Origin of the sequence: Streptomyces lichenis (genome assembly GCF_023218175.1) — a bacterium.
Classification (GTDB): Bacteria; Actinomycetota; Actinomycetes; order Streptomycetales; family Streptomycetaceae; genus Streptomyces; species Streptomyces lichenis.
In genome coordinates, this window is the sequence record NZ_JALPTH010000044.1 from 1 (window position 1) to 42,664 (window position 42,664).

41 protein-coding genes and 1 pseudogene are annotated in these 42,664 nt (G+C 73.4%); 14 read left to right on the forward strand and 28 right to left on the reverse strand.

Annotation, left to right across the window (positions count from 1 at the left end; all coding sequences use genetic code 11):
- Positions 1-39: 39 nt before the first annotated feature.
- The 3 genes from M1O15_RS29780 to M1O15_RS29790 form a co-directional block, all read right to left on the reverse strand.
- Positions 40-582 (reverse strand): SMI1/KNR4 family protein, encoded by a 543-nt coding sequence (locus M1O15_RS29780; protein ID WP_282577429.1) that lies wholly within the window; start codon positions 580-582, stop codon positions 40-42.
- A 222-nt stretch (positions 583-804) separates the two neighbouring features.
- The gene (locus M1O15_RS29785) at positions 805-1,059 is read right to left on the reverse strand and encodes a GNAT family N-acetyltransferase (protein ID WP_248637339.1); all 255 of its coding nucleotides are present in this window, start codon (positions 1,057-1,059) and stop codon (positions 805-807) included.
- A gap of 471 nt (positions 1,060-1,530) precedes the next feature.
- Entirely contained in the window at positions 1,531-2,496 is a 966-nt protein-coding gene (locus M1O15_RS29790) for a pirin family protein (protein WP_248637340.1), read from the reverse strand.
- A gap of 145 nt (positions 2,497-2,641) precedes the next feature.
- Here M1O15_RS29790 and M1O15_RS29795 point away from each other — a divergent pair, with 145 nt between their 5' ends.
- The 3 genes from M1O15_RS29795 to M1O15_RS29805 all read left to right on the forward strand — a co-directional run bounded on the left by M1O15_RS29795 (position 2,642) and on the right by M1O15_RS29805 (position 5,427).
- Positions 2,642-4,276 carry an alkaline phosphatase D family protein gene (locus M1O15_RS29795; RefSeq protein ID WP_248637341.1) on the forward strand — a complete coding sequence of 545 codons (1,635 nt, stop codon included), beginning with the start codon at positions 2,642-2,644 and terminating at the stop codon, positions 4,274-4,276.
- A 73-nt stretch (positions 4,277-4,349) separates the two neighbouring features.
- The gene (locus M1O15_RS29800; RefSeq protein WP_248637342.1) at positions 4,350-4,865 is read left to right on the forward strand and encodes a hypothetical protein; all 516 of its coding nucleotides are present in this window, start codon (positions 4,350-4,352) and stop codon (positions 4,863-4,865) included.
- Positions 4,866-4,905: 40 nt separating this feature from the next.
- The gene (locus M1O15_RS29805) at positions 4,906-5,427 is read left to right on the forward strand and encodes a potassium channel family protein (RefSeq protein ID WP_248637343.1); all 522 of its coding nucleotides are present in this window, start codon (positions 4,906-4,908) and stop codon (positions 5,425-5,427) included.
- Here the strand turns inward: M1O15_RS29805 and M1O15_RS29810 are convergent.
- The 4 genes from M1O15_RS29810 to M1O15_RS29825 form a co-directional block, all read right to left on the reverse strand.
- Entirely contained in the window at positions 5,424-6,785 is a 1,362-nt protein-coding gene (locus M1O15_RS29810) for an acyltransferase family protein (protein ID WP_248637344.1), read from the reverse strand. The two genes, M1O15_RS29805 and M1O15_RS29810, sit on opposite strands and share 4 nt — an antisense overlap.
- 114 nt (positions 6,786-6,899) lie before the next feature.
- Positions 6,900-7,685 (reverse strand): DUF2785 domain-containing protein, encoded by a 786-nt coding sequence (locus tag M1O15_RS29815; RefSeq protein ID WP_248637345.1) that lies wholly within the window; start codon positions 7,683-7,685, stop codon positions 6,900-6,902.
- Positions 7,682-8,221 (reverse strand): hypothetical protein, encoded by a 540-nt coding sequence (locus M1O15_RS29820; protein WP_248637346.1) that lies wholly within the window; start codon positions 8,219-8,221, stop codon positions 7,682-7,684. The genes M1O15_RS29815 and M1O15_RS29820 overlap by 4 nt, the downstream gene beginning before the upstream one ends.
- A 91-nt stretch (positions 8,222-8,312) precedes the next feature.
- Complete coding sequence (locus M1O15_RS29825) at positions 8,313-9,752, reverse strand: dihydrolipoyl dehydrogenase family protein (RefSeq protein ID WP_248637347.1); 1,440 nt, start codon at positions 9,750-9,752, stop codon at positions 8,313-8,315.
- Between the two features lie 219 nt (positions 9,753-9,971).
- Between M1O15_RS29825 and trxA the strand changes: the two genes are divergently transcribed.
- The gene (trxA, locus tag M1O15_RS29830; protein ID WP_248637349.1) at positions 9,972-10,364 is read left to right on the forward strand and encodes a thioredoxin; all 393 of its coding nucleotides are present in this window, start codon (positions 9,972-9,974) and stop codon (positions 10,362-10,364) included.
- A 73-nt stretch (positions 10,365-10,437) separates the two neighbouring features.
- Here trxA and M1O15_RS29835 read toward each other — a convergent pair whose 3' ends face one another.
- Entirely contained in the window at positions 10,438-11,625 is a 1,188-nt protein-coding gene (locus M1O15_RS29835) for a thiolase family protein (RefSeq protein ID WP_248637350.1), read from the reverse strand.
- 309 nt (positions 11,626-11,934) lie between these two features.
- A complete protein-coding gene (locus tag M1O15_RS29840) occupies positions 11,935-12,189 on the reverse strand; it encodes a hypothetical protein (RefSeq protein WP_248637351.1) in 255 nt (84 codons plus the stop codon).
- 96 nt (positions 12,190-12,285) lie between these two features.
- Here M1O15_RS29840 and M1O15_RS29845 point away from each other — a divergent pair, with 96 nt between their 5' ends.
- Entirely contained in the window at positions 12,286-12,768 is a 483-nt protein-coding gene (locus M1O15_RS29845; RefSeq protein WP_248637352.1) for a type II toxin-antitoxin system PemK/MazF family toxin, read from the forward strand.
- Here M1O15_RS29845 and M1O15_RS29850 read toward each other — a convergent pair.
- Positions 12,741-13,676: a TIGR02452 family protein gene (locus tag M1O15_RS29850; protein ID WP_248637353.1), complete on the reverse strand. Its 936-nt coding sequence runs from the start codon at positions 13,674-13,676 to the stop codon at positions 12,741-12,743. The genes M1O15_RS29845 and M1O15_RS29850 overlap by 28 nt on opposite strands.
- A gap of 177 nt (positions 13,677-13,853) precedes the next feature.
- Here M1O15_RS29850 and egtA point away from each other — a divergent pair, with 177 nt between their 5' ends.
- Genes egtA through egtD form a run of 4 tightly spaced genes read left to right on the forward strand, consistent with a single transcriptional unit; the run spans position 13,854 to position 18,353 of the window.
- Positions 13,854-15,149 (forward strand): ergothioneine biosynthesis glutamate--cysteine ligase EgtA, encoded by a 1,296-nt coding sequence (gene egtA / locus M1O15_RS29855; RefSeq protein ID WP_248637354.1) that lies wholly within the window; start codon positions 13,854-13,856, stop codon positions 15,147-15,149.
- Positions 15,146-16,633 carry an ergothioneine biosynthesis protein EgtB gene (gene egtB, locus M1O15_RS29860; RefSeq protein ID WP_282577430.1) on the forward strand — a complete coding sequence of 496 codons (1,488 nt, stop codon included), beginning with the start codon at positions 15,146-15,148 and terminating at the stop codon, positions 16,631-16,633. The genes egtA and egtB overlap by 4 nt, the downstream gene beginning before the upstream one ends.
- On the forward strand, positions 16,633-17,391 hold the full coding sequence (gene egtC, locus M1O15_RS29865; protein WP_248637355.1) for an ergothioneine biosynthesis protein EgtC: 759 nt from the start codon (positions 16,633-16,635) through the stop codon (positions 17,389-17,391). The genes egtB and egtC overlap by 1 nt, the downstream gene beginning before the upstream one ends.
- Positions 17,388-18,353 carry an L-histidine N(alpha)-methyltransferase gene (gene egtD, locus M1O15_RS29870; protein ID WP_248637356.1) on the forward strand — a complete coding sequence of 322 codons (966 nt, stop codon included), beginning with the start codon at positions 17,388-17,390 and terminating at the stop codon, positions 18,351-18,353. The genes egtC and egtD overlap by 4 nt, the downstream gene beginning before the upstream one ends.
- 138 nt (positions 18,354-18,491) lie before the next feature.
- Here egtD and M1O15_RS29875 read toward each other — a convergent pair whose 3' ends face one another.
- The 3 genes from M1O15_RS29875 to M1O15_RS29885 are packed head-to-tail and all read right to left on the reverse strand — an operon-like array spanning position 18,492 to position 21,046.
- Positions 18,492-19,409 (reverse strand): DUF6891 domain-containing protein, encoded by a 918-nt coding sequence (locus M1O15_RS29875; RefSeq protein ID WP_248637357.1) that lies wholly within the window; start codon positions 19,407-19,409, stop codon positions 18,492-18,494.
- Positions 19,348-20,259 (reverse strand): lysophospholipid acyltransferase family protein, encoded by a 912-nt coding sequence (locus M1O15_RS29880; protein ID WP_248637358.1) that lies wholly within the window; start codon positions 20,257-20,259, stop codon positions 19,348-19,350. The genes M1O15_RS29875 and M1O15_RS29880 overlap by 62 nt, the downstream gene beginning before the upstream one ends.
- Positions 20,260-20,269: 10 nt before the next feature.
- Positions 20,270-21,046: a GNAT family N-acetyltransferase gene (locus tag M1O15_RS29885; protein ID WP_248637359.1), complete on the reverse strand. Its 777-nt coding sequence runs from the start codon at positions 21,044-21,046 to the stop codon at positions 20,270-20,272.
- A 240-nt stretch (positions 21,047-21,286) separates the two neighbouring features.
- Here M1O15_RS29885 and M1O15_RS29890 point away from each other — a divergent pair, with 240 nt between their 5' ends.
- A complete protein-coding gene (locus M1O15_RS29890; protein ID WP_248637360.1) occupies positions 21,287-21,760 on the forward strand; it encodes a hypothetical protein in 474 nt (157 codons plus the stop codon).
- A gap of 37 nt (positions 21,761-21,797) precedes the next feature.
- Here M1O15_RS29890 and M1O15_RS29895 read toward each other — a convergent pair whose 3' ends face one another.
- Together M1O15_RS29895 and M1O15_RS29900 are read right to left on the reverse strand one after the other, a co-directional pair.
- A complete protein-coding gene (locus M1O15_RS29895; RefSeq protein WP_248637361.1) occupies positions 21,798-23,171 on the reverse strand; it encodes an NAD-dependent succinate-semialdehyde dehydrogenase in 1,374 nt (457 codons plus the stop codon).
- A 180-nt stretch (positions 23,172-23,351) separates the two neighbouring features.
- Positions 23,352-24,611, reverse strand: coding sequence for an extracellular solute-binding protein (locus tag M1O15_RS29900; protein WP_248637362.1), 1,260 nt, complete (start codon positions 24,609-24,611; stop codon positions 23,352-23,354).
- Between the two features lie 381 nt (positions 24,612-24,992).
- On the opposite strand from M1O15_RS29900, the gene M1O15_RS29905 reads away from it, so the two are divergent.
- Positions 24,993-25,217: a dodecin gene (locus M1O15_RS29905; protein ID WP_248637364.1), complete on the forward strand. Its 225-nt coding sequence runs from the start codon at positions 24,993-24,995 to the stop codon at positions 25,215-25,217.
- Between the two features lie 14 nt (positions 25,218-25,231).
- Here M1O15_RS29905 and M1O15_RS29910 read toward each other — a convergent pair whose 3' ends face one another.
- The 5 genes and pseudogenes from M1O15_RS29910 to M1O15_RS29925 all read right to left on the reverse strand — a co-directional run bounded on the left by M1O15_RS29910 (position 25,232) and on the right by M1O15_RS29925 (position 29,043).
- Positions 25,232-25,723, reverse strand: a complete 492-nt coding sequence (locus M1O15_RS29910; protein ID WP_248637365.1) for a phosphatase domain-containing protein — start codon at positions 25,721-25,723, stop codon at positions 25,232-25,234.
- A gap of 114 nt (positions 25,724-25,837) precedes the next feature.
- A complete protein-coding gene (locus tag M1O15_RS29915; RefSeq protein ID WP_248637366.1) occupies positions 25,838-27,109 on the reverse strand; it encodes a low temperature requirement protein A in 1,272 nt (423 codons plus the stop codon).
- A 337-nt stretch (positions 27,110-27,446) separates the two neighbouring features.
- Positions 27,447-27,593 (reverse strand): annotated as a pseudogene (locus tag M1O15_RS31945) (aldehyde dehydrogenase family protein); the annotation flags it as partial.
- Complete coding sequence (locus M1O15_RS29920) at positions 27,563-27,922, reverse strand: aldehyde dehydrogenase family protein (protein ID WP_248637367.1); 360 nt, start codon at positions 27,920-27,922, stop codon at positions 27,563-27,565. The pseudogene M1O15_RS31945 and the gene M1O15_RS29920, both read right to left, overlap by 31 nt.
- Positions 27,923-28,023: 101 nt before the next feature.
- The gene (locus tag M1O15_RS29925) at positions 28,024-29,043 is read right to left on the reverse strand and encodes an alcohol dehydrogenase catalytic domain-containing protein (protein WP_248637368.1); all 1,020 of its coding nucleotides are present in this window, start codon (positions 29,041-29,043) and stop codon (positions 28,024-28,026) included.
- Positions 29,044-29,236: 193 nt separating this feature from the next.
- Between M1O15_RS29925 and M1O15_RS29930 the strand changes: the two genes are divergently transcribed.
- A complete protein-coding gene (locus M1O15_RS29930) occupies positions 29,237-29,863 on the forward strand; it encodes a TetR/AcrR family transcriptional regulator (RefSeq protein ID WP_248637369.1) in 627 nt (208 codons plus the stop codon).
- Positions 29,864-29,917: 54 nt separating this feature from the next.
- Here M1O15_RS29930 and M1O15_RS29935 read toward each other — a convergent pair whose 3' ends face one another.
- The 3 genes from M1O15_RS29935 to M1O15_RS29945 form a co-directional block, all read right to left on the reverse strand.
- Positions 29,918-31,093 (reverse strand): zinc-dependent alcohol dehydrogenase, encoded by a 1,176-nt coding sequence (locus tag M1O15_RS29935; protein WP_248637370.1) that lies wholly within the window; start codon positions 31,091-31,093, stop codon positions 29,918-29,920.
- Entirely contained in the window at positions 31,090-32,028 is a 939-nt protein-coding gene (locus M1O15_RS29940) for an SRPBCC family protein (protein WP_248637371.1), read from the reverse strand. Before M1O15_RS29940 ends, M1O15_RS29935 begins: the two co-directional genes overlap by 4 nt.
- Before the next feature lie 433 nt (positions 32,029-32,461).
- Complete coding sequence (locus M1O15_RS29945; RefSeq protein ID WP_248637372.1) at positions 32,462-33,577, reverse strand: hypothetical protein; 1,116 nt, start codon at positions 33,575-33,577, stop codon at positions 32,462-32,464.
- A gap of 360 nt (positions 33,578-33,937) precedes the next feature.
- On the opposite strand from M1O15_RS29945, the gene M1O15_RS29950 reads away from it, so the two are divergent.
- Entirely contained in the window at positions 33,938-36,379 is a 2,442-nt protein-coding gene (locus M1O15_RS29950; RefSeq protein ID WP_248637373.1) for an ATP-binding cassette domain-containing protein, read from the forward strand.
- A 54-nt stretch (positions 36,380-36,433) separates the two neighbouring features.
- On the opposite strand, the gene melC2 is transcribed toward M1O15_RS29950, so the two are convergent.
- From melC2 to M1O15_RS29975, 5 genes are all read right to left on the reverse strand, one after another.
- A complete protein-coding gene (gene melC2, locus M1O15_RS29955) occupies positions 36,434-37,261 on the reverse strand; it encodes a tyrosinase MelC2 (RefSeq protein WP_248637374.1) in 828 nt (275 codons plus the stop codon).
- 39 nt (positions 37,262-37,300) lie between these two features.
- Positions 37,301-37,696: an apotyrosinase chaperone MelC1 gene (gene melC1 / locus M1O15_RS29960; RefSeq protein WP_248637375.1), complete on the reverse strand. Its 396-nt coding sequence runs from the start codon at positions 37,694-37,696 to the stop codon at positions 37,301-37,303.
- A gap of 378 nt (positions 37,697-38,074) precedes the next feature.
- The gene (locus M1O15_RS29965) at positions 38,075-38,824 is read right to left on the reverse strand and encodes a succinate dehydrogenase/fumarate reductase iron-sulfur subunit (protein WP_248637376.1); all 750 of its coding nucleotides are present in this window, start codon (positions 38,822-38,824) and stop codon (positions 38,075-38,077) included.
- Positions 38,821-40,794, reverse strand: coding sequence for a fumarate reductase/succinate dehydrogenase flavoprotein subunit (locus tag M1O15_RS29970; protein ID WP_248637377.1), 1,974 nt, complete (start codon positions 40,792-40,794; stop codon positions 38,821-38,823). The genes M1O15_RS29965 and M1O15_RS29970 overlap by 4 nt, the downstream gene beginning before the upstream one ends.
- 2 nt (positions 40,795-40,796) lie before the next feature.
- Positions 40,797-41,501 carry a succinate dehydrogenase cytochrome b subunit gene (locus M1O15_RS29975; protein ID WP_248637378.1) on the reverse strand — a complete coding sequence of 235 codons (705 nt, stop codon included), beginning with the start codon at positions 41,499-41,501 and terminating at the stop codon, positions 40,797-40,799.
- Between the two features lie 97 nt (positions 41,502-41,598).
- Between M1O15_RS29975 and M1O15_RS29980 the strand changes: the two genes are divergently transcribed.
- The gene (locus M1O15_RS29980) at positions 41,599-42,573 is read left to right on the forward strand and encodes a LysR family transcriptional regulator (RefSeq protein ID WP_248637379.1); all 975 of its coding nucleotides are present in this window, start codon (positions 41,599-41,601) and stop codon (positions 42,571-42,573) included.
- The last annotated feature ends 91 nt before the right edge of the window (positions 42,574-42,664 follow it).

Consider the following 42,664-nt stretch of genomic DNA (forward strand, 5'->3'; position numbering starts at 1 on the left):
GACGGATTGGCGATCGCCGCCACGCGGTTGGGAACCGTCTCACGACCAGACGAGTCGACCTTCGGTGATCCCACAGACCGGATGGCTTCCATCGGCGATCTTCGCCAGCATCTCCGCTACAGAGTCGAAATACTGGGCCATCGATCCGTACTCGCCGGTGACCGTGGGCGCCCCCATGAACCATCTGCCGATACGTCCGTCCCTCGCGTCGATGAACTGTCCCATCCAGCCGTCCCGGTCCGACTGGAACGGGATCCACTCCTCGCGCCATTCGCCCCCACCGGACAAAGGGTGATTCGCGTAGAGCTTCTCCATCGCCCGGACACCCAGAAAGAAGCTCCCCTCGTCCGGGAACCCATCGAAGCCGCAACATGCCACTTCGTCGTCGACATCTTCCTCAGGTAGATCCAGATTGTTCTGCAACAGCCACGTCCGCAGATCCCCAGGCAGGGAGATGCCCATCCGTTCTTCGGCGGCCGCGAGCATCTGCTCCGTAGCGGGCCCTGGCAGGTCTGCGTGATCGGCTGGCGCGTGCTGCCGAAGAAGACTCATCACGCGGAACCAACTTCCAGCCACACTCATTGCCCACTGCCCTCTCCACAGGGATGTCTCCGTCCGACCACGCCACCGCGGAGGTTGGGAAGTACCGACCGGAGAACCTTGCAGGGATGGTACTTCGAGCCCGCTGTGCCCGGCGGGCCCAGCCGAGGGGCCTCCAGGACTCCAGCGAGGGCCACGGCGTCACCTTGGAGTGGCGAAGCTGAAAACGCTCAGTGACGGCCACGGCGGGCCAACATCGCCTCATCACCTGACCTGGGTGGCCAGGATTTTCCACCCTTGCCCTCCAGGGTGATCAGCCCGACTTTCCAGGCGTCCGAAGTCGTAATCGAGGCTGTACTCCGCCACGCCGACGACACGGCCATCTCGCTCGGCCACGACGATGCTTGGGTCGCCTGTATGGCCATAGCAGAAAGGAATGTCTGGGCCGAGACCCTCTGACGCCAGCAGATCTGCGATCGAGTTGAGGTCTGACTCAGACGAGTTGCGGATGAGTCCCATCTCGGCAGTATCGCGCGGGATGCAAAGGAGGCTCCACCACCTCGCTCACGTCCGGTGCCTGAGGGCGGGAGACCAGACCGTCACACCGACCATCCATCACTCCTGCGCTCTGAAGTCAGCAAGCGGCCGCGCCACGTCTCGTCGCTCCAGCACCTGTGACCCCGCCGCCTCGTTCGCCGCATCACGAAACCCATCTCCGATCTGCGTGTCCACCCGGAGCAGGCATCTCTAAGAGGAGGCACACGTTCTACTGACGGCCCGTCAGGCAAGTCAGCAAAGGGTCAGCATCGTCCTGCCGGACCCTGCCACAGACGACCACACACGAGATTCGATGCCCGCCTCGCGGGGTGGCTTCATACCACGCCGGCCGAACTCACACGGGTCAGCCGACCGCGTCGCCCGCGCCTGCGGCAGCGGCAGCTCGTCGAGCGACACCGACGGCACCGCCACCGAGAACGGCATAGCCCCAGCTCAGCGCACCCGCCCCCGCGGCTTCAGCGCCACCGGCGGCAGTTCCGGTGCCGGCAGGCGGCCGCCGTCGTAGCCATGCACCTCGCCGAAGCGGGTGCCCTTCATCCAGCCCTCGCGGGCCTGTACGATCTCCTCACCGGACCGGCCGACGAAGTTCCACCACATGACGATCTCCTCCTCGAACGGCTCGCCGCCCAGGAGCATCAGCCCGGCGTCGGACTCGGCGCGCAGGGGGAGGTCGGTGCGGCCGCAGCCGAGGTAGAGCATGGAGCCGGGGAGCACGGGGACGCCATCCACATGGGCCTCGCCGGACATGGCGAGGACGGCGTACTCCCAGTCGGGGCGCAGCGGGAGGCGGGTCTCGGTGCCGCGGGCCAGGGCGAGGTCGGCGCCGACGAGGGGGGTGTAGGCGGTGCCCGGGGATTCGGCGCCGTCGAGGTCGCCGAGGATCACGGTGGCGGTGAGGCCGGGGGCGGTGACCGTGGGCAGGTCGGCGTGGTGCTGGAAGTGCGGGTCGACGTGGCGGTGGGCGTCGGGGAGGGCGACCCAGAGCTGGGCGCCGTGCAACAGGCGGGCGTGCGGGCGGGGGCTCTCCTCGGAGTGGGAGATCGCCCGGCCGGAGGTCATCAGGCCCAGTTCGCGGGGGCGGATGGTCTGCAGGCTGCCGGTGCTGTCGCGGTGCAGCACCTCGCCCTCGTGCAGCCAGCTCACCGTCTGCAGGCCCATGTGCGGGTGCGGCGGCACCTGCATGCCCGGCTCGTCGGCGATGTCGTCGGGCCCGTAGTGGTCGACGAAGGCCCAGGCGCCGACCATCCGGCGGCCGAGGTTCGGCAGCAGGCGCCGGACCTCGGTGGACTCGCCCAGGGAGACGCGGCGCGGGCTGAGGAGTTCCCGTACCGGTTCGGCGACGACGAAGCCGCGCCCTCCGCAGACGGAGGGGACAGCCTGGCGGTCAAGGTTGCTCATGGAGGTCAATCTAGGGCCGGGGGGCGGGTGGGCGCGCACCGGGTATCCCGGGTATCCCGGGGAGCGGGCGTCAAGGTGACGGAGCGTCAGATCACTCGGATGCCGGATCGGGGAAGGGTGTGGAAGCGGGCATACCGGATGCGTTATGACGACTCAGACGACTGAACCGCCCGAGCTCCGCGCCGCCGCCCGGCAGCTGGGCCGCCGCCGCTTCCTGACCCTCGCGAGCGCCGCCGCCGCGTTCGCCTTCACCACGGACCTCCCGGCCGCCGGCGCGGCCGCCGCTCGCGAGCTGGACGCGCGCCGCATCGACCGGGACCCGTTCACCCTCGGGGTCGCCTCCGGGGACCCGCTGCCGGAGTCGGTGCTGCTGTGGACGCGGCTGGCCCCGAGCCCGTACGAACCGGACGGCGGGCTGCCCGCCGAGCGCGTCGAGGTGCGCTGGGAGGTGGCGCTGGACGAGCTGTTCTACGCGGTGGTGCGCAGCGGGACGACCACCGCCCACCCCGAGTACGCGCACAGTGCGCGGGTGGAGGTGACGGGGCTGGACGCGGGGCGGACGTACTGGTACCGCTTCCGGGCCGGCACCTGGATCAGCCCGCCCGGGCGCACGCGCACGGCCCCGGCGGCGAACGCCTCGTACCTGTCCGGGGTGCGCTTCGCGGCGGTGGCCTGCGCCGCGTACTTCGACGGCTACTACACCGCGTACCGCCATCTGGCCGACGAGGACCTGGACCTGGTGGTGCACCTGGGCGACTACATCTACGAGTACGGGGTGGACTCGGCCGGCGGGCACCGCGGCTACACCGACCGCGTCCTGCCGGCGCACTTCAACAAGGAGACCGTGACGCTGGAGGACTACCGGCTGCGGTACGCGCTGTACAAGAACGACGCCGACCTGCGGGCGGCGCACGCCGCGCACCCCTTCGTGGTCACCTGGGACGACCACGAGACGGAGAACAACTACGCGGGCGCCGTGGCCGAGAACGGAGTGTCGCCGGAGGAGTTCCTGGTGCGGCGGGCCGCGGCCTACCGGGCGTACTGGGAGAACCTGCCGCTGCGCGCCCCGCAGCAGCCGGCCGGCGCGGACATGCGGCTCTACCGGCGGCTGCGGTACGGCCGACTGGCGCAGTTCGACGTGCTGGACACCCGCCAGTACCGCTCGGACCAGGCCTACGGGGACGGCTGGCGCCGCCCGGGGCCGGAGTCGCAGGACCCGGCGCGGACGATGACCGGGGCCGAGCAGGAGCGGTGGCTGCTGGACGGCTGGAAGGACTCGCCCGCGGTGTGGAACGTGGTGCCGCAGCAGGTGGTGTTCGCCCAGCGGCGCAGCTCCGCGGCGGCGGAGTACACGGTGTCCATGGACGCCTGGGACGGCTATCCGGCGGCCCGGGGGCGGCTGCTGGCCGGGGCGCAGGCGGCGGGTGTGGAGAACCTCATGGTCCTGTCGGGTGACGCGCACGCGGCGTTCGGCTTCGACCTGAAGGCGGACTTCGACGATCCGGCGTCCCGGACCGTGGGCACCGAGATCGCGACCACCTCGCTCACCAGCGGCCGGGACGGAGTGCAGAAGCTGGCGAGCCACCACCGGCTCAGCGAGGCCAACCCGCATCTGAAGTTCTCCGACGGGCGGCGCGGCTACACGGTTATCCGGCTGGGGCAGGAGCGCGCGGACATCGCGTTCAAGACGGTCTCGGCCGTCACCCGGCCCGGCGGCACGTTGTCCACCACCGCCTCGTTCACCACCGGGGTCGACGCGCCGGGGCTCACGGCCGTCTGACCCCGGTGGGCGCCGTCACCCGTTCGGGGCACACCCGCGCGCACCGGCGGCCCGTCCGGCTTTGCATAAGAGCATGGGACAGGGCATCGGGCAGGGCATGGGACACCGCTGCGGCTCCGCACGCCGGCGGACGGGCGGCGGCGGGCGGACCCGGAGCCGTCCGCCGCTGCCCGCCGCCTGGCTGCTCCGCGCCGCGCTGGCCGGGCTGGTGCTCGGCGGCTGCTCGGGGGACGGGATGACGGCCCGGCAGCGGGAGCTGGCCGCGGTGGACGCGTTCTGCTCCGATCTGGGCGCGCTGCGGATGGACGCGGGCCGGCTGGCGGCGCTCGGGCCGAGGTCGGAGGGCCGGGCCGAGCTGCGCGACCTCGGCGCGGACGCCGCGCATGACGTGAGCCTGGTCCAGCGGAGCGCGCGGGGCATCCGCCGGGCCGGGGCGGGGGCGGTGGCGGACGCGTACGAGGATGTGCGGCGGGCCGTCGACGCCCTGCCCGGCACCGTCCCCGGCCCCGAGGCGGTGAAGCGGATCCGGCCGCAGCTCGCCGCGCTGGACCAGGCGGTCGCCGCCTCCCAGGCGGCCGTGAAGTGCTGAGCCGGGCAGCGGAGGTCCCCGGTCGCCGGGCGGACGGCGGATGAGCCCGTCCGGGGGCGGGCGGGGCGGGTGGGTGTGGCCGGTCGGGGCGGCGGCGGCCATGGTGGCCGGGTACTTCCTCCTGCCGCTGGACCTGCTGGGCCCGCATCGGCCGGGGGCCAGCTGGACGGTGTTCATCGCGGCCATGGCGGTGGTGGCGGTGCTGCTGCTGCGGCAGATCAGGGCGGTGCTGGCCGAGCGGCGGGACATCCGGCCGGGGATCACCATCCCGCTGCTGATGTGCCTGTCGGTACTGGTCTTCGCGGGCGGCTACTACTCGCTGGCCAAGCATCCCGGGGAGTTCGTGGGGCTGGAGACCCGGCTGGACGGGCTCTACTACACGATGGTCACCCTGGCGACGGTCGGCTTCGGCGACATCACCCCCAATGGGCAGGCGGCCCGGCTGGTGACGATCCTCCAGATCGTCTACAACTTCGTCTTCCTCACCGCGGCGGCGACCGCGCTGACCCAGTGGGTACGGGACCGGGCGGGCGAGCGGGCCCGGTCCCGTACCGGCTCCTAGGCCCGGGGCGGGCGTCCCGCCGGGCCCCGTCCGGCGCGCTCGACCAGGAGCCAGCCGCCCAGGGCCATGGCGACGGCCACCGGGGCGGTGACCGGCACCCCGAGCAGCAGGGCGGTGTGCCCCTCCAGCAGCCCGCCGAAGCCGGCCATCGACAGGCCGAGCACCCCGAACAGGCTGAGAGCGACCCCGGCGGCGGCCGTCGGTGCCGTGCCGGGTCGTGGCGCCCCACCGGCCGGGGCGGGCCGCTCGAAGCGCCGGAAGGCGGCGACCAGCACCCCGGTGAGCAGCGCGGCGGCGGCGATCCGGGCGGGGGCCTGCGCCCACCAGGCGGCGGAGGCCGGGGCGGGCAGGGCGAGGCCGGCGGCCAGGGTCGCCCCGTACACCGCGAGCATCGCGGTCAGATGCCAGAGGAACGCGGTCATCGCGATCCCGTTGGCGGCCACCACGGCCCGCCACACCCGTGCCCGCGCCGCGAACCGGGTGCCGGGGCCGCGCAGCAGCTCCACCGCGCCGACCAGCCACAGCCCGTGGCAGAGCAGGGCGAGGGTCGGCGGGGCCATGTTGGAGACCTTCTCGCCGGGCATCCCCACCATGGACAGCGGATACGGGCCGAGGGCCACCAGGGCGGCGGCCCCGGCGAGTCCGGCGGCGGCGAGCACGGCGGGGCGGCGGATCATCCCGTCGGCCCGCAGGAAGCCGAGCTGGTGGACGGCGAGCCAGACGAAGGCGAAGTTCAGGAACTCGACGTAGGGGATGGCGCAGGCGAAGCGCAGCACATCCACCGCGACGGCGGCCGCGACCAGCCCGAGGAACGCGCCCCAGCCGTGCCGTTCGTGCAGCCGCAGCAGGGGCGGGGTGAAGGCGACCATCGCCAGGTAGATGCCGATGAACCAGAGCGGCTGGGCCACCAGCCGGAGCGCGACCCCGGTGACTCCCCCGCCCCCGCCGAGCAGTTGGACGGCGAGCGCGACGGCGCCCCACACCAGGACGAACACCATGGTGGGGCGGAGCAGCCGCTGCAGCCGGCCGCGCAGAAAGGCCGCGTACACGGCCCGTTCGGGGTGGCGGCGGGCGGTGGAGCGGTAGGAGAGGGCGTGCGAGAACCCGCCGACGAAGAAGAAGACCGGCATCACCTGGAGGGCCCAGGTGAGCAGTTGCAGCTCCGGCAGGACGGCGAGCAGGTTGCCGACCCGCACTTCGGCGCCGCCGGCCCCGCCGGTGACGGCCGCCATCAGCCAGTGGCCGGCGACGACGGTGGCGAGCGAGGCGACCCGCAGCAGGTCGACATAGCGGTCGCGGGTGGCGGGGGTGTTTGCCGCGAGGGTGTCCACCGCGAGCGCGCGTACTGGGGAGGTCATACGGGCCAGCCTCGGTGGGCGGGCGGGGTGCGGAACACCGTACGGATACTCAGGTACGGAGATGAGTACGCGCGTTCGAGGGCGGGGGCGGAGGCGACCGGGCCGGGCGGCGCGTCAGGCGAGCCAGGGCGAGGGCAGGCGCAGCACGGCGGCGACGCCTTCGGCGACCCGGTCCGCGTGCGGGGGCACGCCGCCCTCGGCGAGGCCCCGGGCCAGATGCAGATGGAGCGCCTGGAGGGTGGCGAAGGTGTTGAAGGCCCAGGGCGGTACGGGACCGGGGCCGCCGCCCGCCAGGGCGCCGGTCACCACGGTGAGCCAGCCGGTGGCCTGCCCGGCGGTCAGCCCGGGGGCGAGCAGGATGCCGGTCATCGCCCGGGCCAGCCGGGCGTCCTCCGCCTGGACGTAGCGGTACTCGGTGTGCGGTGCGGTCATCCGCCGGGCGCAGAGGTGGAGCAGCTCCACGCGGTGCGCGGGCAGCGCCCGGGCGAACGCGGCGCCGGCGTCGGCCCCGTGGGCCACGGCGTGCAGCCAGCCGAGGGAGTCGTCCCAGCCGCGGGTGTCGGGCTCGGCCGGGTACCAGTCCGCGAACGCGGCATACCAGCGCCGTACCGCCCGCTCCGGCAGCAGACCGGGGACGGCGGCGGCCCGGTCCAGCACGCACCGCAGCATCAGCGGGGCGAAGGCCCGCGCCTGGACCTCGGGGTGGCCGAACCGCTCGGCGGCGCGGTCGCCGAGCCACTCCAGGGCCTCGTCCAGCCGGCCTTCGCGGGTCCAGCGCGCGGTCGCGGTGTACCCCTGGGCGTCGCGCACCTCCGGGTCGGCGGAGGCCAGTTGCTCCACCAGCAGGGCGGCCACCCGGGCCGCCGGCAGGTCCGAGGAGAAGTCGGGGACGGAGGTCACCGGTAGTCGTGGGGGTGGTCCTGCATCCAGGTGTTGACGCGGTCGCGGGTGCCGACCAGGGCGGTGCGATGGGCTTCCAGGTTCTCCGTGGAGGTGTCGCCGTCGAGCTTCTTCTCCAGTGCGGCGATCCAGACGAGGGGCTCCGTGAAGTGGCCGGGGCCCTGGGCATCGGCCCTCATCGACGCGTCGAGGCCCGTCAGTTCCTCGTGCACCCGGCCCAGGAAGGAGGCGCAGTCCCCCGCCCCGGGGGTGCAGGTCTCGCCGAGCGTGGCCTGGAGGCCGGCGAAGGCGTCCCGGACCTTCTCGGCTCCCGGCGAGGCGTCGGCCGTCGGCTGGCCGCCGCCCACACCGTCCGCGCTCGCCGCCGTCGAGGGCGAGGAGGAGGGGGAGGGGGCGGTGCGGTCCCTTGCGGGGTCCGCGTCGCCGGAACAGGCGGTCAGGGCGACGGCCAACGCGGCGGCCGCCAGCGCCGTACGGCCCATCCGCCGCCCGGCCGTGCATCGGCCGGATGCCCCGGCCCGTGAACCGACCCTCATGGTGTCCCCCTGGCTCCCCGTACCCCTGTGGTGATCATGGCGACACTAACAGGGGTACGGGGGCGGCGGGGGTCGGTTTCGGGACGGGCGCTCAGCCCCGGTAGGTCTCCAGCAGCCGCAGCCAGATTTCGCTGATGGTGGGGTAGGAGGGGACGGCGTGCCAGAGGCGGGAGATCGGGACCTCGGCGGTGACCGCGATGGTGGCGGAGTGCAGGAGTTCACCGACGCCGGGGCCGACGAAGGTGACGCCGAGCAGCACCTCCCGCTCCAGGTCCACGACCATCCGGGCGCGGCCCTTGTAGCCGTCCCCGTAGAGGCTCGCGCCCGAGACGGAGGCGAGGTCGTAGTCGACGGCGCGCACGCGGCGGCCGCCGGACTCGGCCTCGGCGAGGGTGAGCCCGACGGAGGCGATCTCCGGGTCGGTGAAGACGACCTGGGGCACCGCGGCGTGGTCGGCGGTGGCGGCGTGCGGGCCCCAGACGGTGGTGTCCGGCGGGGCGGCGCCGTCGGCCCGGGCGCCGATGGCCGCGCCCGCGATCCGGGCCTGGTACTTGCCCTGGTGGGTGAGGAGCGCCCGGTGGTTGACGTCTCCGACCGCGTACAGCCAGTCCGTGCCCTCCACCAGGCAGGAGTCGTCCACGTCGAGCCAGGAGCCGGGTTCGAGGCCGATGGTCTCCAGGCCGAGGTCGTCGGTGCGCGGTGCGCGGCCGGTGGCGAACAGCACCTCCTCGGCCTCGACGGTGCCGCCGTCGTCGAGGGTGAGGGTGACGGGTGCGCCGGGGCCGGGACGCTCGGCGGCGGTGACGGAGACCCCGGTGCGGACACTCGCCCCGGCCTCGGTCAGCGCCTCGGTGAGGAGTTCACCGGCGAAGGGCTCCATCCTCGGCAGCAGCCCGTCGCCCCGGACCAGCAGGGTGACCTGGGAGCCGAGCGACTGCCAGGCGGTGGCCATCTCGACGCCGACCACTCCCCCGCCGACCACGGCGAGGCGGCCCGGTACCTGCTTGGCGCTGGTGGCCTCGCGGCTGGTCCAGGGGTCGGCGGTGGCCAGGCCCGGGAGCTCGGGCAGCACGGCCCGGCTGCCGGTGCACACGGCGACCGCCTGCCGGGCGGCCAGCAGCACGTCCCCGTCGGGACCGCCGGTGACGGCGACCTTGCGGGGGCCGGCCAGCCGGCCGTGGCCGCGGTGGAGGCGTACGCCCACCGACTCCAGCCAGCCGACCTGGCCGTCGTCCTTCCAGTTCGCGGTGAAGTAGTCGCGCCTGCCGAGGACGGCGTCCGCGTCCAGCGGCCCCTGGACGGCGTCCCGCAGCCCCGGCAGCCGGCGCGCGTCGGCGCGGGCCAGGCCAGGGCGCAGCAGCGCCTTGCTGGGCATACAGGCCCAGTAGGAGCACTCCCCTCCCACGAGTTCGCTCTCCACCACCGCCACGCTCAGTCCCGCCGCGGCGACCCTGTCGGCCACGTTCTCGCCGACCGGGCCCGCGCCGACCACGACGACGTCGTACTCCACCGTCTGCACCGTATGTGTCATGGGCAACAGTGTGGTGGTACGTGTGGGCGGTGGCCACACGGGCAGTCGCCGGAGCGGCGCGGAGCCGGAGACAGCGGTTCCGTGACCGGCAGGGCGGTTCGGGGACGGCAGGGCGATTCCAGGACCGGAATAGCGGTTCCGGGGCCGCCGTTGTGCGGAACGAGCCGACGGACAGTGTGACGAGGCCGGGACGCGGACGTCCCGGGAAGAGGAGCCAGCATGAGCACGGTAGAGCTCACCAAGGACAACTTCGATCAGATCATGACGGACAACGACTTCGTCCTGATCGACTTCTGGGCGTCGTGGTGTGGCCCCTGCCGCCAGTTCGCCCCGGTCTACGAGGCCGCCTCCGAGCGCCACGGGGACCTGGTCTTCGGCAAGGTGGACACCGAGGCGCAGACGGAGCTGGCCGCGGCCTTCCAGATCCAGTCCATCCCGACGCTGATGGTCGTCCGCGACAAGGTCGCGGTGTTCGCCCAGCCCGGCGCGCTGCCCGAGGCGGCCCTGGAGGATGTCATCGGGCAGGCCCGTGAGCTGGACATGGAGGCGATCCGCGCCTCGATCGCCGAGAACGCGGCGGGCGGGAGCGAGGGCGGGCAGCAGCAGGGCTGAGCGGACGGACGGTGCCCGGGGCGGGGACGGAACCGCCCCGCCCCGGGCACCGGTACGCCGGTACGGAAGGCCTTCAGCGCTCCAGTACCAGGGCGAGGCCCTGGCCGACGCCGATGCACAGCGCCGCCAGGCCCGTACCCGAGCCGGCCTCGGCGAGCTGGTGGGCGACCGCGCCCGCCAGCCGGGCGCCGGAGGCACCGAGCGGGTGGCCGATGGCGATGGCGCCGCCGCGCGGGTTGACCACGGTGGGGTCGAGTTCCGGCCACTCGGCGAGGCAGCCCAGCGACTGGGCGGCGAAGGCCTCGTTCAGCTCGAAGACGGTGAGGTCGGCGAAGCCGCGGCCGGACTTGGCGAGTGCCCGGCGCACCGCCTCGACCGGGCCCAGGCCGAACAGCTGGGGCTCGATGCCGGTGACCGCGGAGGCGCGGACCCGGGCGAGCGGCTCGCGGCCGGTGGCCCGCAGCCCCTCCTCGTCGGTGATCAGCAGCGCCGCCGCCCCGTCGTTCAGCGGTGAGGCGTTGCCCGCCGTGACGGTGCCGCCCTCGGTGCGGAAGGACGGCTTCAGCCGGGCCAGCGCCGCGAGGGAGGTGTCGTCCCGGATGGACTCGTCCCGGGCCAGGTCGGCGCCCGGGTAGGCGACGACCTCGCCGTCGTAGCGGCCCTTGGCCCAGGCCTCGGCCGCCTTCTGGTGGCTGGCCAGGGCGAACGCGTCCTGCTGCTCGCGGGTGACGCCGTGCCGGTCGGCGACCAGTTCGGCGCCCTCGCCGAGGGAGACGGTCCACTCCGGGGGCATCGCGGGGTTGGTCATCCGCCAGCCGAGGGTGGTCGAGTAGAGCTGCTGGTGGCCGGCGGGAAATGCCCGTTCGGGCTTCTGCAGCACCCAGGGCGCACGGGACATCGACTCCACACCGCCCGCCAGGACGACGGAGGCGTCCCCCAGGGCCACCGCCCGGGCGGCCTGGATGACGGCCTCCAGGCCGGAGCCGCAGAGCCGGTTGACGGTGGCGCCCGGCACCGAGACGGGCAGCCCCGCGAGCAGCACCGCCATCCGGGCCACGTCCCGGTTGTCCTCGCCCGCGCCGTTGGCGTCGCCGAAGTAGACGTCGTCGATCCTGGCCGGGTCCAGGTCCGGGGTGCGCTCCACCAGCGCCCGGACGACATGGGCGGCGAGGTCGTCGGGCCGGACACCGGCGAGCGCCCCGCCGAACCTGCCGATCGGTGTGCGGACGGCGTCGACGATGTAGACGTCGCGGATGGTCATCGGGATGCCTCTCCCACGTACTCGCCCGGCCCGGGTGGTGAACGCTCGTTCACCACCCGGCTCTCCGGGCGAGTCTCCGTCGCGGGCGTGCGGACTGTCAACGGCCGCCCGGTCCCACTCCACCGGCCCGGATTCGTACCCGGCCACCACCCGCCCCCGGCCCTCTTTCGTCCCGGGCGGACGTACGGCTTCCGTCCCGGGCGGACGCGCGGCCCCTATGGCCGGTTCCGGCCCCCGGCCGCCGCCCTGCCTCAGCGTCGCCCGCGCCCCTTTCGCCCCCGCGCCCCTCGGCCGGGCTGGGAGGCCGGGTCAGCGGACCCGGGCCACCAGGCCGTAGTCCAGTTCGGCGCCGTCCACCAGCAGGGCCTCCACGGCCGGGGTGGCCGGGTCGATGTCGGCCTCCAGGCCGTCGCCGGTGTAGCGGGGGAAGCCGGAGGCGCCCAGCTCGCCGGTGGCCCGCACCACCGCGGCACGGACGGCGACCCGGGGCAGCTCGGCGGGATCGCGCCCCTCGTCGGGCGCGGGCACGATCAGGATCTCGAAGCTCTGCGGATGTGCGCTCATGGAGGCGACGCTAGAGACCTTCGCCGGGCCGCGCACCCCCCGCGTCCGCCGGGGGCCGGAACGCACCCGCCGCCACCAGGTCGTACGGTGGGACGGATGACGACGTTCTCCAATGCCAACGGCGACCTCGACGGCTTCGCCGACCTGCCCGGCCGCTTCGGACCCACCGCCACCACGGACGCGCGGGCCGAGGACGTGGGCCCGGTCCGCCTCGCGTACTCCCCCGAGACCGACGGCGCTCCCGACCCCGGCGAGATCGTCTGGACCTGGGTCCCGTACGAGGAGCACGACGGCCGGGGCAAGGACCGGCCGGTGCTGGTGGTGGCCCGGGAGCCGGAGGGCACCCTGCTGGCCGTGCAGCTGTCGAGCCGTCCGCACGAGCAGGACCGGGAGTGGGTGCCGATCGGTTCCGGCCCCTGGGACCGGGAGGGCCGGGAGTCCTGGGTGGACCTGGACCGGGTGCTGCGGGTGCACGAGGACGGAATGCGCCGGGAGGCCTGCGCGCTGGACCGGCCGGGCTTCGACGCGGTGGTGACCCGGCTGGCGGAACGTTACGGCTGGACGCCCGCGGCCGACTGACCGCCCTCCGCCGGCTGGCCACCGCCCACCGGCTGACCAGCGCCTGACGGCTGACCGCCCCCGGCCGGCCCCTCAGCGCCCGCCGGCCGCAGCACGGTCCGGAAGGCGCCGAGGACACGCCGCTCGCGGGTGCGGTCCAGCACCGCGAAGACCGCCTCGTCGAAGCGGCCGGCGAACCGGCCCGATCCGGTCAGCAGGGCACGGAAGGCGCCGGCCACCTCGGCCGGGTCGTTGCGGAAGACCCCGCAGCCCCAGGCGCCCAGGACCAGTCGCCGGTACCCGTGCGCCGCCGCGGTCTGCAGCACCCGTTCGGCCCGGGAGGCCAGCGCGGCGGGGATCAGGTGGGCCCGCTCGGGCGCGGTGCGCAGGATGACGCCCGCGTTGGGGGCGGGCGAGGTGAGGAAGCCCACGGTGTACGGCTCGGCGAGCAGGGCGCCGCGCTCGTCGCGGAAGACCGGGACTCCCGGGGAGTGGATGACCCGGTCGGAGTAGAACGGGTCCCGGTCGGCGCGGTGGTGCGCGTAGTAGTCCGGCGCCCGCAGCAGCGTGGTGTGCAGGGCCGAGGCGCGGCAGAGCGCCTCCTCCTGGGCCTGGGCCCCGTTCAGATAGCCGCCGCCGGGATTGCGGGCGGAGGCGAAGTTCAGCACCGCGACCGGGGCGGAACCGGCCAGGGCCAGCCGCCGGGCCGCCTCGGTGCTGGACTCACCGGTGACGGTGAGGGCGACGGTGCCGGTGGCGGTGGCACCGCCGGGCACCGGGACCGGGCCCGGGCCGTACATCCGGGTGCCGCTCAGGGCCGCCTCGACCTGCGGGGCGATGACCACCTCGCGGCCGTCGGGGGCCTGGTAGCGGCCGGCCCGGACGATCTCCTCGGTGTGCTGCGCGATCGCGCGCAAACGTGCGCTCATACCCGGCATCGTCGATAATCAACCAGGCACCGGACAAGCGGTTTTCCCTGTCCGGAGGCGGTCTTGTGGGATCCGCGACAGATGGCTTAGGTGGTGGATCGGCAAATCCGCGGAGGTGCGCATCCCGAGAATTCCGGGAACGCGTCCTGCGGACACCATCGACCGGAGGGACCCAGCATGCCGGTGTGTGAGGCACCCGAGAGCGGCGGACCGCTCGCCGAGGGCGAGGCCGAGGACCTGCTGCGATGTATCTGCTTCAAGACGGGACCGCCCAGGACCGTCGGGGTCGAGGTGGAGTGGTTCGTCCACGACCTGTCCGACCCGTACCGGCCGGTCTCCCACGACCGGCTCCGAGCGGCGGTGGCGCGGCTGCGCACCCTGCCGCTGGCCTCGCCACTCACCCTGGAACCGGGCGGGCAGCTGGAGCTGAGCTCGCCGCCCGCCGCCTCCCTGATGGAGTGTGTGACCACCGTGTCGGCCGATCTGACGGCCGTGCGCGCCGCACTCCGCACCGCCGGGCTCACTCTCACCGGAGCCGGCACCGACCCCTACCTCCCCTATCGTGACCGGCTGCTGCGTGAGCCGCGCTACGACGCCATGGAGGCATGCCTCGACCGCTCCGGGCCGGCCGGGCGGGCCATGATGCGCGACTCGGCGTCCGTGCAGGTCTGCCTGGACGCCGGCTTCGAGGCGGCCGGGCCGCAGGGCTACCGGCGCCGCTGGCAGCTGGCCCATCTGCTGGGCCCGGTGCTGGTGGCGGCCTTCGCCAACTCGCCGGTCCTGCACGGCAAGCCCACCGGCCACCGCTCCACCCGGCAGGGCCTGTGGACCGATCTGGATCCGGTACGGGCCTTGGCGCCCGACCTGTACCGCGACCCCCGGTCCGCCTGGGCGGCGCACGCGCTGGACACCCCGGTGATGTGCGTACGGGCCGACGGCACCGGCCCCTGGGCGGCACCCGAGGGGCTGACCCTGCGGGAGTGGCTGCGCTCCGGGGAGCCCCGGGCGGTCACCCGGGCGGATCTGGACTACCACCTGACCACGCTGTTCCCGCCGGTGCGGCCGCGCGGCCACCTCGAACTGCGGATGATCGACGCCCAGAGCGGCGAGGACGGCTGGATCGTGCCGCTCGCCGTGGTCACCGCGCTGTTCGAGGACCCGTCCGCCGCCGAGGCCGCCTACCAGGCGGTACGGAATCTGGCGGCGCCGGATCCGGCGGCCCCGCCGCGCAGCGCGGTGTGGCGGGACGCCGCCCGGCACGGGCTGGCCGTCCCGGCGCTGCACGCCGCCGCCCTGGAGTGCTTCGCGCTGGCCCGTGAGGCGCTGCCACGGCTGGGGGCGGCCCCGGCGGTGCTGGACGCGGTGGACGCCTTCCAGGAACGCCATGTCGGTCCGGGGCGATGTCCCGCCGACGCTCCCCTGACCCCTGTGGCCGGCACCGCCGGCCGGACCGGGAAGGACCTCGGCATATGAGCCCGGAGAGCCGGCAGAGGCCGGAGAGCCAGCAGAGCCCGGAGAACCCGCAGAGCCCGGAGAGCCCGTGGCGGGACACCGACCGGTACGGCCGCCCGGACCGGCTCGCGCAGGGGCACCCGGACGGGCCGGTGGCCGTCGCGGTCGCGACCGAGCCGGAGGCGCTGCGGCGGCGGGCGCTGGAGGCGCTGACCCGGGCCCGGGCGCGCACCTCGCTGCTGACCGAGTGCGTGGACGAACGCGATCTGACCGCGCAGCACTCGCCGCTGATGTCGCCGCTGGTCTGGGACCTGGCGCACATCTCCAACCAGGAGGAGCAGTGGCTGGTCCGGGCGGTGGCGGGCGCGCCCGCGATCCGCCCGGACATCGACTCCATCTACGACGCCTTCGAGCATCCGCGTTCGGCCCGGCCGACGCTGCCGCTGCTCGCCCCGGCGGAGGCCCGGTCCTACGCCCTGGACGTGCGCGGCCGGGTGCTGGACGTGCTGGAGCGCACCCCGCTGGAGGGCCGGCCGCTGCTGGACGCGGCGTTCGCCTTCGGCATGGTCGCCCAGCACGAGCAGCAGCACGACGAGACCATGCTCATCACCCACCAGCTGCGCCAGGGGGCGCCCGCGCTGACCGCGCCCGAGCCGCCGTCGGACGGCGCCGGCGCGGTGGGGCTGCCGGCCGAGGTGCGGGTGCCCGGCGGGCCGTTCACCATGGGCACCTCCACCGAGCCCTGGGCGCTGGACAACGAGCGCCCGGCGCACGTCCGGGTGGTGCCGGAGTTCTTCATCGACACGGTCCCGGTGACCAACGGCGCCTATCTGCGGTTCATCGAGGGCGGCGGCTACGGCGACGAGCGCTGGTGGGCGCCGGAGGGCTGGGCGCAGATCAAGGCCCACTCCATCGGCGCGCCGCTGTTCTGGCGGCGGGAGGGCGGGCAGTGGCTGCGGCGCCGGTTCGGCGTGGTGGAGCCGGTGCCGCTGGACGAGCCGGTGCTGCATGTCAGCTGGTACGAGGCCGACGCCTACGCCCGCTGGGCCGGGCGGCGGCTGCCCACCGAGGAGGAGTGGGAGAAGGCGGCCCGCCACGATCCGGCCACCGGCCGCTCGCTGCGCTACCCCTGGGGCGACGAGGACCCGGCCCCGGGCCACGCCAACCTGGGCCAGCGCCATCTGCGGCCCGCCCCGGCCGGCAGCTATCCGGCCGGGCGCTCCCCGCTGGGCGTACGGCAGTTGATCGGGGACGTCTGGGAGTGGACGTCCAGCGACTTCCTGCCGTACCCCGGGTTCGCCGCCTTCCCCTACCGGGAGTACTCGGAGGTGTTCTTCGGGCCCGGCCACAAGGTGCTGCGCGGCGGCTCGTTCGCGGTGGACGCGGTGGCCTGCCGGGGCACCTTCCGCAACTGGGACCTGCCGGTGCGCCGGCAGATCTTCTCCGGGTTCCGCACCGCGCGGGACGCGGACGGCGGCACGACCGACGCTCCGGGGGGCCGCTGATGTGCCGCCATATCGCCTGTCTGGGGCCGCCGGTGCCGCTCGGCGAGGTGCTGACGGTGCCGGAGCACGGGCTGTACCGGCAGTCCTGGGAGCCGCGCCGGCAGCGCAACGGCACGGTCAACGCCGACGGTTTCGGGGTGGGCTGGTACGCGGACGGTGATCCGCGGCCGGCCCGCTACCGGCGCGCCGGGCCGATCTGGGCCGATCTGTCCTTCGCCGACCTGGCCCGGGTGGTGCGCTCCGGGGCGCTGCTGGCCGCGGTCCGGGACGCCACCCTGTCCGGCGCGGACGCGGAGGCGGCGGCCGCGCCGTACGCCTCCGGGCGCTGGTTGTTCAGCCACAACGGGGCGGTCAGCGGCTGGCCGGGCTCGCTGGCGCCGGTGGCCGGGCGGCTGCCGCACACCGAGCTGCTGTCACTGGAGGCCCGCAACGACTCGGCGCTGGTGTGGGCGCTGGTGCTGCACCGGCTGGTGGCGGGCGAGGAGCCGGCCGCCGCGCTGGCCGAGACCGTGTACGACGTGGCCGAGGCCGCGCCCGCCTCCCGGCTGAACCTGCTGCTCACCGACGGCGAGACCATCGCCGCCACCCGCTGGGGCGACTCCCTGTGGTACCTGGCGGATCCCGCCGCGGGCCGCACGGTGGTGGCCTCGGAACCGTACGACGACCATCCGGCCTGGTGCGAGGTGCCCGACCGCACCGTGCTCACGGCCGGACGTACCGACATCTCCCTCACCCCGCTCAAGGAGCCACCCGCGTGAGCCCGTTCCTGATCACCCGTACCCTTCCTGAGGACGCCACCGGCGCCGATCTGCGCGCCGATGTGCTGCACGGGCTGACCCGCACGCCCAAGGAGCTGCCGCCGAAGTGGTTCTACGACGCCCGCGGCAGTGAGCTGTTCGAGGAGATCACCCGGCTGCCGGAGTACTACCCGACCCGGGCCGAGCGGGAGATCCTGCTCGCCCGGGCCGGGGAGATCGCGGCGGCGACCGGGGCCCGGACCCTGGTGGAGCTGGGCTCGGGCTCCTCGGAGAAGACCCGCCATCTGATCGACGCGCTGCTGCCGGGTCTGGAGGACTACGTCCCGGTGGATGTGAGCGAGAGCGCGCTGCGCGGCGCCGCCGAGAGCCTGGAAAAGGACCTGCCGGAGCTGCGGATCCACGCCCTGGTCGCCGACTTCACCCGGGGCCTGGCGCTGCCGGGGACGCCCGGGCCTCGGCTGGTGGCCTTCCTCGGCGGCACCCTCGGCAATCTGCTGCCCGAGGAGCGGGCGACCTTCCTGCGCTCGGTGCGCACTCTGCTCGCCCCCGGGGACGCGCTGCTGATGGGCACCGACCTGGTGAAGGACGAGGCGACCCTGGTGGCCGCGTACGACGACGCGGCGGGGGTGACGGCCGCGTTCAACAAGAACGTGCTGTCGGTGCTGGCCCGGGAGCTGGGCGCGGACGCGGACCCGGACGACTTCGAGCATGTCGCGGTCTGGGACCCGGAGCGCGAGTGGATCGAGATGCGGCTGCGGGCCCGGCACGCGCTGACGGTGAAGTTCCCGGAGCTGGACCTCGCGGTGCCGTTCGAGGCGGGCGAGGAGCTGCGCACCGAGGTGTCGGCGAAGTTCCGCCGCGAGCGGGTGCGCGACGAACTGGCCGAGGCCGGTATGGAGTTGGCCCACTGGTGGACGGACGAGCAGGGGCGGTTCGCCCTGTCGCTGGCCACGGCGGTGTGACGGTGGTGAGTGATGCGAGCGGTGTGACGGTGTCGGTGTGACAGCGGCGGTGTGAGCCGCCGCGGTCGTCGAAGCCCCCGCCGGTCCCGGGATCCGTTCCCGGGGCCGGCCAGGCGGCTCCGCGGGTCGTCGGGGTGGTCAACCGGTCAGGCGGCGGCGCCAGTCGAGCGGGGTGACGGTGATGGCCCGGCCGGGGTTCCCGTCCCAGTCGGTGGCCAGTCCGGCCGTGCGCAGGGCGGCCACCACCTCATGGCCGACGGCCGCGGTGGTGCCGGATGAGTCGTCGAAGCCTCCGTAGTAAAGCGCCAGTCCGTGCCCGGCCGCGGCGGCGTCCGTGGACTGGGTGTGGAAGTAGACGAAGCCCCGGGCGTCCGGCGCGGCCTCGTCGCCGATCTCGCTGTGGCCGCAGTTCCGGCAGCAGGTGAAGTTCTCCCGGGCGGTGATCCCGGCCCGGTCCAGGGCGGTGAAGGCGCGGGTGAGCCGCTCGGGGTCGGTCTCGCCCTGCCAGCCGGACTGCTCGGCGACCCGCTCCCGCCACAGCCGGTCGGCCAGCGCCCGGGCCTGCTCCGGGGTGACCGGCCGCCGCTCGGGGGTGACGAGGTAGTCCTCCGCGAGCTCGGCCAGCTCGGCCCGGGAGGCGTAGCCGCCGGCCAGCACCTCCCGTATCCGCTCCTCCAGCCGCGCGCGCTCCTCCTCGGCCAGGTCGAGCGGCGGCACCGGGCGGACCGGGCCGGTGTCCAGCGGCGACCAGTCGAGACCGGCGTCCCAGCCGCCGCGGCCGCGGGCCCAGCCGGTCAGCGCCGCGGTCACCGCCTCCGGCGTGCCCGCCGTCGCCCGGAAGTGCCGGTCGGGGGATCCGTCCCGGTGCTCCAGGGTGTAGCCGCCGCCGGCCTCGTGCCAGACCTGGGCGAAGACCTCGGGCAGGTCGGGTATGCGCTGGAGCACCAGGAAGCGGTCCCCCTCCCCGCCGATCCGCCGGACCAGCCGCGCCAGTTCATCGGAGGGCACCCGCGGGTACCGCTCCCCGTTCTCCGTCCGCACCGTGATGTCGAGCATGCCCTGACTCTGGCACGCCCCACTGACAATGCCCTTCGGCCGGCGGCCGGGGCGCGGGCGGCGACTCGCGGTCCGGGCGCAGTGCGTCCTGGGCGGCCCGGGCCAGGGAGCGCCGGTCGGCGGCGGCGGGGTGGTGGAAGGGGATCACCGGCAGCAGGGTCAGCTCGGCGGTGAGCCCGCCGGCCGCCGCCACCCGCCACAGCGAGGCGGCGAGGGTGTCCTCACCGACGAACGCGGCCGGTCCGGTGGGCCGGTAGCCCAGGCGTACGGGCTGGATGGCGGCGCCCGCGTCGAGCGCGGCCTGGAAGGCGGCCGGGCGGAAGCGCCCCTGGGCGCGGCCGCACCAGGTGGAGCCCTCGGGGAAGACGACGACCCGGGAACCGGCGGTGAGGGCGGCGGCCATGGCGCGCACGGTGCCGGGCAGGGCGCGCAGCCGGTCCCGTTCGACGAACAGGGTGCCGGCCAGCGCGATGAGCGGCCCCAGCACCGGCCAGCGCCTCAGGTCGCTCTTGGCGAGCATCCGGCCCGGCAGGACGGCGCCGATGAGCGGGATGTCCAGCCAGGAGATGTGGTTCGCGGCGACCAGGTGCGGGCCGGGCGGTACGGTGCCGTGCACCCGTATCCGTACGCCGAAGGCGGCGAGCACCGCCCTGCACCACAGCCGGGTGAGCCGGGCCCGGGCGGTGCGGCCGGTGAGCGGGGCGAGCGGGGCCAGCAGCAGGCCGGTCAGGACGGCGAGTAGCCCGGCGGTGAGGCGGGCCAGCGTTCCGGCGAGGGAGGCGGGCCGGGCCCCGGGGCGGCTCGCGCACTCCTCGGGGGTGCAGGGCGCGGTGGGCAGCCAGGTGTTCACGGCAGGCGCCTCAGACGGGGGCGAGGGAGAGGAAGTGGCGGAGGTAGCGGGGGTGTACGCGGTGCAGCGGGAGCAGCACGTACAGGTCGGCGACGCCGAAGTCGGGGTCGTGCGCGGGCGCTCCGCAGACCCAGGCGCCGAGCCGGAGGTAGCCGCGCAGCAGCGGGGGCAGCGGCGGACGGGGGCCGGTGTCGGCGAGGGCGCCGGGGGTCCACAGCTTCAGCGGGGTGACCTGGTACTCCTCGGGCGCCAGATGGCGCCGGCGGACGGTGTTCCAGGTGGCGGTGGCCAGGGTGCCGCCGTCGGCGAGCGGGACGGAGCAGCAGCCGCCGAGCCAGCCGTTGCCGGTGCGTACCAGGTAGCGGGCGATCCCGGCCCAGATCAGCGAGATCACGGCGCCGTTGCGGTGGGCGGGGTGGACGCAGGAGCGGCCGGCCTCCACCAGGTGGTCGCGGACCGGGGCCAGCCGCCGCAGGTCGAACTCGCCCTCGGCGTAGAGGCGTCCGAGGATCCGGGCGCTGTCGGGCGGCAGCAGCCGGTAGGTGCCGACGACCTCCCCGGTGCTCTCCTCCCGTACCAGCAGATGGTCGCAGTAGGTGTCGAACTCGTCGCTGTCGATGCCGGGTTCGGGTCCGTCGAGGCGGGCGCCGAGCTCTCCGGCGAAGACCAGGTGGCGCAGCCGCTGGGCGGCGCACACCTCGTCCTGGTCCCGGGCGAGGGTGACGGTGTAGCGGGGCGCCGGGCCCTCGGTGGTGGCGGGTTCGAGCAGGTCGGGCGTGGCGGTCATGGCGGTCTCCTGCGTACGGCGGCGGAGCCGGGACGCGCGGCCGCGGCCCGGTCACTCGTTTGTGCCGTCGCCGGCTGGATTCGGCGTGACCGCCCGGCGGAGTCCGGGTGTGCGGTGGCTGAAATGCCCGGGCGGGGCGTTCCACCGAGTCCGTGCGGTGGGCGCACGGGAATCCGGATGACCTCGCCGGTCCCCCGGCCGTAGCCTCCCAGGGGCACGACGGTGCGGAGGCGGGTCGCGGTGGAGATCACGGTGCAGTGGGTCAGGACGTCCTGGACCAAGGAGTCGCGGGGCGGGGAGGCGGCGGCCCGCAGGAACGCGGCACCGGTCGGGTTCGCCCTGCCGGCGCTGCCGGACGGGCTGGCGCACCGGGTCCGGATGTCCGAGGAGGACGGGTTCGCGCCGGTGGAGAGCCGGGTGGCGGTGCGCGAGGCCGGGGTGGTCCTCCGGATCGAGGGCGACCGGCTGCGGGTGCACACCCGGGTGGGGCCGCTGTACGGGCTGCCGCCCCGGCCGCGCAGACCGCCCGCGGTGCGGCTGGCCGCCGGCCAGTGGGTGCGCTGGCAGCTCAACTACCGCTTCAGCAGCGCCCTGGGCATCCGGGGCTGGTCCTACTGGCTGGACACCTTCAACGTCGCCTGCGGTCCGGCCCACCCCGAGCTGTTCCTGGGTGAGCCGACCGTGGCCGTCGACGAGCGCGGCCCCGTCCGCTGAGACGCGGTCGCGGGGGCCGCGCCCGCCGGCGGGCCGATCAGCGGGCGACGCGGACCAGCTTGTGGTTGGCGAACTCCTCCATCCCGAACCGGCCCAGTTCGCGGCCGAAGCCGGAGCGCTTCACCCCGCCGAAGGGCAGCTCGGCGGCGCTCACGGCCGGGCCGCCGACGTACACCATGCCGGTCTGGAGCCGCTGGGCCACCCGCTCGGCCTGCTCGGGGTCGTCGCTCTGCACCGAGGCGCTCAGCCCGTACGGCGAGTTGTTGGCGAAGTCGACGGCCTCGTCCTCGGAGTCCACCCGGAAGAGCAGGGCGACCGGGCCGAACAGCTCCTCCTGGTAGGCGCGCATCTCGGGGGTGATCCCGGCCAGCACGGTGGGCTCGTACCAGGCGCCCGGGCGGTCGATGCGCTTGCCGCCGGCCAGCACGGTCGCCCCCTTGTCGACGGCGTCCCGCACCTGCTCGTCCAGCGTCTGGACCGCCTTCTCGGAGGAGAGCGGACCCATGAAGGTGTCGGGGTCGGTGGGGTCGCCGGGGATGATCGCCCGGATGGCCTCGGTGTACTGCTCGGCGAAGGCGTCGTAGTGCTCGTCCAGCGCGATGATCCGCTTGGCGGCGTTGCAGGCCTGGCCGGCGTTGGCCATCCGGCCGCGGACGGTGTTCTTGACCACCCGGCCCAGGTCCGAGACGCCCAGGATGAGGTAGGGGTCGGAGCCGCCCAGTTCCAGGACGACCTTCTTGAGGTTGCGGCCCGCGATCTCGGCCACCGCGGCCCCGGCCCGCTCGGAGCCGGTGAGGGAGACGCCCTGGATCCGGTCGTCCGCGATCAGGTCGGCCACCTGGTCGTTGGTGGCGAAGACGTTGGTGTACGCGCCCTTGGGCAGGCCCGCGTCCTGGAACAGCCGCTCCATCGCCAGGGCGGACTCCGGGCACTGCGGGGCGTGCTTGAGCAGGATGCCGTTGCCGAGCATCAGGTTCGGCGCGGCGAACCGGGCCACCTGGTAGTAGGGGAAGTTCCACGGCATGATCCCGATCAGCGTGCCGACCGCCTCCTTGCGGATCACGGCCCGGCCGCCGGAGGCCACGTCGAGCTCCTCCTCGCGCAGGAACTCCTCGCCGTGGTCGGCGTAGTAGCGGTAGATCGAGACGACCGTGCCGATCTCGCCGGCGGCCTGCTTGACAGGCTTGCCCATCTCGCGGGTGATGATCGCGGCGAGGTCCTCCGTACGCTCCTCGTAGAGGTCGGCCACCCGGTGCAGCACGGCGGCGCGGTCCGCCGGCGGGCGGGCCGCCCACTCCCGCTGGGCGGCGTCGGCGCGCTCCAGGGCGTCGCGCAGTTCGGCGTCGGTGGCGGTCGGGTACTCCCGCACGGTCTCGCCGGTCGCGGGGTTGACGATCTGGTAGCGCTCCAAGGCGTCCGCACCTCTTCTGTGGTTCGCGGTTCCGGAGAAGCCGCAGGTGGGACGAGCCCGAGCAGCTTTCCGGACGGTACGGACAAACGACTACCCCTCGGGCGGAACCGAACACCCGGACCTTCGGCCCTTCGTACGGCTCGCGTACGGCTTTCCTCCGGCGGTTCGCGGAGCCGGTCGTCAGTCGCCCCGGAGGATGGCGGTGATCCGGGCCGAGGCGGCCCGGGCGGCCGTCCCGGGGTCCTGGCCCTGGAGGACGGCGGTCATATACGGCTTGATGGGGTTGGCGGCCTCCACGTCGGCCCACTCCGGGGAGTTGGGGGTGGCCCGGCCGCCGGCGGCCGCGGCGGCCATGGCGGCGGTGGCCTCCTGGCCCTCCACCACGGAGGCCAGCGAGGACTTGTTGGGGACATAGCCCATGGTGCGGGCCAGGTCGGTCTGCCACTTCTCGCCCGCCAGCGCGGAGACCACGTCGATGGCGGCGTCCCGATCCCGGGCGTTGCGCGGGACGATCAGGTCGGAGCCGCCGGTGAAGACGGCACCGGGCTTGCCCGCGGTCTTCCCCGGGATCGGGAAGAAGCCGAGCTTTCCGTCGAGGCCGGGGTTGCGCTCCTTGATGGCGGCGGCGGCGCTGGGCGCGGCGATGATCTGGGCCACCTCGCCGTCGGCGAACACCTCGGCCTGCGGCGGGTGCTCCTCGTCGGCGTCCTTCGGGCCCTCGCCGAGGGCCTGGAGCCGCTGGTAGAAGTCGATCCCGCGCTGGGCGCCCGGGCCGTCCAGGGCGCCGGTCCACCGGCCGTCCTTCTCCACGGCGAGCTCGCCGCCCTCGTCCCAGATGAACCCGGACAGGGTGTACCAGTCCTGACCGGCGAGGTAGATCCCCTGGCCGCCGTCCTCGTTGAGCTTGGCGGTGTCGGCGAGCCACTGCTCCCGGGTGGCCGGCGGCTTGCCGATGCCACTGCGCTCGAAGAGGTCCTTGCGGTAGACCACGACCCGGTTGGCCGCGTACCAGGGGATGCCGAACTGGGCGCCGTCGACCTGCCCGGGCTCGGCGAGGCCGGGCAGCCAGTCCTGGTAGCCGAGGTCGCGGACGGACTCCAGGGTGAGGTCGTAGAGCAGGTCGGTGTCGGCGTACCGGGCGACCTGGGTGTTGCCGACCTCGATGACGTCGGGTGCGTCCTCGCTCTTCAGCGCGGTGCCGATCTTCTCCCCGATGCCGGTCCACTCCTGGAAGGCGACCTCCAGCGCCACGCCGGGGTGCTCCTCCTCGAAGGCGGTGGTGAAGCGCTTCAGGAAGTCCTCGGAGACACTGCCCTTCATCAGCCACACCGTGACGGTGGAGCCGGACGCGCTGTCGCCGGGCAGCACACCGCACCCGGTGAGGGCCGGGGAGGCCGCGACAACGAGCGCGCAGGCGCAGGCGAGGAACCGCTTCTTCACGTAGGTCACCTTTGTCCGGGGCAGGGCGGAGGTACCCGACGTGGGGGGAGGCGAGCGATTCGCTTCGGGCGCGATGGCTGGATTTTGGTATGGACCAAAGGAAGGGTCAAGCCCTCGCCCCAGGTGACCGGGCAGTAGGCCGGCAGGCCCCGCCGGGCGGAGGTGGCGAAAACCGGTGGGGGGTCGGCGCGCCGCCGGTTGGCCTGCCCGTATGGGGGGGCCGGCGTACGCCCGGCGTACCGGCGAACCGCCCTCCCGGGCCCTGACCCGGTCCGAGCTCCCCTGAGGGGATCGTCGGGATCGCGGGTCCCGGCGCACTGGTGCACGGTGGAGGGACGTGTCCGGCGAGCGCGCGGGACACCCGACCCTTGCGGAGAGCCCATGTCGCACCTCACCTACCGCGTCACGGAGATCGTCGGCACCTCGCACGAGGGCGTGGACGAGGCTCTGCGCAACGGCATCGCCCGCGCCTCCGAGACGCTGCGCCATCTGGACTGGTTCGAGGTGACGCAGGTCCGGGGCCACATCGAGGACGGGCGGATCGCCCACTACCAGGTGGGGATGAAGGTCGGCTTCCGGCTGGAGGACGGCGAAGCCGCGGGCTGAGCCCGACCGCGGACTCAGGTACGGCCCTCGCGCTCCTGCGCCCGGTGCAGCGTCTCGGCGCCGGTCGCCGCCCAGCGGGCCCGTACCACCGGGATGCCGGTGCGTTCGGCGGCGTCGCAGACCAGTTCGTCGTCGTCCACCAGGACCCGGATCTCCCGGTCGGCGGCCAGCCGACGCAGCGCCGCCGCCTTGGTGGTACGCGCCGGGCGGCGGTCGTCGTCGGCCCGCATCAGCAGCCGCCCCTCGGGCAGCCCGTGCTCGGCGAGCCAGGCCAGGCTGTCCTCGCGGCACCGCTCGGGGCGGCCGGTGAGATAGACGATCTCGCACTCCTCGGCGCTCCGGTGGCACAGCTCCACCCCGGCCGCCAGCGGCGGGTCCTGGCGCGCCGCCGCGAAGAAGCGGGCCCAGTCGCGCGGCCGGCGCTCCAGGAAGTGCTGGCGCCCGCGGGCGTCGGAGAGGGTGTTGTCCAGGTCGAAGACGGCCAGAGGCCTGGTGTCGCGGGTCACGGCCGCCAGCGTAGGCAATCCGCGGCGCCGCCGGGCGTGGCGACGCCCCGGTCTCCCCGGCAGCTGCCCTCGTCGTCAAGCCCGGCGAGGACGCGGTCCCCGCCGCGGACCCTGTCACAGCTCGTTCAGCATGCGTTGCTGGTGGCGGTGGCCGATCGTCTCGTAGCCGATCACGGTGACGAAGGGGGCGAGCATGACCACGAGCAGGCACACCGCGACGGAGGTCCCGGCGGCTGACAGGAGTACCGCTGCGGCCAGCACGACGAGGGTGAGCGAGATGAGCAGGAGGTGGAACCGGTCCGCCGCCGAGAAGAGCAGAGTGTGGAGCAGGTAGACCATGAGCAGGTAGAGGCCGGCCGGGAGGGCCAGGGACAGCACGACGGCGGTCCCACCCAGGTGCGCGTGGTGTTCCATGTACAGGCCGGCCACGTGCAGCCCCGCTCCGACGCCCGCGATGCCGATGAAGACGGGGATGTGCCCGTAGCCGAAGAGGTAGCCGCGCCCGCGGCGGTGGGCGAGGATGTCGCCGAACGGAGTGGCGAAGTAGACCCACCACATTCCGAAGGTCAGTCCCACCCCGGCGACGACGACGGCGACGGCGTCGCCGGTCCACCGCGTACCGTCCGCGCCGCCGAGGAGGTCGCCCGAGGAGGCCGCGGTGCCGACCACGCTCTCACCGAGCACGATGATCGCGAACAGGCCGTAGCGCTCGGCCACATGGTGCGGATGCCAGGGGGTGCCACCGGCCCCGCCCTGGGCGAGAAGCGGCAGCAGCAGCTCCAGGGTTCCGATCACGACGACGGCGACGATGACGGCCAGGAACGGCAGGTGCGCGAAGGCGACCACCGTCCAGCAGACCTGGGCGACCAGGGTCCACAGGAGGTCCGCCTTGCTCACCTCGCGGAACTCGGGGGACTGCCGGTACACGCGCCACCACTGGAGCACCATCGCGACACGCATCACGATGTACCCGAGGACCATCACCCGCAGGTTCAGCCGGCCGCCCTCTTCCGCGGAGTGGAACAGCGCGGGGATGCCGAGCGCGAAGACGACGACGCCGATCATCTGCACCATCGTGAGCGTTCGGTAGAGCCAGTCGTCCGTGCCGAAGGCGGAGGCGAACCAGCTGAAGCCGATCCAGGCGATGCTGATCGCGAACATGGCGAGGAGGAACGCCAGGACCGCCGGCGCGAGGTGCCCCTCGGCGAGCAGTTCGGCGAAGTGGTGGGCCGCGGTGCCGACCGCGACGACGAAGGTCAGGTCGAACAGCAGCTCCAGGGGTGTGGCGACCCGGTGGGTTTCCTCCGGGTCCCGTCCCGTCATGGGCAGGAGCCGGTGGGCGAGCCTGCCTCTGCCGGTCGCGCTGGTGTGAGGGGAGTCGCTCATGAGCAGCATCCTGTCGGAAGGGATCGTGCCGCGCCTGGGCAGCCGGGTCGCGGGCGCGACCGGCGTCTGGCCGCCCGGCCCCGGGGTCTCTCAGGCGGTGACGCCGACGATGGACGTGGTCTCCAGGTACTCGCCGACGCCGAAGTCGGCCCACTCGCGCCGTTGCCGGACTGCTTGCAGCCGCCCCAGGAGGTGTTGACGTCGAAGTCGGCGTCGTTGACAAGCACGTAGCCGGTGCGCATCCGCTCGGCGACGGCGCGGGCCTGCCGCGGGTCGGGGTGCCGGTGACGTATCCGCACAGGCCGAACGGGGAGTCGTCGGCGATGCCCACCGCCTCGTCGAGGGTGTCGTAGGTGAGGACGGACAGGACGGGGCCGAAGATCTCCTCGCGGGCGATGGTCATGCCGCCTGTGACGTCGGCGAAGACGGTGGGCTTGACGAAGTGGCCGTCTTTCAGGGGGTCGGGCAGGCCGGGCTTGCCCAGGCCGCCGGTGACGAGCCAGGCGCCAGGGTGCGGGAGAGGCTGATCGGCGAGCCGAGTTCAGCGGTGACCGCCTGCGCCCTGTCCTCCGCCCGGCGGGCGTACTCGGCTCCGACGGCCTCCAGCAGCCCGATACGCTCGGCGGGCGAGGTGGCGCCGAACGCGGGACACGCCTCCCGCGCCGCGCGGATCGCCCGTTCGACGTCCGCGCCGCCTCCCAGGACCGTCCGGCCGCCGACCCGGCCCCTGGCGGGGCCGGTCAGCTCCTGAACGGTGCCGTCAGCCGGCGTGGTCCACTCCCCGTTGATGTACAGCTGCCGGGCTTCGCGCATGACGGGGTCCTTTCCGAAGAGGGGGTGAGGGGTGCCGGGCGGCGAGCCGCCGCCCGGCACCCCGGTCCGCACCGCGGCGGGCCGGGGCAGGCTCCCGCCGGTCAGGCGTGCGGGGTGAGCACGCCGCGGAAGCGCATCTCGCCCGAGGCGAGCCGGTCATAGGCGTCGGTGGCCCGGTCGAGCGGGAAGGTCTCGGTGATCGGCTTGACCTTGCCCTTCGCGGCGAGGTCGAGGACCTCGGCCAGGTAGTGCCGGCCTCCGTGGGTGGACCCGATGACCCGCTGGCGCATCATGTGGAACGGCACGCCCTCGGAGGAGATCGAGAACGGCTGGGTGAAGTCCAGACCGCTCAGGACCACACGGCCGTCGGGGCGCAGGCCGGTCATCGCCTCCTCCGCCGCGCCGAAGGCGTTGGTGGTGACCAGCAGCACGTCCGTCCCGCCCAGATCACGCAGCTCCTTGCCGTTGGCGACGACATGGTCGGCACCGAGCCGGAGGGCCAGGTCGTGCTTGTCGGGTGAGTGGGTGATCGCGATGGTCTCAAAGCCGGACGCCTTGGCCAGTTGCAGGGCCACGTGCCCCAGCCCGCCGATGCCGACGACGGCGACCTTCTCGTGCGGCTGCGGCGAGGCGTCCCGCAGGCCGCTCCATGTGGTGTACCCGGCGCACATCATGGGCGCCGCGTCCTCGTAGGACAGGGCGTCGGGCAGCAGCACCGTTCCCCCGGCCGTGACCGCGATGTACTCCGCGTGGCCGCCCTGTGCCGAGAACCCGGTGGTCCGTGCCCCGGGGCAGTTCATCGCGGTCTGGCCGGTCAGCGGCCGGTTCTCGCGGCAGTAGTCGCACCGGCCGCATGCCGACTGCACCCAGGTGGTGCCGACCCGGTCACCGACCCGGCGGGTGTGCACGCCGGCGCCCACCTCGACGACCTCCCCGACGACCTCGTGGCCCGGGGTCTGGGGGTAGATGTCGCCGCCGTAGCCCGTGGTGGCCCACACGTCGGTGAAGCACATGCCCGAAGCGTGGACCTTCACCAGTACCTGGCCCGGCTCGGCCGTCGGCGTCGGGACCTCCCGGACCTCCCACGGCTGGTTCGCACCGGTCATCACCACAGCCTTCATGAGCTCGCTCCTTGCCTGCGGGTATGCGGGACTCCGGCCCCCGGGGGCCAGAGGTAACCATCTGGTTAGATACACCGTAACGCAGAACGCGCCACCCATCAATAACCAGATAGTTACCCGGACGCTCCGAAGCGGGACCGCCCTCGGCGGACCTCACTATCCGTGTAGTTACGGCGCGCACTAACCTTTACTCATGCCACCGGACGCCACCGCCACCAAGAAGCGCCTGCTCACCGCCGCGTACCACGAGTTCGCGCAGTTCGGGCTGGCAGGTGCCCGCGTGGACCGCATCGCCGAGGCCGCCCAGGCGAACAAGCGCCTGATCTATGTCCACTTCGGCAACAAGGACGACCTCTTCGACCTCGTGGTCGCCAACAGCCTGGAAGACCTCGCCCAGGCCGTCCCCTTCACCGCCGACGACCTCCCCGGCTACGCGGGCAGCCTCTTCGACTACCTCCTGGACCACCCCCAGGTCCTGCGCCTGACCGGATGGTCCCAGCTGGAGCGCCCCGACGCCCCACCGGCACAGGTCGAGGCCTACCGACCCAAGATCGGCGCCATCTCCAGCGCCCAGCAACAGGACCTCGTCACCACCGAGGTCACCCCCGCCGACGTCCTCGCCCTTCTGCTCGGACTGACCACCGCCTGGGCCAACGCCTCCCCCGCCCTGCGATCCCTGGCGGACCAACCGCCATGGGACCCCGAACGCCTGCGGATCCACCGCGCCGCGATGACCGCCGCGGTGCGGGCACTCACCACGCCGCCGTCCACCAGCGGAGACGAGAACACGGCTCGACCGCCCACCGCCCTCACGCCCTGAAGCGGACGCCACCGAGAGAGGCCGCATCGTCGGCGCCGCGATCCGTCGCGGCCCTCACGGCTTGAGGACGACCTTCTCGCAGCGGTCCTTCTTGTTCTTGAACAGGTCGTAGCCGGTCGGCGCCTCGGTCAGGGGCAGCCGGTGGGTGATGACCCGGGTGGGGTCGATCCTGCCCTGCTCGATCAGGCCCAGCAGCGGCTTCATGTACTTCTGGACGTGGCACTGGCCGGTGCGCAGGGTCAGCGACCTGTTCATCCAGGCGCCCACCGGGAACGTGTCGACCATCCCGCCGTAGACGCCGATGACCGAGACCACACCTCCGCTGCGGCAGGACATGATGGCCTGGCGCAGGACGTGCGGCCGGTCGGTCTCGGAGCGGACCGCCTGCTTGGCACGGTCGTAGAGGTGGACGTGGGAGGCGCCGTGCGTGGCCTCCAGGCCGACCGCGTCGATGCACTTGTCGGGGCCACGGCCGCCGGTGAGTTCGAGCAGGGCGGACCGTACGTCGGTGTCCTCGAAGTCGATGGCGGTGTAGCCCTGGGCGGAGGCCATGTCGAGGCGGTAGGTCTCCTTGTCGATGGCGATGACCTTCTCCGCGCCCAGGACCCGGGCGCTGTCCATGGCGAACTGGCCGACCGGCCCGGCGCCCCAGACGGCGACGACGTCGCCTTCCTCGATGTCGCACATGTCGGCGCCCATGTATCCGGTCGGCAGGATGTCGGACAGGAAGAGCACCTGCTCGTCGGTCAGGTCCGACTCGATCCTGAGGGCGTTGGCGTCGGCGAGCACCACCCGCGCATACTCGGCCTGGCCGCCGGCGAAACCGCCGGTGAGATGGGAGTACCCGTAGATGCCGCAGGTGGGATGACCGAACATCTTCTCCGAGATCCCGGCGTTGGGGTTGCTGTTCTCGCAGCACGAGTACAGTTCCGCGCGGCAGGACGCACAGGCGCCGCAGGCGATGGGGAAGGGCACCACGACCCGGTCGCCGACGCGCAGGGTGCCGTCGCTGATGCCGGGGCCGACCTCGACGACTTCCCCCATGAACTCATGGCCCAGGATGTCGCCCTTCTCCATGGTCGGGACGTAGCCGTCGACCAGATGGAGGTCGGAGCCGCAGATCGCCGTCGAGGTGATCTTCACGATGGCGTCGCGGCGGTTCAGGATCGAGGGGTCGGGGACGTCCCGCACCGTGACCGAGTTGCGTCCCGTCCAGCAGTTGGCCTTCATGACAGCGCCTCCTTCAGTTCGTCCTCGGTCAGCGGCCGGGCCGGGTGCTGCGGGAACTCGCCCCGGGCACGCTTGCCGCCGGGTGCGCCCTCGGAGCAGACGACCTCACCGGTTTCCGCGATCTGCTTGAAGCGGCGGAGGTCGTCGTCCAGCTGCTGGTGCGGCTCCTCGCCGAAGTAGCGTGCCGCCGCCTTGCCCACCGCTCCCCCGGGCAGTTCGTAGCGCAGGGACACCCGTATCTCCGTGCCCTGGCCGCCGGGGGCCGGCACGAAACGGGCTTCGCCGGAGTTGCCGATGTCGGCGCCGTCCACCGACCGCCATGCGATCAGCCGGTCCGGGACGTCCTGAGTGATCTCGGCGTCCCATTCGACCGTCCTGCCGAACGGTGCGCCGGCTTTCCAGTGGCTGGTGCGCGGGCCGGTCACATGCACCTCGTCCAGGTGCGCCATGAAGTCCGGCAGTCGCTCCAGGTCCTTCCAGAGGGTGTACGCCTCGTCCGGGGACCGGGTGACGGTGGTGGCCGCGGTCAGTTCCATGGGGGTGCTCCTACGGGTGCGGGTCACGGCCGCGTAGACGTCCGTGGCGGTGATGGCGGTGACCGCGGCCGTCGCGGCGACGGTGCGTCCGAGGCTGCGACCGTCGTGGTTCCTCAAGGCCCGCGCGAGCAGCGTCAGATCCATCAGGTCGCCACCGACGCGCCCCCAGAGCCAGACGGGATGCGGCCGCCCCAGCAGCCCGGTCGCCGCCGCCAGTTCGCGCACGCCGACGGCGGTGGTGGCCGATCGGTGCCGGGGGGCGTCGCCCACGCCCAGGGCCCGCGCGAAGCTTGCCGGGGCGACGACCTGCGGCACTCCCAGGAGCGCACTGGCCCAGCCGAGGCCGCGCACCAGCCGATCCCGTCGCAGGCGGGAGGTGGATCGGGTATCCGTTGTCATCAGTGCTCCTGAGGTGCGGTGAGGTGAATGGAAGGCGAGTCGCTTTCAGGGGGCGACGGGCCGATGGCGGACGACGCCCCGGACGGGGAGGGCCCGTCCGCCCCTGGCCGAAACCGGGGCCTGGCCGCTGTCGTCGCCCGCCCGCTGCCGAAGCGCGACCGAGGGCCCTGGTCTCTTTACTGCTGGTGGCCGTCGGGGTGCAGCACCACCTTCGTCCAGCCCTCGTCACGGGCGTCTCTACGGGCCGTTCACCCGGATCAGAGGGATGGTGGTTCGGGCCGCCGGCCCGCCAGGCGGAGCTTCGGCGCTCCGACGGCATGCGGTGCGGGTCCCCGTCGGCCTCCGAGGCGAAACGACCTTCACCGATCGATCAGCCGATACTTCGCACCGGACGGCTACCGCTCAAGGACGCGTCGTCGAGCCCGGTCCCCTGCTAGTCGTCGTCGTCCTCCAGCATGCGGCGACGTTCCTGCTCGCGCTTGGAATAGGCGGCTGCCCGGATCGCCTCGTCACTCTCCAGGCCCGATCCCAGCGCACCGCCCACCGTGGCGACCGAAGCGACGAACCAGGCCAGCGTCCAGTATTCCGTGGCGTTCAGCGGACTTCGCGTCATGGAGGCGAACACCTGGCCGTTGAGGATGAAGAGCGCCCACAACAGGTTGATGAGCAGCAACCCCACGTAGCAGACGAGCACCCCGATGCCCAAGGTCACGACCGTGGACGCGTTGTAGAGAGCTGCCCGCCGCCTCGCCTCCGGCGAGTCCTCTGCCGCTCGATGCCACAGATGCGCGTCCACGATCAGCCAGCCGATCATGAGTGCCACGGACCCGACCGTGGCGATCACGAGCCGTGCCGTGCCCAGGGATACGGCCAGACTCCAGAGAGTGGAGTTCACGGTGGCGATCGCTCCGGTCGCGAGTGCGGCCGCGAGGGCTTTCGAGAGCCCCGGGACCAAGCGCCACGGCCGGTTGGCCCGGACCATGCCGAAGAGCACCCTCAGGAAACCGCGCGGCCCGCTGACGACGTACCGGACATCCGCGGGCTCCTCGTCGCCGACCGGGGCCGGGTGAACTGATGTGAGGGGGCCGGTGAGTTCCTCCAGTGGCCGACGGTGGCCCAGCCCCTCGGCCTCGGCGGCTTGCGCATCCGCCAGGCCGAGCACGGCCTCCTCCACCGCCTGTCGGGCCCTTCTCTCGAAACGCAGGCCTCCCAGCGAGGGGAGCGACAGAAGCGCCAGGCCGTGCTCCTGGCTCAGATCCATGACGAGCTCGCGCCCCCGCGAGTGCAACGGCAGGTCGGTGAGGGCGACGACGATGTCCCAGTCCTCCCCACGTCCGCGATCCATGAGCCGGCGTGTCAACGTGGGCAGGTCCTCGGCCCCTGCGGTGAAGGGCTCACTCACCACCTCGACGTCGAACCGTCGGTGCCGCCCGGACGCGTCCGCGAGTCGCGCGGGCAGGTCCCGGGCCAGGTGCTGCGCGACCTCTGTCGGCGCGTCCGGATCGGCCAGGAGAGCCACGACCGTGACGCTCTGCGACGACTCAACCATGACGGTCCCTTCTCGTCGTCCGCCCCGGCGTTCCGCAGTGCCCAGAATGTCCCCGCCATAACACCGGCGCCTTGCCGCCGCGACGGCGGCGGCGACCTCGGTGATCCGGGAAACGGCGCGGTTGTTCGTCCCGGAGGCATGCGCCATGGCGTACGCACGCACCCAGGGCGGCTTCCCGCCACTGGCGACCGCCGAGCGGATCGTGACGCCGGCCGGCGGCACGGGGCGGCTGATCCTCGTAGCCGGGCGGTCCGGCGGTTGACTTTCGTAACCCGGCGGGACGGGGTGGCTGATCCCCCGGAGCCCCCGCAGCCCGGCGGCACGGGGCGGCTGTCAGACCCCGAGCCTAGACTGGCGATCATGCACCACCCCGATGCCACCAGCCCCTTCCCTCCCGTTCCGGAACCATCCGCTGCGGACGCGGCGGCCCGTGATCCCTTCGTCCGGGTACGCGGCGCCCGGGAGCACAATCTGCGCGCGGTGGACGTGGACATCCCGCGCGACGCGCTGACCGTCTTCACCGGGGTGTCCGGCTCGGGGAAGTCCTCGCTGGCCTTCGGCACGCTGTACGCGGAGGCGCAGCGGCGGTATCTGGAGTCGGTCGCGCCCTACGCGCGGCGGCTGATCCACCAGACCGGCGCGCCGCGGGTCGGGGAGATCACCGGGCTGCCGCCCGCGGTCTCGCTGGAGCAGCGGCGCTCCTCCCCCACCTCCCGTTCCTCGGTGGGCACGGTCACCACCCTCTCCAACTCACTGCGGATGCTGTTCTCCCGGGCCGGGACCTATCCGGCGGGTGCCGAGCGGCTGGACTCGGACGCCTTCTCGCCGAACACGGCGGCCGGGGCCTGCCCGGAGTGCCATGGGCTGGGCCTGGTGCACTCCACCAGCGAGGAGCTGCTGGTCCCCGATCCGGGGCTGTCGATCCGCGAGGGGGCGATCGCCGCCTGGCCGGGGGCCTGGCAGGGCAAGAACCTGCGGGACGTGCTGGACGCGCTCGGCCACGACGTGGACCGGCCGTGGCGGGAGCTGCCGGCGGCCGACCGGGAGTGGATCCTGTTCACCGACGAGCAGCCGGTGGTGACGGTCCACCCGGTGCGGGAGGCGGGCCGGATCCACCGCCCGTACCAAGGGACGTACAGCAGTGCCCGCCGCCATGTGCTGCGGACCTTCGCGGAGTCCAAGAGCCCGGCGCTGCGGGCGAAGGCGGAGGCCTTTCTGACCAGCACCCCCTGCCCGGTGTGCGGCGGGAGCCGGCTGCGGCCCGAGGCGCTGGCGGTCCTCTTCGGGGGCCGGACCATCGCCGAGCTGGCCGCGCTGCCGCTGACCGCGCTGGACGAGCTGCTGGCGGAGGCGGAGGGCGACACGGGGGCCGGTACGGAGGCCGGCCGGGTGCTGGTGGGCGATCTGCGGGCGCGGATCGCACTGGTGGCCGGGATGGGGCTCGGCTATCTGAGCCTGGACCGGCCGACACCCACCCTGGCGGGCGGGGAGTTGCAGCGGCTGCGGCTGGCGACCCAGCTGCGCTCCGGGCTGTTCGGGGTGGTGTACGTGCTGGACGAGCCGTCGGCGGGGCTGCACCCGGCGGACACGGAGGCCCTGCTGACGGTGCTGGACCGGCTGAAGGCCGCCGGGAACACGGTGTTCGTGGTGGAGCACCACCTCGGGGTGGTGCGGCACGCGGACTGGCTGGTGGACGTGGGCCCGGCGGCCGGCGAGCACGGCGGGCGGGTGCTGTACAGCGGGCCGCCCGACGGGCTGGCGGAGGTGGCCGAGTCGGCGACCCGGCGGTATCTCTTCGCGGGCGAACCGGTGGCCGGGCGGTCGGGGCGGGAGCCGGCCGGGTGGCTGGAGCTCGGCCCGGTGCACCGGCACAATCTGCGCGGGCTGGCCACCCGGCTGCCGCTGGGGGCGCTGACCGCGGTGACCGGGGTGTCCGGTTCGGGGAAGTCCACCCTGGTGGCCGAGGTCACCGCCGAACTGCCGGGCGTGGGGCGGCTGGTGACGGTGGACCAGCGGCCGATCGGCCGTACCCCGCGCTCCAACCTGGCCACCTACACCGGGCTGTTCGACGTGGTGCGCCGGGTGTTCGCGGCCGAGGAGGGGGCGCGGGCGCGCGGATTCACGGCGAGCCGGTTCTCGTTCAATGTGCCGGGCGGCCGGTGCGAGACCTGCCAGGGCGAGGGTTTCGTCTCGGTGGAGCTGCTGTTCCTGCCGAGCACCTACGCGCCCTGCCCGGAGTGCGGCGGGGCCCGCTACAACGTCGAGACCCTGGAGGTGCGGCACCGGGGGCGGAGCATCGCCGAGGTGCTGGATCTGACGGTGGAGGCGGCGGCGGAGTTCTTCGCCGGGTCGCCCCCGGCCGTACGGAGTCTGCGGGCGCTGCTGGATGTGGGGCTCGGCTATCTGCGGCTGGGTCAGCCCGCGACGGAGCTGTCCGGCGGCGAGGCGCAGCGGATCAAGCTGGCGGCGGAGCTCCAGCGGGCCCGCCGGGGCCACACCCTGTATGTGCTGGACGAGCCGACGACCGGGCTGCATCCGGCGGATGTGGAGGTGCTGATGCGGCAGTTGCACGGGCTGGTGGACGCGGGGAACACGGTGGTGGTCGTGGAGCACGACATGGCGGTGGTGGCGGGCGCCGACTGGGTGGTGGACCTGGGTCCGGGCGGTGGGGACGAGGGCGGCCGGGTGGTGGCCGAGGGCCCCCCGCGGGCGGTGGCGGCCGTCGCGGGGAGCCGTACCGCGCCCTATCTGGCGCGGGCGCTCGGCCTGCCGGAGCCGGGGCCGGGGAGCGGGGGCGGGTGAGTGTCCGCCCCGGGCCCGGCCCGGACGTCGTCCCGGCTGCCGCGGTCGTGCGGCTCAGGCGGCGGTGTCGAAGGTGTAGTGCCGGGTGTGGTCGAGCATGTCGGCGGGGGTGGTGTCGTTCCACGGGCGCATGGTGTCGTCGAGGTCCACCACGTCGGGCGTGCCGGCCGCCGGGAGGTACGGGGAGCCGGGGTGCCGGGCCTGCCAGTCGGCCCACAGCTTGTCCACGAAGGCGTGGTGCAGCCAGAACACCGGGTCGTTCGGGGAGACCCCGGTGCCCATCTGGCCGCCGACCCAGACATGGACCCGGTTGTGCAGATTGACCCCGCGCCACCCTTCCAGGTGGTTGCGGAAGCCGTCGGAGGCGCTGTTCCAGGGGGCGGTGTCATAGGTCGCCATGGCGAGGACGGAGTCCACCTCGGCACGGGTGGGCAGTTGACGGCCGCCGGCGCCCAGCGAGCGGCGCAGGTAGTCGCGGCCGTCCACCCGGACGCTGATCCGCCAGCGGTTGCCGGCGGCGGCAAACGGGCCGTCCATGACCCGGCCGTCGGAGGCGCGGCCGGTGCCGCCGAGGAAGTCCGGCGCCCAGAGCGCGGAGCGGGTGGTGCGGTCGGCGGACCAGTCCCAGTAGGGCAGGGCGACCTCGGGGTCTATCGCCTGGAGGGCCTGCTCGAACTGGAGCAGGAAGCGGCGGTGCCAGGGCAGGAAGGACGGGGAGCGGTGGCCGACCCGGTCGCCGTCGTCGGTGTCGCCCATGATGAAGGCGTTGTGGGTGGTGACGAAGGTGTCGTACTGCCCGGTCCGCTTCAGTTCGAGGACGGCGTCGGTGAAGCGGCGCTTCTCGGCGGTGGTCAGGACGGCCTGGTTCTTGCGTACGGTCATGGTGGTGCTGCTCCTGGTGGACGCGACAGCGGGTGGTGGTCAGCCGAGTTCGAGCGGGACGAGCCTGGCCCCGTTGAGGTCGCGTACGGCGGCGCGGGCCACCGCCCGCGGGTCGGCGAACGGCTCGTAGTGGTTGACCACGCTGATCCAGGTGGCGTCGGCGTTGCGCATGACGTGCAGTTCGGCCCCGTCGACGGTGACGGCGTAGCCGCCGTGGCCCTCGTGGTGGCCGCCCCCGTGGACCGGCCGGCCCTGGATGCGGCGCCCCTGGTAGACCTCGTCGAACGGCGCGGGGCCGTCGTGGTGGGCCGGGCGGGCCGGCGCGGGGGCGGCGGCCTGGGCGGGGACGGGCGCGGTGAGCGCCCGGCCGGCGGCGAGGCCGGCGGCGGCCGAGGCGGCGGCGCCCAGGGCGCGGCGGCGGGTGATGGCGGACATGGGTTACCCCCTGAGTGGGACGAACACGGTCGTGAACGCCGGGGGTTGGTCGGTGCCCTCGGCGCGGCATATGCCTACCGGGCAGTAACGGAGCGGGGAATTCCGCCGGAACGGGTTGTTCGCGTTATGGACGACCGATGGGTTTCGGCAGGGCGTTGAGCGTCGATGATCTTGCGGTAGCGCCACAGGAACCGGGCACCGGCAACACATCCTTCACATATCCGCACCTTCGACCGAAGGTTCTTCACATGCGGACGGAACGGGTGACGCCGATCACCCACTCAAGGTGGCCGGAAAGCGCCCCTGCGCACCCGTGCCGGTGAACGCCGAGGCCCGGCCGCCCTGAGGGGCGGGCCGGGCCTCGGTACCGGGGGTGGCTCAGCTGCGGCGGCCCTTGCGGGTGGCGCGCAGCCACTCCTTGTTCATGGCGGCGATCGACGGCAGCGGGATGCCCTTGGGGCAGGCGGTGGCGCACTCCCCGGCGAGTGTGCAGCCGCCGAATCCCTCGGCGTCCATGGTGGCGACCATGTCCAGCACCCGGCTCTCCCGCTCGGGCGCGCCCTGCGGCAGCACGTTGAGGTGGTTGACCTTGGCGGCGGTGAAGAGCATCGCGGAGCCGTTGGGGCAGGCGGCCACACAGGCGCCGCAGCCGATGCACTCGGCGTTCTCGAAGGCGTGGTCGGCATCGGCCTTGGGCACCGGGGTGGCGTGCGCCTCGGGGGCGGAGCCGGTGGGCACCGAGATGTAGCCGCCGGACTGGATGATCCGGTCGAAGGAGGACCGGTCCACCACCAGGTCCTTGACCACCGGGAAGGCGGCGGCCCGCCAGGGCTCGATGTCGATGGTGTCGCCGTCGGCAAAGGAGCGCATGTGCAGCTGGCAGGTGGTGGTGCGCTCGGGGCCGTGGGCGTCGCCGTTGATGACCAGGGAGCAGGCGCCGCAGATGCCCTCGCGGCAGTCGTGGTCGAAGGCGACCGGGTCCTCGCCGTCGAGGATCAGCCGCTCGTTGAGGGTGTCGAGCATCTCCAGGAACGACATGTCCGCCGAGATGCCGTCCACCTCGTAGGTGGTCATGGCGCCGGGGGCGCCGGCGTCGCGCTGGCGCCAGACGCGCAGGGTGAGCCTCATGCGTAGCTCCGCTGGGTGGGGTGGACGTACTCGAAGACCAGGTCTTCCTTGTGCAGGACGGGCGCGGCACCGGTGCCGGTGAACTCCCAGGCGGCGGCGTAGCCGAACTCCTCGTCCCGGCGGGCGGCCTCGCCGTCCGGGGTCTGGGACTCCTCGCGGAAGTGGCCGCCGCAGGACTCGGCGCGGTGCAGCGCGTCGAGGCACATCAGCTCGGCGAGCTCCAGGTAGTCGACGATCCGGTTGGCCTTCTCCAGCGACTGGTTGAACTCCTCCCCCGTCCCCGGGACCTTGATCCGCTGCCAGAACTCCTCGCGGATGCGCGGGATGCGGTCCAGCGCCTCGCGCAGCCCGTCCTCGGTGCGGGCCATCCCGCAGAACTCCCACATCAGCTCCCCCACCTCGCGGTGGAACGAGTCGGGGGTGCGGTCGCCGTCCACCGCGAGCAGCCGGGCCAGCCGGTCCTCGGTGCGGCCGACGGCCTCCCGGACGGCCAGGTGGTCCTCGGCGACCGCCCCGGCGCCCGGGTTGCGGGCCAGGTAGTCGTTGATGGTGGACGGCAGCACGAAGTAGCCGTCGGCCAGGCCCTGCATCAGCGCGGAGGCGCCGAGCCGGTTGGCCCCGTGGTCGGAGAAGTTGGCCTCGCCGATGGCGAACAGCCCGGGCACGGTGGTCTGGAGGTCGTAGTCGACCCAGAGGCCGCCCATCGTGTAGTGCACGGCGGGGTAGATCCGCATCGGCACCTCGTAGGGGTTCTCCGCGGTGATCCGCTCGTACATGTCGAAGAGGTTGCCGTACTTCTCCTCCACCTTGGTCCGTCCCATCCGGCGGATGGCGTCGGCGAAGTCCAGGTAGACGCCCTGCCCGCCGGGGCCGACGCCGCGGCCCTCGTCGCAGACGTTCTTGGCGGCCCGGGAGGCGATGTCGCGCGGCACCAGGTTGCCGAAGGAGGGGTAGACGCGCTCCAGGTAGTAGTCGCGCTCCTCCTCGGGGATCTCGGCGGCGGGGCGGTCGTCGCCCTGGGCCCTGGGCACCCAGATGCGGCCGTCGTTGCGCAGCGACTCGCTCATCAGGGTCAGCTTGGACTGGTGGTCGCCGGTGCGCGGGATGCAGGTGGGGTGGATCTGGGTGAAGCAGGGGTTGGCGAAGTAGGCGCCGCGGCGGTGGGCCCGCCACACCGCGGTGGCGTTGGAGTTCATCGCGTTGGTGGAGAGGTAGAAGACGTTGCCGTAGCCGCCGGTGGCCAGTACCACCGCGTCCGCCGTGTAGGTGCCGATCTTCCCGGTCACCAGGTCGCGGGCGACGATGCCGCGGGCCCGGCCGTCCACCACGACCAGGTCCAGCATCTCGGTGCGCGGGTGCATCTCCACGTTCCCCGCGGCGATCTGCCGGGAGAGCGCCTGGTACGCGCCGAGCAGCAGTTGCTGGCCGGTCTGGCCGCGGGCGTAGAAGGTACGGGAGACCTGGACGCCGCCGAAGGAGCGGGTGTCCAGCAGTCCGCCGTACTCGCGGGCGAACGGCACACCCTGGGCCACGCACTGGTCGATGATCTCGACGGAGACCTGGGCGAGCCGGTGGACGTTGGACTCCCGGGCGCGGAAGTCGCCGCCCTTGACGGTGTCGTAGAAGAGCCGGTGGATGGAGTCGCCGTCGTTGCGGTAGTTCTTGGCCGCGTTGATCCCGCCCTGGGCGGCGATGGAGTGGGCCCGGCGGGGCGAGTCCTGGTAACAGAACTGGACCACGCGGTAGCCCTGTTCGGCGAGGGTGGCGCCGGCCGCACCGCCGGCCAGCCCGGTGCCGACCACGATGACGGTGTGCTTGCGGCGGTTGGCCGGGTTGACCAGCTTCGCCTCGAAGCGGCGCTTGTCCCAGCGCTCGGCGATCGGCCCCTCGGGCGCGGCGGCGTCGGCGATCGCCTCGCCCGTCGCGTACCCGGCGTACGGAGGCAGCCCGGTTTCGGTGCCAGTGCTCATTCTCAACTCACCAGTCCGGTCATCACGGCGACGGGTACGGCGATGAAGCCCGCGGTCAGGGCGAGCGCGAGGCCGTTCGCGAGGGTCTTGAGGAGGCGGTCGCGGGCGGCGTTGCCCGCGCCGAGGGTCTGGGCAGCGCTCCAGAAGCCGTGGCGTACGTGCAGGCCCACGGCGAGCATGGCCACGATGTAGATCACGTTGCCGTACCAGGTGGAGAAGGTGGCGACGACGTTCTCGTAGGGGCGGCCCGGCTGGGCGTTGGGGTTCACGGTGAGCGTGGTGAGGTCGAGGAGGTGCCAGACCACGAACAGCCCGATGATCACCCCGCCCCAACGCATGGTGCGGGTGGCGTAACTGGCCCGGGCCCGCTTGTGCGCGTACTTCACCGGCCGGGCCTTGATGTCCCGGCGGCTGAGCTGGTACGCGGAGACCGCGTGCGCCACGATCGAGGCGAGCAGCACCACCCGGACGATCCACAGCATCCACTCGTCGTGCAGCACCGGTGCGCCGATGGTGCGCAGCCAGTGCGCGTAGCCGTTGAACTCCTCGGGCCCGAAGAAGACCTTGAGGTTGCCCGCGACATGGGCGACCAGATAGCCCAGCATGATCAGACCGCTGACGGCCATGACGGCCTTCTTGCCGATGGTCGATCCCCAGAGCGTGCGCGGGAGGGAGGGTTCGCGGTCCGACCGCGTTGCCAGAACCATGTCACCGACGGTACGTCGGGAACCGGTGAGTGGTCCAAGACATGGACCACCTGATCGCCATAGGGGCAGCCTATCCACTGCCCCTAAACTGGACCGTATGCAATTGCAGCAGCTCTCGTACTTCGTCGCGGTGGCCGAGACCCGGCACTTCACCCGGGCCGCCGAACGGGTCCATGTCTCCCAGCCCTCGCTGTCCCAGCAGATCAGGGCGCTGGAGCGGGACCTCGGGGCGGAGCTGTTCAGCCGGGCCCGAGGCAACATCGCGCTGACCGACGCCGGGGAGGCGCTGCTGCCGCTGGCCCGGCGGATCCTCGCGGACGCCGACACCGCGCGCCGCGAGGTGCAGGAGCTGGCCCAGCTGCGCAGCGGCCGGGTCCGCCTCGGCGCGACCCCCAGCCTCTGCACCGCCCTGCTCCCCGATGTGCTGCGGATCTTCCACAGCCTTCACCCCGGCATCCAGCTGGTCATCGAGGAGAGCGGCTCGCACGACCTGGTACGCGAGCTGGCCCGCGGCACCCTCGACCTGGCCCTGGTGGTGCTTCCCCTCCCCGCCCCCGCCCCGGCCCTGACCACCGTCGAGCTGCTCCAGGAGGACCTGGTCGTGGTCTCCGCCGCCACCGCCCCGCCGCCCGGCCGCCCGCTGCGGATCGCGGACTTGGAGGGGCGGCCGCTGGTGATGTTCCGGCACGGCTACGACCTGCGGGAGCTCACCGTCGCCGCCTGCCGGGCCGCCGGGTTCGAGCCCTCGTTCACCGTGGAGGGCGGCGAGATGGACGCGGTGCTCGGCTTCGTCAGCGCGGGCCTGGGCGTGGCCGTGGTGCCGAGCATGGTCGCGGCCCGGGCCGGCCGCGACCTCCGCGTCACCGCGCTGGCCGACCCCGGGCTGCGCCGCACCATCGGCCTCGCCCACCGCAGCGACGTGGCCCCGCCCCGCGCCGCCCGCGAGCTGATGCGGGTCCTCACGGAGTCCCTGCCGGGTACGCGGGTCCTGCCGGAGTCCCTGCCGGGCGGGACGGGGCGGGGTGAGGCGGGGGCGGCCGCCGGGGGTGTGGGCGGTGAGGCGGCGGGCTGACCGGGGCGGAGTGGGGAGGGGCGGGGCGGGGACGGGGGGGGGGGGGGGGGGGGGGGGGGCGGGGGGGGCGGGGGGGGGCGAGGGGGGGGGG

Coding starts and splice junctions, on each gene's coding strand:
- M1O15_RS29800 (WP_248637342.1), top strand. CDS start 4,350: ATGGGACAGGGCATCGGGCAGGGCATGGGACACCGCTGCGGCTCCGCA.
- M1O15_RS29885 (WP_248637359.1), bottom strand. CDS start 21,046: ATGACCGCCACGCCCGACCTGCTCGAACCCGCCACCACCGAGGGCCCG.
- M1O15_RS29920 (WP_248637367.1), bottom strand. CDS start 27,922: ATGCGCGAAGCCCGGCAGCTGTACATCAACGGGGAGTGGACCACGCCG.
- M1O15_RS29795 (WP_248637341.1), top strand. CDS start 2,642: ATGACGACTCAGACGACTGAACCGCCCGAGCTCCGCGCCGCCGCCCGG.
- M1O15_RS29820 (WP_248637346.1), bottom strand. CDS start 8,221: ATGAGGGTCGGTTCACGGGCCGGGGCATCCGGCCGATGCACGGCCGGG.
- M1O15_RS29810 (WP_248637344.1), bottom strand. CDS start 6,785: ATGACCTCCCCAGTACGCGCGCTCGCGGTGGACACCCTCGCGGCAAAC.
- M1O15_RS29940 (WP_248637371.1), bottom strand. CDS start 32,028: ATGACAACGGATACCCGATCCACCTCCCGCCTGCGACGGGATCGGCTG.
- M1O15_RS29905 (WP_248637364.1), top strand. CDS start 24,993: ATGTCGCACCTCACCTACCGCGTCACGGAGATCGTCGGCACCTCGCAC.
- trxA (WP_248637349.1), top strand. CDS start 9,972: ATGAGCACGGTAGAGCTCACCAAGGACAACTTCGATCAGATCATGACG.
- M1O15_RS29930 (WP_248637369.1), top strand. CDS start 29,237: ATGCCACCGGACGCCACCGCCACCAAGAAGCGCCTGCTCACCGCCGCG.
- M1O15_RS29950 (WP_248637373.1), top strand. CDS start 33,938: ATGCACCACCCCGATGCCACCAGCCCCTTCCCTCCCGTTCCGGAACCA.
- M1O15_RS29915 (WP_248637366.1), bottom strand. CDS start 27,109: ATGAGCGACTCCCCTCACACCAGCGCGACCGGCAGAGGCAGGCTCGCC.
- M1O15_RS29980 (WP_248637379.1), top strand. CDS start 41,599: ATGCAATTGCAGCAGCTCTCGTACTTCGTCGCGGTGGCCGAGACCCGG.
- M1O15_RS29785 (WP_248637339.1), bottom strand. CDS start 1,059: ATGGGACTCATCCGCAACTCGTCTGAGTCAGACCTCAACTCGATCGCA.
- M1O15_RS29935 (WP_248637370.1), bottom strand. CDS start 31,093: ATGAAGGCCAACTGCTGGACGGGACGCAACTCGGTCACGGTGCGGGAC.
- egtC (WP_248637355.1), top strand. CDS start 16,633: ATGTGCCGCCATATCGCCTGTCTGGGGCCGCCGGTGCCGCTCGGCGAG.
- M1O15_RS29945 (WP_248637372.1), bottom strand. CDS start 33,577: ATGGTTGAGTCGTCGCAGAGCGTCACGGTCGTGGCTCTCCTGGCCGAT.
- M1O15_RS29850 (WP_248637353.1), bottom strand. CDS start 13,676: ATGAGCGCACGTTTGCGCGCGATCGCGCAGCACACCGAGGAGATCGTC.
- egtA (WP_248637354.1), top strand. CDS start 13,854: ATGCCGGTGTGTGAGGCACCCGAGAGCGGCGGACCGCTCGCCGAGGGC.
- M1O15_RS29790 (WP_248637340.1), bottom strand. CDS start 2,496: ATGAGCAACCTTGACCGCCAGGCTGTCCCCTCCGTCTGCGGAGGGCGC.
- M1O15_RS29845 (WP_248637352.1), top strand. CDS start 12,286: ATGACGACGTTCTCCAATGCCAACGGCGACCTCGACGGCTTCGCCGAC.
- M1O15_RS29835 (WP_248637350.1), bottom strand. CDS start 11,625: ATGACCATCCGCGACGTCTACATCGTCGACGCCGTCCGCACACCGATC.
- M1O15_RS29780 (WP_282577429.1), bottom strand. CDS start 582: ATGAGTGTGGCTGGAAGTTGGTTCCGCGTGATGAGTCTTCTTCGGCAG.
- egtB (WP_282577430.1), top strand. CDS start 15,146: ATGAGCCCGGAGAGCCGGCAGAGGCCGGAGAGCCAGCAGAGCCCGGAG.
- M1O15_RS29970 (WP_248637377.1), bottom strand. CDS start 40,794: ATGAGCACTGGCACCGAAACCGGGCTGCCTCCGTACGCCGGGTACGCG.
- melC2 (WP_248637374.1), bottom strand. CDS start 37,261: ATGACCGTACGCAAGAACCAGGCCGTCCTGACCACCGCCGAGAAGCGC.
- M1O15_RS29875 (WP_248637357.1), bottom strand. CDS start 19,409: ATGCTCGACATCACGGTGCGGACGGAGAACGGGGAGCGGTACCCGCGG.
- M1O15_RS29975 (WP_248637378.1), bottom strand. CDS start 41,501: ATGGTTCTGGCAACGCGGTCGGACCGCGAACCCTCCCTCCCGCGCACG.
- M1O15_RS29825 (WP_248637347.1), bottom strand. CDS start 9,752: ATGACACATACGGTGCAGACGGTGGAGTACGACGTCGTCGTGGTCGGC.
- M1O15_RS29965 (WP_248637376.1), bottom strand. CDS start 38,824: ATGAGGCTCACCCTGCGCGTCTGGCGCCAGCGCGACGCCGGCGCCCCC.
- M1O15_RS29805 (WP_248637343.1), top strand. CDS start 4,906: ATGAGCCCGTCCGGGGGCGGGCGGGGCGGGTGGGTGTGGCCGGTCGGG.
- melC1 (WP_248637375.1), bottom strand. CDS start 37,696: ATGTCCGCCATCACCCGCCGCCGCGCCCTGGGCGCCGCCGCCTCGGCC.
- M1O15_RS29840 (WP_248637351.1), bottom strand. CDS start 12,189: ATGAGCGCACATCCGCAGAGCTTCGAGATCCTGATCGTGCCCGCGCCC.
- M1O15_RS29925 (WP_248637368.1), bottom strand. CDS start 29,043: ATGAAGGCTGTGGTGATGACCGGTGCGAACCAGCCGTGGGAGGTCCGG.